Origin of the sequence: Bernardetia aquimarina (genome assembly GCF_042180575.1) — a bacterium.
In the GTDB taxonomy this organism is placed as follows: Bacteria; Bacteroidota; Bacteroidia; order Cytophagales; family Bernardetiaceae; genus Bernardetia.
Genome location: NZ_CP170094.1, coordinates 115343 through 173013, shown reverse-complemented (window position 1 = coordinate 173013; position 57671 = coordinate 115343). Strand labels below are relative to the sequence as shown.

The window sequence follows — 57671 nt, the reverse complement described above, 5'->3', positions numbered from 1 at the left end:
TACTAATTGTATTTCTTTTTTTGCTTCTTCTATTGTACAATCGCCACAGTCATGTGAAGGTGCAGAAGAAATTGTTTCATAATATAACTTTTTATCAATTAGATAAAACAGAATATCAAAAGTATAACGACTACCTTTTTTATCTTCTACATATACATTATACATATTCCCTATATCTTGTTCAAGACGATAAAATAGCTTTTTTTCTGTAAGACTATCTGGCAAACCTAACAAATTGATATCTTGAAATAATAAACTTTTTTCATTTCTAAATACTTTCGGATTATTTTTTAATAGAGTATTCAAATCTAAGTTTATACTAGGATTTATTTTTTTATATTGAAAAACACGATCTACATAGGTGTAATGTAAACCTGTTATTTGTCTTGTATAAAATTCTAGAATACTATCTCCTACGAATTTGTAGTCGTAAATTTTTAGTAAATATTCAGAAGAATGTAACTTGCAATCTATACAATATGTAAGTTGAAAAGTAGAATCTTCCATTATTATAAAATCTAATGGATAAGTTATTTCTACTTCAACATCATCAGAACCCTCATCTCCACTTCCTCCCCAACTTCCATCATTAGGTGGCCAAGTATAGCACAATACAGATTCATAATAAACCCAGTAAGATGTGTCAGCAAAGCTAAAGTGAGTAACTAAAAATAGTAGCAATGTGAAAAATATTTTTTTCATTATTTATTTAGTGTAAAGTACCAAGTGAAAATTTTCCTTTTTTGAGCATTCAGAAAAAGACCTATATTTTCTTTTGTTTGTATATATCTAACTTCTGGTTCAACAAAAATGATATAGTCTTCAAATTCTAAGAGCCAATTTATTGCTAAATAGCCACTTTTTTCATTTTTGTCTTCTAAATATAAGACAGTCAGAATCTCATCTTTAATAGAAAAAAGTGTAAAGTACTCTTTTGATTCTCCATATTGCTCAAATTTAACAGTATAAATATTTCCAAAATAATGCTTAACATTAAAATAAGTTTCTTTGCCTTTGAGAAATAGAATCAAACTATCTTTATGATTTAGATAAGCATATGTGAATTTTAATATCTCTTCTTTAGGAATTTCTTTTTCTACCTTCCTATAAATCAAAAAGAAATCTTCTTTCTTTTTCCTAGAAACACGAATCTTGATATAAAGTAACGAATCGCCTATTATTTCCGTTTTACGATAATATCGTGGTAGTTTGGTTTGAGAACAATCTTTATTTTCTTCATTTATACAATCTGACCAATAGATTTTTTTGTCTTTCTTTTGAATTATAAATGGTTTTATTTTTTGTCTAACTTTTTCTAAAACCTTTCTATAATCAGCATCTATAATTGTCGTATCATTTCTTACAGGAAAAGCCTCTGTAATTGCCCAATACGTTTCATTTTGCGCCAAAATAAAGCTACTATTTAAGAAAAATAAAGCTAGTAAAAGACTTTTAAAAGCTCGTTTTTGAATCATAATGAAATTCATTTATTTAAAGAATACCCCCCTTCCTCTATCATTTTTAAATGAGTGAACAATATGTATTCAACTTCCAACTGTGCAGTTATATTCTACAAAAATACATAAATAACCATATACATCAAATCTACTAAATTTATTGCAAATAATCTTTTGAAAAATTTGTTAGACTAATCTAACTTTGTATATTTGCATTATCAAATATTTGCAGCCAGTCTAATAAAACTATTTTGTATGGGCTAGGTAATCTGTGTTACAATAAATCCGACTTTTATGAATTCAAAAACTTTAATTTGCAGCTTTTTCTTATTTTTTTGTAGCTTTTCTACCTTACTTTTTGCTCAAAAAGATTCTCCAATTACTTCTATAAAAGGAAAAATAACCTTGGAAGGTTCAATTATTGGTTTTGCAACCATTCAGATAAAAGAAAAAATAAATGATAAAATAGTCGGAACAACAACCGATAAAAATGGAAACTATGAATTAAAATCTATTCCTTTTGGAAATTATACATTACTAGCTTCTTATTTAGGATTTGAAACACAAAGTAAAATAATTGTTTTGAATGAAGAAAGTCCAGTTTTGGAAGTTAATTTTGATTTGAAAGAATCTGTTTCAGAACTAAATCAGATTGTAGTTACGGCAACACGAACAGAGAAAAAACAAACAGATGCTGCCGTTATGGTCGACATTATCGACAGCAAAACTTTGATAAATACGCAATCTTGTAATTTGTCGGAAGGTCTGAAATTTCAAGCAGGTTTGAGAGTAGAAACAGATTGTCAAACGTGTAATTATACACAGCTTCGAATGAACGGACTTGCTGGTGGCTATTCACAGATTTTGATAAATGGTCGCCCTATTTTTAGTCCGTTGATGGGATTGTATGGAATGGAACAACTGCCAGTAAATATGATTGAGCGCATCGAAATTGTGCGTGGTGGTGGTTCGGTTTTGTATGGCTCTAGTGCGATTGGTGGCGTTGTGAATGTTATTACAAAGATTCCGAAAGAAAATAATTACAATTTAGCTTATACTTTTCAATCTATAAATGGACAAAGTAATGATAATATAATTACAGGAAATGCAACTGTTCTGACAGAGAAAAAAAATGCAGGAGTTTCTTTTTTTATCAATAATAGAAAACGAGATTTTTACGATCACAATGGAGATAATTTTTCAGAATTGCCAAAACTAGAAAATAATTCTTTTGGTGCAAATCTGTTTTTTCGTCCTACTGATAATCAAAAATTAGAAGTCAGTTTTAGTAGTATCAATGAATATCGTTTTGGAGGAGAAATGACAGACAAAGCAGCACATCAAGCCTTACAAGCAGAAGAACGAACGCATAATGTTTTGGTAGGAAATATTGATTATCAAATCAATTTTAATGGTGGAAATTCTTCTTTTATTGCTTATTTGGCTACTCAAAATACAGATAGAAAACATTATACAGGTATTTTTCCAGATGCAGAAGAAACAGAAGCCTATCAAAATCATTTAGAAAATCCACCTTATGGAACATCAAAAAACACGACGTATCAAGCAGGTTTTCAGTTCAATCATAGTCTTTCAAGTTTTTTAGGAGGAAGTAATATTTTGACTTTTGGTTCTGAATATGTAACTGATGATGTTTTGGATGTAATTGATTCTTATAATTATAAAATTGACCAAACTACACAGAATCTAGGCACTTTTCTTCAAAGTGATTGGCAGATTACCAACAAATTAAATTTACTTTCAGGAATCAGAATGGACAAACATAATTTTTTAGAGAATCCTATTTTTAGTCCTCGTTTGTCTTTTTTGTATAAAATAAAATCTCAAATGCAGCTTCGTGCTACTTGGAGTACAGGTTTTCGTGCGCCACAGGCATTTGATGCTGATATGCACATTGCTTTTGCAGGAGGTGGAATTTCAAGAATTAGTCTAGCTGATAATCTAAAACAAGAGCGTTCGAATAGTTTTAGCACGTCGATAAATTATGATAAATCAACTGAAAATTTCATTGCAGGTTTTACGGTAGAAGGTTTTTATACAAAACTTGATAATGCCTTTTATTTGTCGCCAAATGGAGAAGATAATTTTGGACAAAAATTTGAAAAACGAAATGGAGATGGCGCAACTGTTCAAGGAATTACGCTAGAAACACGAGCCAATTATAATAAAAAAGCACAGTTAGAAGTCGGTTTTACACTTCAAAAAAGTCTTTTTGATGAGCCGGTAGAGAATATTGAAGGCTTAGAACTCAAAAGAGAGTTTTTAAGAACGCCAAATGATTACGGTTTTGCAACATTTTCATTTACACCAAACAAACGTTTTTCTCTGAATATGAATATAGTTTATACAGGAAAAATGCAGCTTATTCATTTTGCAGGCGCACCCGAACAAACCATTGATGAATATAAAACTTCTGATACATTTACCGAATTTAGCTTCAGAACGAGTTATGACTTTGATTTGAAGAAAACACAATCAAAATTACAGCTTTTTGGAGGAATAAAAAATCTATTCAATGCCTATCAAAATGATTTTGATAGTGGAAAAAATAGAGATAGTAATTATGTTTATGGAAGTGCTGCACCTCGTACTTTTTTTGTGGGGGTTAGGGTTGGGAATTAGTATGTTTTTACCAAAGAAAAACGTTTTTTTATATTATTCTGTTTCTGTATCTAAATTATCATTTTTAGTCTCTGTTTTTGGTTTGGGGAGTTTTATTTTGATTACCTTTTTAATTTCTTGTTTTTCAATTTTTTGAGCAGGTTTGTTTTCAGTTGATTCTGTCTTTGAAGAGGGCAGTTTTATCTTAATAGGTTTTAACTTGGGTTTAATTACTGTTTTTTTCTCCTCTTTTGATTCTTCTGTTATTTTTTCTGTCTTTACTTGTGGAACAATTTTTTTGATTTTGATAGTAGGTTTTTTGATTGTTTTCTTCTCTTCTGATTGTGTTGTTTCGGTTTTCTTTATTTTAGGAAGTGGCTTAGAAATAGTTTTCTGAATAGTTTTTTTAGCTGCTTTTTCACTTTCTTTTTGAGCTTGAAAATCATCCCATTCTTTTTGTTTTTGAGTAGCTTCTTCTTTGCTAAGGTTTCCAAACTCATAATTCATTTTGGAAATATCGGTTTCACTAAAATCAAATTCTTTTGTCATTGTTAGGCATTCAGTTGGACAAACTACTGTACACAAACCACAAAAACAACATTTTGCCATATCAATATCAAATTTGGCAGCATAAAAACGAATCGGCGAACCATCAGAAGCTCTTCCCACCTGTTCTGTTCCACGAATTGCATCAATTTCTATACAATTTACTGGACAAACCTCAACACATTTATTACAAACAATACAATCCTCAATTTCATTATGCAATTTGTAACGTCCATTGTCAGGAATAGGCATCATCTCGTGTGGATAACGATTTGTAACTACTCCTAAATTAGAAATATTATTTTTATCAAAAGATTGATTTTGAGCAGCAGAAGCACTTCCACTATTATTTTTTTCTGTTTTGGCTAGACTTTGTATAGATTTTTGAAAATGTTCCCACGTCAAACCCATTCCCTTTGCTGTGGTTTGGGTAGCTTCTTTTAGGTCTTTCCAATAGGTATTTTTATCTTTTTCTTTACTCATTTTTTATTTTTCAAAATTATCTTATTATTTGTTCTGATACAACTGTTTGTTGCTTTTCGATGTTTCGGCTTTTGAAGAATTTGTATAATTGCCAAATAAGAGGTGCAAGCCAAACAACCAAAATTGTTATAACAAATATAAGAGAGTTTTCTGAATCAACTGAAGGAACAACTACAAAAATAAGTAATAGTATTGTCCACCAAAAAAAGAAATTAGTAATTAGATTTAATTTGTCTTTTTGCTTAAATGCAACAAAAATAGTAAAAATATATAAAATAAATATATAAATTGCTAATAAAAAGCCTGAAATAATAAGTAAATCATTTGAGCCTCCTCCAGTACCTCCATTGAGTTCTATAATTGCACCCATACTAAAAGGTATTGCTATAATAATGGCTGGTATATACATTCTCAAAATAGCCAAACTATATTTAGCTTTTTGGTAGGTGTAGAGTACATATTGATGAATAAATGTTCTTAAAAGATAGATAAATGGGAACACCAATAAAATAAAATAAAACGATAAACCACTATTGAAGGACAACTTTGTAATTGCAGAAACAATAAAAAATGATAGTGTAGAAACTAAAATACCTATCCAATCGGCAAAGTAATTGAAATTGCGCTGGGAAAATTCTTTAGCTGCTTTTTCAGAAGCAAACCATGTAATGCCTACCACTAACCATATAAAAATATTTACTCCTCCAAAAGCATGAGAAAGTGTAGCTGTAAAATCTGTAGCACGATAGGTATAATGGAACAATGATAATGAAGATATAGCCAAAACAATAGCTACTATTGTATAGAGTATTCCATTAAAATAAAGTTTTCTTTTTAAATCTTGTAATCCAAAAAACAATCCTGCAATACACAAAGAAATCCCAGAAGAAAATGCCACAGGAATAACATAACTATCATCCATAATTAAAATAAACCACCCTACTCCAATAAAAAAACCAACAAACAGATATATGATAATTTTGAAGTATTTTTGTGCTAAAAAGAGCATATTCAGATAATTTAATACCAAAATGCTTAACAAAAAGACAGTCAGAAATAGAATTCCTTTAGCTATCATATCAGCTACCTCTGCTGGTACTTTTCTGTAATCATCTAATTTGGCTACTTGATATTTTATTTTTTCTTCAGCAGAAAGAGGAGCAATTTTGTCAAGAATAGATTTTATTTTTGCTGGAAAAGTAATAATGTAAGATGTGTTGTTTTTGTAAACAACAAAATTATTAGTGTCAAGAAGGGAGAAATTCGCAGTTATAGGAAAATCGTAATTTGCAATTACAGAATCTTTTTTTGTCTTCTTTACTAGCTTCCATTCGTCTTTATCAGTATCATTTATCAGAAAATATTCTCCTAAATTAACCTCAATATTTTTTTTGAAGGGAGTAGTCATTGTAGCTATATAGGTTTGATTAGTATTCCATAGCTCTACTAATTCTTTATTCAAGTCTTTTTCTACGCTCCAATCCAAATTTTCCTCAGTACGTAGTATGTTTCCTAAAGTATCGAAAAGCGTAAATCTTTTAGGAGTAGTGTGTATATCATAATCATTTTCAAATAAAACGATAAGCAGACTATCTCGTGTTTCCAAAAAACCTATCTTACTATACCCTATTTCTTCTGTTGTAGTAATTTTTCTAAGCCTGTTTCCTTCTTCATCAAATAGAATTAGTTCTCCATTGTCGGAGTGGGCAATTATATTTTTACCGTCTTTTGATATAGCTAGAAAATTAGGCTCTTTAATTGTTCTTTGAGTATATCCTTCTGATATATACTGTTCTTGAGCATTATCCAAATAAGTAGCTTGAATTCTATTTTTATAGGAATTAGGTTTGTCTTTTTCAAGATTTTTAATCATACCTGCATATTGGTCAAAAAGAGCAATATTATTTCTATCAACAGTAAGAGAGCGATATTTATTCTTTGAAGTAATAGAATAGAAAGCCGAATCATCAGCTTTAAGGTCTATAAAAATAGGAGTAGAAACCAAATTAGCATCTTCTATAATGTAATATAGATTCATTATAGCTAATGAAGATGTCTTTTTATCAGAATTATAAGCCTCGTAAGCTAGTTGCAAGGCTTTGTCAGGGTAGGTTTCTTGAATGTCTTTTGACTCAAAAATCAGATTTTTGATAGCTAATTCTTGTTGATGTTTGTAAGATTTATACCATTGAGAACCTGCAAGCATTGCCACAGCCAATATAATTGCTACTGCTGCAATGGCAATTTGTTTGTTTCTTTCAATAGACCGTTTTACTTTTCCTTCTTCATTTAGACTTTCTTTTATGAATTCTTCTTGCAAGTCTGTAACTAAAGGAACTTTTTGATTTTGTTTTGCTTCGTCTATCCATTCTTTTGCTAACAACACTTCATTTCCACGCAGCAAAAAGTCATTATTTTTATCAAAATCTACCCACTCCATGGCTTCATTTTGCCACTTTGTATGTGCTTGTACGTGTTCTCTGTCTGTATCAAGGGTACGCAAAACTTCGGCAAACTGATTATCAAATTTCGTAGTATTCGTTCTAAAATCTATCCATTGAACAGCCGAAAGTGCGCCATGTAATTCCTCTGTATTTATTTCTCTATACAAAAGTGTAATAAAACGTTTTCCTAATTTCTGAGCATATTCTACCTCATCGGCACAATAAGGCGATAAAATAGATTCAGGCGAAAGAATAAAGACTATATTATCAGCATTCTGAATTCCTTCATAAATTTCTGTTTGAAAATCTGCTCCTGATGCAATACTTTCTTGGTCAAACCATGTGGTTTTTCCTGCAATTTGTAAACTCTCATTTAGCTTTCTGGCAATATCTCCGTCTGTTCTGGAATAAGAAACAAAAACATCTGTTCGTTCAGAACTGCTTTTGGCTTGACTTTCTTTTATAAAATTTTCGTGAATAGATAAAGGTAATTGTGTTTCTCTTTTTTGACCGATTTTGAGCCATATTTTAGCTTGTTCAAGATTATGTCCACGCAAAAGCATAGAAGAATTTTTATCTTGACGCTCCCATTTTAAAGCCTGTGTAAGTAAGATTTTATGACGCTCTATATATTCTTTATCGTTATCAAGGATTGCTAAAAGCTCATCAATATCTTTTTCAAAATCTGTTTTTTCGTTTTTAGAAAGTGTTATGCCTTCTCTGTTGTCTGTTAAATCTATGTATTGAATATCTTTTAAGATTACAGGAAATTCGCTTTCATTTATTTTTTCTAAGCGCAGAGGAATAATTTTTTTATTCAAAGAAATGGCATATTCCAATTCTTCCATACAATACTCTGACTGTAAAGATTCTTTTGTAATCAGAAAAATCAGATTATCAGCTCCTTCTACTCCTTTTTTGATGGCTTTATGAAAATCTACACCCGAGTTTAGGTCGTTTACGTGTGTCCAAGAGGTATATCCATACAAAGCAAGCATATAAATAACTTGTTCTCTTGTCATGCTGTTGCTTTCTTTTTCTTTTTCAGCAGAAGCAATAAAAACATCTGTTTGAAGATTATTTGCATTCTTTTTTGCTTCAGAAATAAAACGAACATGTAAGTCAGAAGGCAAGCAAGGAGGTTGGCTACTATCAAAACGATTAAATAACCATTCTTCTGCTTGTTTTCTTTCATTAGCTACCAACAAGTGCATCGAATTATGATGATTTTTTTCCCATTCGATAGCTTTTAGAAGTATTGCTGTATGTTTTTTTATGTATTCTTTTTCTTGCTCTAATAAAGAGAGAACTCCCTTAAAACCTATATCAAAATCATCAATCGTTTCATAATCATTTTGGTCTTTATCTTCCTCCCATTTCTGCCTCATGTACACCCAGTTTATTTTTCCGATAGTGGGGTGCATTCTATCCCAAACTTCCTTTGTTGTGGGTTCTATATGAAGAATGGGAATAATTCTTTTTCCTCTTTTTATGGCTAACTCAATTTCTTTTCGGCAATAAGGTGATTTTACAGCGTGAGGAGCAATCACAAAAATAAAATTATGTGCCGTTTCAATTCCTTCATCAATCTGATGTTGAAAATCGACACCTAAAGGAATATCATTTTGGTCAAACCAAACTCTATAGCCTTTTTCAGTAAGTTGATGACATAATTTAGTAGCAAAAGCCTTTGATTCGGCTCTTCCATAAGAAATAAAAACATCTCTAACACGAGTGTCTAAATTATCTTCTAATTTGTATAATATATTTGGTGGAGTAATATCGCTCATAAGTAAGGGTTATTTTTTTTCAAAATACTTACTTTTGAGGAATGAAACAAGAAAAATAAGGTGGGTTTGTCGAAAAAACTTTAATCAGTCATTTTCTGAATAACCAAACTTCTATGAATATCCTTTACTTGTCCTTCTTCACAATAAAAAACTCGTGCAGGGTGTTTTTTTAAAAAATTATGGTGATGTGTTGCCATCAAAACGGCTGTTCCTGTTTTGTTTATTTCTACAAAAACATTCAAAATATCATTGGCAATAGTTGGGTCAAGATTTCCTGTGGGTTCGTCTGCCAAAACAATCAAAGGGTCATTTAATAAGGCTCTAGCAATGGCAACACGCTGCTGCTCTCCACCAGAAAGTTGATGAGGCATTTTGTACATAAGTTCGTCGATGCCTACTTGTTTCAAAATTTGATTTATTCGGTGCTGAATAGCTACTTTGTCTGTCCAACCTGTTGCCTGCATTACAAAAGAGAGATTTTCAAAAACACTACGGTCTGTAAATAATTGAAAATCTTGAAAGACAATTCCTATTTTACGTCTAAGAAACGGAATTTCGGAAGGTTTTAAATGATTGACACGATAACCAGCCACTACAATTTCACCTTTTTCGACGGGCAAATCAGCATACAAAGCTTTTAAGATAGTAGATTTTCCACTTCCTGTTTTTCCAATAAGATATACAAATTCGCCACTAGCTACTTCTAAGTTTACATGTTCGAAAATAGTTCGGTTTTCTTGTGCCAAAAGAACATCCTGCATACTGGCTACTGAAAAAGGTTTTGTCATTTTTTTTTGAATCTTGTATCTCCCACGATTAAAATTGTGGGTTTTATTTATTTCTGCAATTTTCCCATAACTAAAGTTATGGGTTTACCTTAAATCTTCACAGAAGTTATCATTTTGGTAGCATGTTCTTGCCAATAGGTATAATCTGTTCCAGTAACACTAAAATTGACAATCAAAACTTTTCCATTATAGACACTATATAAAACTTGATGATAGCGAGACTTGCCACCTTGATTAATAATTGCATTTGGATCTTCTGGAATTGCTCCAATAAACTCAAAAATAACGCCTTCTCTGTCTCCAATACTTACAATTTCGCCATCATTTAAGAATTTTATTTTTTCATAAAACGAATTTGCAATCGCTCCTTTATAAAATCCTTTCAAAAGCTCCATATTCATTTCACTTTCTAAGCCTACTTCTCCCCATTCGAAGATACTTGAATTGACACCAATTTCGGCTTTTCGATCTGGGCTTCTAAAGATAGCTAAAGGACGTTTTGGAGTAAAATATTTTGTAGCAATTTCTTCATCAGACATTTCTACAAAATTATCAGGAATCAGAAGTGTTACTCCTTCACCAATACGTTTTCTTTTGTATTTATCAGGCATCTGACCTGCAAAATTGAAGGCTGAAAATATGAAAAGTAATAAAAAAATAAATGAAGTTATTTTAAATATATTCTTTGTGCTTGTCTTAATTTTTATAGTTTCTTTAGTTTTCATAGTTGATTGAAATGATGATTTGATAGGAAATAATTTATATTCTTTAATCAAATTATTGTGCCAAAACATTCTCATTAATTAATTTTACGTTTTATAACTGATTTTTCCCAAAAATAAGGCATCAACATTTCCCACGCCTTTTCTCCTTCTAAATAAGCTATATTAGGAGTATTAGTAACTTTCAAAACCTGTTTTTTGACATCTGTTTGATTAATTAAATCTGAATTTTGAAAGGCTGTTGATTCCAAATTATCTAAAATAAATTCCTTCCAATCTCCTTGCAACCATTGTACGATTGGGGTATTAAATCCTGTTTTGGGTTTTCTCCAAACGACATTTTGAGGCATATTATCCTTCATAGCATCTCTCAAAATAGATTTTGTATAGCCATTTTTGATTTTGGACTCTGCTGGTAGAGAAAAACAATAAGAAGCTAAACGATAATCCATAAACGGCATTCTGACTTCTACACTTGCAGCCATAGAATAACGGTCGTAGTTTCTCAGTAAAGTAGGTAAAATTGTTTGATGAAAATCTTCGTAAAGTTGAGCTGTAAAAAAACCAAGTTGCTTTTGTAACTCTGGATTTGTTGAAGCAAGTCCATTTCCTAAATTATCATCAAAGCTACTACCTGTAAGAGAATTTATGTAATGCAAAATCATTGGCTTTCTTCCACCATACGTATCAATAAGAGTACTTAATCGTTTTTTGAAAGAAGTATTTTTTTGCTCACTTAATCCTTCATAGAGCTTCAAAACGTGTTTTATCTTTGAGACAGAAAAAGGAGTATCTTTTGCGTTGAGTAAAATTCGGTTGCCATAACTAGAAAGTAATTCATCTGCTCCGTGTCCATCTATGCTTACTGTAACACCATTTTTTTTGATAGTTTTATAAATTTCTACCATCGGAATAGGACTTGTAAGATAAATATCTTCAAAAAGCCATAAGTAGTCTTCCAGATTATCAATTCCGTTTGTTGGACTTATCTCTTCAAAAACACCATTTATACCCAAATAATCTGTAACTTCTTTGGCGTAAACTGATTCATCAAAGGGAGTATCTTTAAAACAAGCTACAAAGGCATTTTGCCAGTCATTGGCTACTCTTGCATCTTTTTCTTGTTTTTGAATAGCAGCCATTCCACAGATAACAGCACTAGAATCCATTCCTCCACTAAGTGCAGTTCCGATACGTACATCCGAACGCATACGTAATTTGCAAGCATCTAAAAAAAGCTCTCTAAATTTTTCTACTTGTTCTTGATATGTTTTGGGAACTTCAACTAAGTTATCTAATGTTTCCCAAAAACGTATAGGTTTTAGTTCTTTTTTTTCTGTGTTTTCCTTCTTGAAAAAAGCATAGTGTCCTGCTGGAAATCTTTTTATTCCCTCAATAAGAGTTTTATCAGTAGCTTCATATTTAAAAATATTTTTCTGACACCATTCAAAATCTGATGAAGGTTTTACCTCTTTTAAAAATGGAAAAATGGCTTTCATTTCAGAAGCAAAGACAAATCCTTTTTCATTGAAAGAATAATAAAGAGGTTTGATTCCAAATCTATCTCTCGCCAAAAAAAGTGTTTGTTCATTTTTATCCCAAATCGCAAATGCCCACATTCCATTAAATTTGTCTAGGCATTTTTCTTTCCATTCATTGAAAGCTGCCAAAATCACTTCGGTATCACTCTCTGAGACAAACGAATATCCTTTTTGGAGCAATTCTTTTTTAATTTCTAAGAAATTAAAAATTTCACCATTAAATGTAATAGTGTAGCGTTCCAGAAAAGTCATGGGCTGTTTGCCAGCTTCTGATAAATCCAAAATAGAAAGACGACGATGTCCTAATGAAATTTTCTCATCTTCATTCCATATTCCAAAACCGTCAGGACCCCGATGAGCAATTAGAGAAAGAGCTTTTTCGAATAAAATAGGGTTTTGTTTAGGCATTGCACCCAAAATTCCACACATAGAAATAGATTTTATTTTTGAGGTTTTAATTTTGAGGTTCTACTCGCATTTTTTCAACAGCTGTAGCATTCATTCCAAACCAAGCAAAAAACAAGAACAACCAGCCTACCAACAGAGTCAAAACAATAGTTGATAAAATAGAAGGATTAAAAGGAAATTGGGGAGTAGCTCCATTTTCAATCTGAATAGAAACTAGATATATCATTATGAAAAGATTGATAAAAATTCCTATTCCTTTTGTCCAAAGTTTGAAGTTTTTTAATAACATACGACGTGTAGTCTGATTTTTTGACCAAAAATTACGCTTTGGGATGGGCAAAAACTTTTTTGGTAATGTAGGAATAACTGTTCCCAAAATCAAAAGAATTCCATTAAATACAACAATGGCAGCTAAAAAAAGATAGAAAAAACCATTTTTGCTAAGATTAAAAACGCCTCCTGCATCATCAATTTTGATACTAACAGGAGGTTGAAGAATTACATTTTCATATAAAAGAACACCCATCACAGCAAGCATGGAAAGCATCCAAATGAATTTTATAAACTTTATCATATAGCTAAAGCAATTACGAATTAAAAATTACGAATTAAAAGTTAGTAGAACCAACATAATTAATTTGTAATAAAAGTATTTATTGTACTAAAAATCTATTTCATTAAATGAGAAAAAGTAGAGATTGACTATTTTTTCTAATCATAAAGCAAAACAAATTAGTAAATTGAACGACAAAGGTACTAAGAAAGAATAATACTTATTGCCATCAACTACAAAATTACTTAATTTTAAATTTATGCAAAAAGGGTGTATCTCAAAATATCGTTTTAACGAAATGATGTTGTTGATGTCGCTACGCAAAAACACCAAAAAAGAACTGATTTTTCATCAAAAGACAATTATTTTGTATCTTATGTATTCGTAAAATGAAAAATCACCAAATATAAATTTATAGAATGAATAATCAAGAGCAACGCCAAAAAGAATTTGTATCCAAACTGTTAGCTGTTCAACAAAAAAGACAAAACAAACCTCTTTCAAAAGAAGAACAACAAGAAATTGCTGCTCAAATCGGTCTTTCAGATGCAGATTGGCAAGCTGTGCAAGAAACTTATAAAGCACATTTGTTGCGTGGACATGGTTTTTTATCACATCAAAATTATGATGATGCTATTACAGAGCTTGAACAAGCAAATGTTTTGGATTATAATTCTATTGAAACAACAGCTACTTTGGCACAAGCACATTTTGAGCGTTTTAGAGAATATTCTGATGAAAAAGACAAACAAGCAGCTATTTCATATAGCAAAATTTGTTTGAATCAAAACCCTAGTCATAATCAGTCGCTCAAAATTATTTCAGATTTGAAACGGAAAGAAAAAAAACAAGGTGTGAAAATTCGTCAAAATAAAAAAGCTAATAAATGGGTTTATGTAGGTATTCCTGTTTTTATTTTTTTTATAGGTGTGGCTTTTTATTTTTTTTATCCAAGCTCTTCTGCCGATATGGAGCAAACAATGAAGCAACAAATAACTCTTTCTGAAGAAATAAGTGAAACAACAAGTTCAAGCAGCGAAAATGAACAAAAAAATGATATAGATTTTAATGCAGATGAATATGAAATTCCTGTCGAAATTACAGATTCAAAGTTAAAAAACTTGGAATGGCAAACCGAAAGCGCACTCGTTACAAAATATAATGACAGTTATAAAGTAGAATTAATAGGAGATTTTTTGGTGAAAAATGCTGAAATAAATCAATTAAAAATAAAATTAGAAATCTTTGATGATAAAGGAGAATTGGTTAGAACAGATTACAAAGAAGTCGTAGCAGAATCGGACTTGACATTACGAAAAAATGATTTGATTCCCTTTCAGATTATGAAATATGAAGAAACAAAAGCTCCCAAAATTGCAAAAATAGTATTATCTACTTCTGTAATTGTACAAGAAGAGTTTAGCACACCTTTAGAATATGAACCTTCACCCAAAATACCTGTAACATGGGCGCAAAAACGACCTCAAAATACTGATATTCAGCTTAGAGAAAGGCAAAGTAGCTTTTCAGATGGCATACTTGGAGATGGATTTCATCGTGTTACTTTAGAAATAGAAAATACAGGAAATACATCTATTTCTCTTCTCAAATTTCAATTTAGTTGGTTTGATTCTTCCAAAAAAATACTAGGAACAGAAGTTAGGTATGGCGTTTCGGGTTCTACTTCGAAGCTCAAACGCAATCAAATACGTATTTTGAGTACAACTATGGCAGTTCCAAAAGTTAAAGAAGAAGAGTTGTCAAAACTGACTTATAAAGTGGAAGTTGTAGAAGTGAAATAATATTTATTCCATGTAGCTTACTCTTTACGAAATACTGTTAAGCTAAGAATTTGTGATTTTTATTTACTTCGTAGGAGTTTCATATTGGTAGATATTTTATGATGCACAAACAAAATATTACCAATATGTAGTTCCTAACGGAACAGAATTTCTTAGCTTTATAACATTGTACTTTAGTGTAAGAGTTGTTTTGAGTTAATATAAATCCAATCTCATTCTAATGAGCAACAGGAATACAATCAAAACAGTGAAAACTTAGATTCTTCTCCGTCTTTGTAGCGTTTTCGTTCTTTTATTTTTCCATCTTTATCATAAAAACGCCATTTTCCATCTCGTCTGTCATTTTTATAATAGCCTTCAATAATAAGTTTTCCAGCCTTAAATTCACGATAAACACCATCTTTTATAGTTCCTTTTACTTCATATTCGTAACGAGTATCTTCTTGATTTCGGACAATCAAACGGCGTTCTGTATTATTTTCATCCAACTCAATTAATTCAGATTCTGGAATGGTTTGAAGTTGTTCGAAAAGGTCTATTTTTTCTTCTGTTCCGAATACTTTCTCCAGAATATTTTTACTATTGAGTTGTTCTAAGAGTTTTTTACGATTTTCTTGGGCTAGTTTATAATCTTCTCTTACTTTTTGAGGGTTTTCATAAACGGTAACCAAACGAGTATCATAAAAATTGGTTTCATCTCTACGCAACTGAAAACCCCAATGAGGTTGAGAAATTACATAGTTTTCATTTTGTTGTATTGTTTTCCAAGTTTCTGGACTCAATGAACGTTTTAAGGCTTGACGAGCAACAGGCATATTTACGTAAGCAAAAAAGTTTGAATTATCAGCTTCAAATTCTTTAAAGAATTTTTGAAAAGAAGGAGATTTTGCCAAAGTCAGTCCCATTTCATAATCATCAATGAGATTTTTGAGTGTTTTTGGGCTGTTACTAAAAATGACATAATCTTCAATAAACGTAAAATAAGGTTTATCAATTTTATCAAAATACTTTCCCATTACGAGTTTGAAAAAACCTTTTACAGCAAGCATACTAATTTTGTGTCCTTTATGCTCCGAAACTACCACTTTTACAGGTGTTCTTTTTCGGATTTTTTCTCCAATAAATTCTAATTGAGCCGTTGCTTCTGAAATTGATGTGGTCTTCAAAACAAGTGCATATTCATCATTTTTATCGACTGCTGCCGTTGTTTCAGTCTGAATAATTGCCATTTCTGAACCAATCCAAGAGAAAAAATTATCACGAACATTAATATCTAAAATTCTTTCGACAGTTCGAATTTGATTTTGATATTCTTGATAGGCTTCTTCATCTCGCTGCAAAACTTCCGTAAATTTGTCGTAATACGTTAAAAAGTCATCAAAATTAACACTAAAATAAAATGCCGAACGCTGAGGAACAATTCGTGCAGCCGTAATATCACTACTTCCCGAAAGCAAAAGTGCACGTACATGAGAAGGAATCGAATCATTAATAACTGTTGTACCGACCATTCTAATAATATTTGATGCATTTTCATCGTCGTCATCGCCTATTTGTTCCAAATCTAAATTTAATCCAGAAAAAAACAGAGCTTCCGAAATATCATTTAGATATTCATTTGATTCGTCCATGTAAAGACCAAAAAACTCATCTGCCAATTCATAATTGATAAACAAACGACCTAAATTTCGGGTAGAAGTTTTGGAAACTACTTTTGTAAAACGACGATTATTTTCAAAATTATCTGGGTTATCTTGTTCATCTAAAGCAGCCTCAACTAAGGCAGGAGTTTGAGAACATAACAGCAAGTGCTTGCGAATAGAAATTGCCCATTGAGAATTATCAGTAGTGTTTTTGATTAAATAAATACGATTCTTTTTATATTCATAATTAGAAGAATCTTCTACACTGCTCATAAATTTGCCAATATGATTTTCCAAAAATGAAGGAACTTCTCGCTTCAAATCTACAATAAAAAGAAAATCATAATCGCCTTGTTTGTGGATATGAGAAGAAACTAGCACTTGTCTTTTTCCAAAAAAATCAAAAATACCTTGATTTTGATGAATAATGGTATCTAATGAAATGGCATCTTTTGTAAGTTCTCCAAAGTAAGGCTGTGTTTGTAAGTGTTTCCAAAACTTTGAACTGCTAATTTCCTCCCAACTATCAATAGGTTCATCAGTTTCCAAAATATACATGGCACTAGATGGAACATAACTAAAAGGGTCAAGGGGGACAATAGGAATGCCTTTATACATCCAAAAACCTAAAAAGCCTACTCCAATAATAGCGAAAAAGGCAAGTACATACAAAAGTCTGCGAAAAAATACTTTTAAAGCGTTCATAGTTTGTGAAAGGTAGCGATTGATTGATAATTTCTAGTTGTATAAAAATACGAAAATCAAATTTGTTTTGCAGATTTTTATGAAATAAAGGTTTTTTTGCTTCTAATTTTTTATCAAATAAAAAATAAACTACGATTAGGGATTGATTTTGATTAAATTCGTGTTTATTAGTTTGAATCTGATTTTTGAACAGATGAAGAAGTCTGTTATAGATAAATCAGAATTCAATTTATTTTTTAATTTACTCACAAAAAACAGTCAAAATGACGCTTAAAGAAAAAGTAGAAACTGAAATGAAAGCTGCTATGCGTGCCAAAGAAACAACACGTTTGACAGCTCTTCGTGCTATAAAATCAGCTATTTTATTAGCTCAAACTGAAAAAGGAGGTACTTCAGAAGCTCTTTCAGAACAACAAGAATTAGATATTTTATTAAAACAAGCCAAACAAAGACGTGAATCTTTGGCTCTTTATGAGCAAGAAGGAAGAACAGAACTTGCTGAAACCGAAAAAGCCGAATTAGAAGTCATCGAAAAATTCTTACCTCAAATGCTTTCAGAAGCTGAAGTAAAAGTAAGAGTAGAAAAAATATTGGCTGGTATGGGCGAAGTTACTCCTCAACAAATGGGAAAAGTAATGGGTGCAGCCATCAAAGAATTAGGTACAGAAGCCGAAAAACAAACGATTGCTAAAGTAGTCAAAGAATTGATAAATAAATAAGTCAATTACGGATTACAGATTACGGAATGAATACAATTCAGGACAATTTTACAAACGTAATTTATTTAGTATAATTATTTAACCCACAAGCTTACTTGTGGGTTTTATTTTTTGATTATGATAAAAATACTCTTCAAAACCAAGCTAATTGCCTGTAAAAATAAAAGACCAAAGCCAATAACAATAAAACTCTTTACAATAAAACGAGCAGGTAATCCCCCTGGGTCTGGCGAACCTTCCGAAAGTCTGAAAGCAAATTCTGTATAAGGAATTCCACCTTTTACGACGACAATACAAAAAGGAATCAAGAAAAAAAGTGTTCCTAAAAGATTGACTAAAGCTTTATTTTTCTCTGAAAAATGAGCATAAAAAACATCTACACGAACATGTTTATCATCTTTTAGAGTATAAGCTGCGCCAACAAGGAAAAAAAAGGAAAAAATATGCCATTCCAACTCTGATAAAAAAGCACTACTAAAACCAATGGTGTAACGCAAAATTACATCTACACAGACCAAAAGCACCAAAATAGAGGCAAACCATTGAGTAAGCTGTCCTATTTTATCGATAAGAGTGTCTATTGCTTTTACTAATATCATGTTTATTCAATAATTTTTTGGTTATGGCTATTGACAAATAAAATATCTGAAATATCATCATATCCTCTAAAAATAGCTTCTCCTTCTTCTTTGACTTGTTTGTCATTGAGTCCAATCATTGTAAGGTCAGCCGATTTTGATTTTTCATTGATGATTTGTTTCATGCTTTTTCCTCGTTGTGCAATCAGTTCTACATTGGTAGCAGAAATAGGCAAACGACCCGATTTGATGAGTTCTATAAGTCTATCTCTTTCTATTTCAATATCTGCATCTGGATAAACAGCCATCAATTTTATGTCAGCATCTTTCCAATCTCTATGTCCGACAATTACATACGCCAAAAGAATCATTAAGTTTGCATTTTGAAAACTATGACGAGTAATCCAAATATTTATACTTTTTTTAAATCCAAAATTTCGTTCGGAAGTAGCCAACACACAGACATCAAAAGAAGTTGCTTTTATAAGTGGATAATTATCAATGATTCCTTTGAGATTCTCTTCATTGTTTTTACTAAATTCTAATAAAAACATATTATTTTCTAGTCCAGAAACCCCTGGAAGTTGTAAAACTTGGGCAATCGAAGAAGTAAGTGACGGACTTACAAGCGTATCTATATAGACATTACTTTTTGTTTTGGAAGCCATCTGAATAATTTCTTTTTTTGTTTCTTTAGCTATAACATTTGTATCCTTTGATAAAAATCCTTGAATATAATGAATATACGTTCCGAATCCATAACGATGCGAAAGCCAACGAAGCATATTAAAAGCACTCTGACGACGGAAAAAATCTTGTGAAAGACAAACAATAGCAGGATTCCATTGTGTTGTTTTTTCATCTTCTCTTTTTTGTAAAAATACTCGTAGTTCTCTATTAATTTGAAAAATTGCTCCTTGAAATAAATAAACGATACCTGTACTTTTTTTACGATAATAACTCATAACTAAGTGTAATACCACCATAGAAATAAGAGAAATCATAGCTATTAGTGCATTCATACTGAACATCATAAAAATACATGCCAACGCACCTAATAATGAAATATACCATTTTGAACGAAACGTAGGACGATAAGAAGTATCTCCAGAAAGATGTTCTAAAAATGAAATTGAGCAAATCGTTCCGTACGTTACCATAAAAAACATAGAGATAATTTCAGCAACTGCATTGACATCACCAGCGACCACAAAAATAAGTGCAATAATAGAAGTTACTAAGGTAGCATTGAATGGTTCTGCTTTTTTTCCTTTTCCCTTTGCAAGCCAATTATTCATTTTTTGAGAAGGGAAGGCATCGTCATTAGCTAAGGCTTGAAGTGTTCTAGGAGCAACTAAAATAGAACCCAAAGCAGAAGAAGCAGTCGCAGCAGCTAAACCTACCAAAATTATAGGTCCCCAAAGAGCAATTTGTTGCATGATAAGCTGATCATTATTCAAATCTTGTGGAGATGCAGAGACGTATAACTTATAAACAATAAAAAAATAAACTATCATTCCTGCAAAAGTAGCCGAAAGAGTTCCGAGTGGAATTGATTTACGTGGACTTTTCAAATCGCCTGAAAGACCAACACCTGCTGTCATTCCTGTAAATGCTGGAAAACAAATAGCAAAAACTTTAAAAAATGAATCTCCATCGCTTAGTGAATGACTCCAGCCTACTAAATCAGAATCAAAATCGTATGGAGTTTTCCCAGCAAAAAACACAATCAGAGAAATAAAAAGTAGTGCTACTACAAAATAAAGTGCTTTTACACCCAAATCAGCTCCTTTTGTAGAAACCATCAAAATAAGAAGTAAAAGAGCAGGAATACTAACCAAACGGTCTTGTACAAAAAACAAAAGTCCATTATCAATAATATAAGGAAGTGTTCTGAGGTATTCCAAGACAGGCTGAAAGGCTTGAGCAAAAGCAATAATATAAAAAGCAACGCTAATGGCTTGCGATAAATAAAGTGCAATTCCGATAGTTGCACCGATATTCAGACCAAAAGAACGAGATACAATATAATATTCTCCTCCTCCTTCTACTTTTTGATTGGTAGCAATTTCGGCAATCGCCATGGCTGTTGGAATGGTTACTATATGCCCTAAAATAATAATTCCGATAGAACCCAAAAGTCCGACATTACCTACGGCATAACCAAAACGTAAAAACATAACTGCTCCCAAAATAGTAGAAATAGCAGTAAAAAATACAGGAGCAGTTCCGAATCCTTGTCCTTTTACGAGTTGTTGGGAGTCTTGTCCAGAAGAGGGAAGAGAAAGAGGGTTTTTCTTAGACATTTAATTAATGGATTATTGAGCAGTTGGTTTGGTAGGATAATAAGGTATTATATAAAAATATACTTCAAATATACTTGTCTTATTTGGAAAGTAGCGAATTAAACTATTTTTTTCCTTCCTTTTCTAGCATCTGTAATAGTTTTTTGATTCGTTTGTGTAAAAATTTTGAATCAATATGTTCTTTAGCCACACAAATAAAAGCAAATGTATCAATATGTGATAAATCAAATTCAGATTTTTGCAGACGATAACCTTCTCTAATCTGTCTTTTGATACGGTTTCTATCGACAGCTTTTTTGAAGTTTCGTTTTGATACTGAAATCAATAAACGAGGAGGAGAGATAATCCTTTGTTCGTTTTTGTCTGTTATGTCTTCTGTTTTATTGGGAATAAAAACGACTTTTAAAGGAAATACAAACAACGATTTACCTTTTTTAAAAAGTATTTCGATGTCTTTGACAGAAGAAAGTCTTTCTTTTTTTGAGAATGTTTGCAATACAGGAAATGGAAATTAGGAAATGAAAATAAATTTAGAAGTAAATGAAAATTAGGTGAAATAATCAAAACAATTAAATTAAAAAGTATTTTTTTAACTGATAACTGATAACTGATAACTGATTATTCTTCTTCATCTTCTTTTTTGTCTACTTCAGCAGCCGAAAATGGATAACGTAAACGAGTAAAATAAAATACTTTTCTGCGAGCAGGTTGATAAAGGTCATTTCGTACTATTTGATAACCCGAAACTAAATAATTATCATCGTACCAGTGCATCAAAATTTCATCCGAACGATTGACGATATTATCCAAACTATCTCTTCTTGGGACTTTATATTCAGAAATTAAACTTTGTTCTTTGCTTTTTACGGTTTGTTTGTAAAATAACTCTTCTTCATCTAATCTAAAAAGTGCTAATGTGTCATTTTGTACACTGTAAGAGAAAAAAGGAAATATTTTTTGTGATTCGAATTCATCAAAATCAAATTGATTATCCCAAAGAAGCTTTCCTTCTTTATCAAAACTACAAACCATTCCTTGTTCATATTTGTAAGTTACTGTTACGCCTGAATTCCCTCCACTTTGCCACATACCTCTATTTCCTCCTATATTACTATAAACACGAGAGTTGTTACCAGAACCAAAATAAGGATTTCCTACCATATTATTAGTCGTAGTATTTCCATTTTGATAAATAGGATTATATCCTTCTAAAGATAAATAAATTCGGTTTTCTTCCACTCGTAGTGGGCTTATAAAATAATCATTGGAATAACGTACAGGTGAATCTTTTTTTCTGCCTCGTTTTACTTTAGCAAGCATTTTTTCACGCTTCTTTTCTTTTAGATTATTGAAGAAGTTATTCAGATAAGAAAAATCATAAAACCTAAATCCACTTTCCTTTTTATCTTTTATTTTTAAGCTATAAATTCCTTGTGAGCGTTTCCATTTGGGAGTAGAATATGTTCCAAAAACTAATACTTCATCTCTTCCTGTAATTAAAGGACGAAAAGTTTGTAAGCCATAATCTTTGTTGTCTGGGATTGTTACATTATAGCGAAGTTTGGCATCAAGTCCATAAAAATAAAAGAATGAATATTTGTATGAATTGTACTTTCCTGCTACGATTGCTAAAATCACATCATTTTTAGTGTCAATACTTAGATTAGCTAAATAGGTGCTTTTCTGTACTAATGAAGGTAAAATTTGCTGTCTGCCCGTTTCGATATTCAAATGCAAAACAACAGGATTATTTTCTGCTTCTCCTCCCAATAAAATTATATTTCCAGAAGCACAAATTTCTGTATAAGTTGCTTTTAGCATTTTTTCATAAGTAACAACTCTCATTGTTCCATTATTCAAATTTATCTTTAGTATTTCATATTCATAACGCTGTTTGTCCACCAAATAATAAATAAAACTATCTGCAATAACATAATGAACAATTTTATCCTCTCCTTTTATGATATGTTTTTGTTCCCAAACATTCTGAAAAGTAGTGTCGTATTTAGCAATCAGAATCTCTTTTTTGCCTTTTACATAATGTGTCAAAGAAACTAATAAACCATCTTCTGCCAAAGGAACGGCTGTATAATCCGAAAAGTCAGAACCTGATTCTGACTTGGTTGTAATTTCTGTATGGTCAATGACTTGTATTTGTGCTGATGTAGAAAAACACATTCCTATAAATAAAAATAGAAAAAATAGAAGAGAGTTTTTTTTAATAAAATCTGTAATATTTCTAATCATTATTTTTTTTGTTTTATTATTTATCATATTTAATATTTTTGTTGTTTTGAATAATGTAAAGTGGTTTTACATAAAGTGGCTGATTTTATTTCATTATTTAGATTAGGAATTGAAGTTATAACAAGTTTCTGATATTCAGTGTGTTATATTCGTAATTAGCTTCGCTGAATATTCATTTCGTAATTGTTCCTTAGCTCAATAGGCATTACTAAGAAATAAAATAAAATTTGGTAAGGCTTTTGTAAAAACTGAATTAAAAGGTATAAAATAAATACCATTTATAAAACCTATTCACTAACAAAAATCGTCTTATTTTATGAATTTAAAAACAAATTCTTCAAGTTCTTTAAAAATCAAAGTAAATACTCTGTTATTTTCTTTATTTTTAATTTTTTCTCTTTCATCTTGTGATGACTTATTTGCACCAGAAGATGACTCAAGTGCAGGAGCATATACAGAAGAAGGAATTGCCTCTTATTATGCTGATAAATATGAAGGAAGACCAACAGCAAGTGGCGAAACATTTAGGCAAGATTTATTGACAGCAGCTCACAAAACATTGCCTTTTGGTACAATGGTAACAATAACAAACCTCAAAAATGGAAAAAAAATAAGAGTAAAAATAAATGATAGAGGACCTTTCGTTGCTGGTAGAATCATTGATGTAACAAGTAGAGGTGCAAGAGAATTGGATTTTATTCGTGATGGAATTGTAAATGTGAAGATAGAATATGATTTGTAGGAATCATAAAACGAGATTTTTAAAAGTTAAAAAAGCTCAAATTATTCTTAAAATAATTTGAGCTTTTTTGTGTATAATTTTTTAGTTGAATTTTTATTGGATATAAAATTCTTTAGCTTTAATGACCATAAAAAGACCATACAAAGCCAAACCGAGAGCTACTAAGCCAACAAGCCAAGCACTAGCTGAAGAAAACATAAATTCGAATGCTCCTTCTGTTCCTCCTGCTTTACTAGCATTAGATTCAATAGCTGCACGCCCTGTGATATAACCAGCAATCAAAAGAACAATTCCTCTTGAAACATAACCTAATTGACCTGCTTTTCTGACAACTTCTTTTGTCTTAAATCCTAAATCACTTACTTTTTTCATGTGTTTGTTAGAAATTCCTTTCCAAATATCATAAATTCCTTTTCCAAGAATAAAAAGAGCTAATAAACCAATAAAAACTTCTCCAGCAGGAATTTCAAGGATTTTGGCAATAACAGTAGTACGTCCTCCACTTGACGAAGAACCCCCTCCTTGAATTGCCATTTTAGCTGCAAAACTAGCAAAAGTACCATAAGAAAGACCACTAATAAAAAATCCTACACGTTGGAATTTATTTTTTGTATCGTTTTCATCGTCTTCAGGATTAATAAATGCCTGTGTCCATCGCCAAGCCGTATAACCAAAAAGACCAAAAGCAACAATTCCTAATAAAATGCGTCCAAATGGTTGTTCTAAAATAAACTGAAAAATACCTGTTTTGCCACTTATTTCTCCTCCCAGTCCAAAAGCAGTCATGGTAGCAAGAATACCAATAAGAAGATAGACAATACCTTTCATAAAGTAGCCTGATTTGGCAAATTTTTCTAGGGAGTTTTTTTTGTCTGTGGGTAACGAACTAATTGAAATCATAAAATAAGAGTTTAAAAAATGTAATTGTATATGAAGTTTAAAAAATAGTATTAGATATAATTATCCTTAAATACTATAAATATAACTTATATTTAACTATTTTGTTTTATAAAAAAATAAAAATTAAACACTCAGTAATTTTCCTAAGGCATTTTGAATGCTATCTTTTTTCCAAACAAATACAATTTTTCTTCTAAAATTTCCATCACTAATTGGAATAAATTTTATTCCTTCAATTTCTTGTTTGGGGTTGGGAAATAATGAAACTCCCAATCCAGAAGCTACCAACGACCTAGCTACATCATCACCATTCGCACTAAAAACAATCGTAGGTTCTATATTTTTTGCTGTAAAAGCCTCTTGAATATCATCATAAAGATTGCAATTTGAACGCTTTATAAAAGGAAGTTGATGCAAAGAAGATAATTCAAGTTTATTTTTTTGAGCTAAAATATGATTTTGAGGAACACCAAAAACTAATTTATCTTCTGTAATGATTCTATAATCAAGATTTTTTTGTGAGGGAATTGATTTAATAAAAATAGCATCAACTTCTTGTTTTTGTAATTTTTTGTACAATATTTCTGTATTTCCTTCTATTAAGTTGACTTGATAACTGCTATATAATTCATTAAAACTTTTCATCATTGGTACAATCTCATCAAAATCCAAAACATCAAGAACACCTAAGTTTAAGATTTTCGCTTTTTCCTCTACAAATTCGGTTTCCATTGCATTCCACATACTCAATATAGATTTTGCTTTTGGTAAAAGTGCTTTACCTTCTTTTGTTAAATGAACATTTCTTTTATCTCTAAAAAAAAGTGTACAGTTTAGATTTTCCTCTAGTTTTTTGATTCCAGAAGAAAAAGCCGATTGTACGACATGATTTTTTTCGGCAGCCTGTGTAAAATTACTTGTTTCGGCTAGAGTGATGAAGTATTTGAGAAATTGGATATTCATAAAATTGAAATGCTAAAAATCTGTTTGAAATCTATAATCTAAAAAATAGATAAGTTTAATCTAAAAAAACTGTTTTGCAAATATAATTAATTTGCCATACTTTGTAACATCAAAAAGAAATTAACCAGAAAAAATAATCTCAACCAGCTAGTTTCAAACCATTTATTTACAATGACCTTTCAAGATTATATGATGACTTTTCAAGAAAAATTGATTCAACTCAAACAAAATATAGAAGGAAAAATGCCTTCTGAATATATACAAACAATGCACAAGGCAACAGCAGATTTGAAAGCCTCTAACATTGAAGAAAAAGTAATCAAAGTAGGAGATACTATCCCAAACTTTGATCTACCCAACCAAAATAAAGAGCTAATTTCAGTTCAAGATTTATATAAAAATGAATTTTTAGTAATTACATTTTATCGTGGTGTTTGGTGTCCGTATTGTAATGCTGATTTGGCAAACCTCAATAAATATCTTCCTCAAATAGAAGAGTTGGGAGGGAAAATGATAGCTATTTCTCCTGAAAAGCCTGAATATTTACAGAAAATTATCAAAACTCAAAACCTCAATTTTGATATTCTTCACGACCAAAGCAACCAATTTGCCAATAAATTAGGACTTCGTTTCAATATGCCAGATTCTCTCATAGAATTGTACCGAGATAAATTCAAAATTAATTTGGAAGAGCATCACGGAGATACAGACTGGACTTTGCCTATGCCAGCTCGTTTTTTGATAGATAAAAATGGAGTTGTTCGTTATGCAGAAAGTAATCCAGATTACACAAAACGCCCTAATCCAGATGAATTATTAGATGTTTTGAAAACAGTCTAATTTTTATAAAAAGTACAAAAAACTTAAATCTCAACCTCAAATTTAATTCAAAAAATGAAAAATATATTTATCATCAATGCACACGAGTATTATCCTTTTGCAGAAGGAAAACTCAATAATTCTTTTACTAAAAAAGCAAAAAACTATTTTGAAGAAAAAAGATATAATGTCAGAGTTACGACAATGAAAGACGATTATGATGTCGAACAAGAAATTGAAAATCATCTTTGGGCTGATGTTGTTTTCTTGCAAAGTCCTGTAAATTGGATGGGACACCCTTGGAGTTTCAAAAAATATGCTGATATGGTTTACACAACAGGAATGATGGGTAAGTTATGTAATAATGATGGCAGAAGTTCTGAAGAACCAAAGAAAAATTATGGAACAGGTGGAATGTTAGGAAATAAAAAATACATGATTTCGCTTACTTTCAATGCTCCAAAAGAGTCTTTTAATGACCAAAATGAATATCTTTTTGGTGGAAAAAGCGTAGATGATTTGTTTTTTCCAACACACATGAATTTTAGATTTTTTGGAATGACTGGAATGGAAACATTCGCTAGTTATGATGTGATGAAAAATCCTGAAATTGAAAATGACTTTGTTCGTTTTGAACAGCATTTAGAAAAACATTTCCCTGTTTTAGTAATGGAAACGAAGTAATTTGATTTTTTCTACTTCTGAAATTATAAAAATACTTGGTTAGGTTTGAATCTAGTCAAGTAAGTAACTGGGCAAAATTATTTATAGGTTAATGAAATCTGTCTGACACCTCAAAGGTGTCTTGACAGTTTAAATTTCCATTTTCTAATTCTTTTTTAGATATGTTTTATTTTGCTCAGTTACGTATTTTTTTATTAAATCCATTTAATTTATCAATATCTAATAAAATGAGTAAAAAATAACTACCAAAAACCTAAATTTCTTCGTAACTTCGTCGAATGGAAAATTATGTAGTTTCGGCACGTAAGTATCGCCCAGATACTTTTGATGCTGTCGTCGGACAATCTCACATTACAGATACTCTCAAAAATGCAATTCGCTCAAGCCAACTTGCACAGGCTTTTTTGTTTTGTGGTCCTAGAGGAGTAGGCAAAACAACTTGTTCTCGTATTTTGGCAAAGACAATCAACTGTCTGAATATCACACCAGAAACAGAACCTTGTGATGAGTGTACTTCTTGTAAATCTTTTAATAGTGGTAACTCGCTTAACATTAGTGAGTTAGATGCAGCTTCGAATAATTCTGTTGAAGATATTCGTAATTTGATTGAACAGGTTCGTTATCCTCCTCAAGCTGGAAAAAAGAAAGTTTATATTATTGATGAGGTTCACATGCTTTCCAATCAAGCCTTTAATGCTTTTTTGAAGACGTTGGAAGAACCACCTTCGTATGCCATTTTTATTCTAGCAACAACAGAAAAACACAAAATTATTCCTACGATTCTTTCTCGTTGTCAGATTTTTGATTTTAATAGAATCCAACCCAACGATGTAGCTCGTCATTTAGAAAAAATTGCTACAAAAGAAAATGTAGAAGCAGAAGAGGAAGCTCTGCAACTTATCGGAAGAAAAGCTGATGGTGCGTTGCGTGATGCGCTTTCAATTTTTGATATGTTGGTTACGTTTTCACCTGACCGAAAACTGACTTATACTCGTGCTATCGACAATTTGCACGTCTTGGATTATGATTATTACTTCAAACTCACAGATGCGTTTTTGAGTAGAAATCATACAGAAGCATTACTGATTTTTGATGAAATATTAAAGAAAGGCTTTGATGGACATAACTTTGTCGTTGGTCTTTGTGAACATTTACGTGATTTGTTAGTGGCTAAAGATGCTGCAACAGTCAGTTTATTGGAGCTTTCAGAATCGATAAAAGAAAAGTACAAATCACAGGCTGCACAATCTTCTTTTTCGTTCTTGATGTCAGCTCTTAATTTGGCTTCTGCGTGTGATTTGGGATATAAAAACAGTAAAAATCAACGTCTTCATGTAGAAATGACACTTTTGAAACTTTCTCATGTGATGGCTGCTCTTTCTATTCCTCAACTGGTCGAAGATTTAAAAAAAAAAGACTAGCTAAATCGCAAAATCCAACAGAGAAAGAAAAATCTGTATCATCAAAAGCTAATTATACAAATCCAGCTTTAGCAAAAAATACAGATGATACACCTTGGAAAAAAACGCCAAAAGTTACTACAAATGTAAAGCCGAAGAGGAATATAGAAGTGGCTAAACAAGAAGAGACTAAAGAAGTTGAAAAAGTAGTCAATTCTCAAGCCGATCGAAATTCTACTTTTGATACAGCAAAGGCTCAAAAAGTTTGGAAAGAATTCTTTAAAACAAGTCCTTCTAGTTTTGCAGGAACTTTGATTAATGCAAAAATAGTAGTAGAAAAATCGCCAATTATTAAAGTAGAATTATTAAATAATATTGCGCTTCGTTCAGAGTTTTCTACTATCAGAATTGCTCTAAATCCCTATTTAGCTAATAATTTAGATAATGATTTTGTTCAAATAGAAATTATAGACCAAAAACTAGAAAAGAAAATAGCTGTAAAATCTTTATCCGAACAGGAAAAGTTAGATGTTTTGGTTAAAGAATTTCCTTTGATAAATGAAGCCATGAGACGATTTGGTTTAAAACTAGAAAATTAATACAGGTTATTTTTTAATGTGAGAGAAAATGTAATTATTGCTTATGAAGACTATGATTTTAAAGTTTTTTTTCTTATTTAAAATTACTTTGTTTTTTACTCTAAGTTATTCTAATTTTATATTTGCTCAATATAATCAAGGTGGTTTTATTGTACCAAATGATTCTATAAAAAAAGACTATCCTTATGAAAATTCAATTTTTCTACCAAAAGAAGGTATTACCTATTATGATGCTCCAAATGGAAGTTTTTTAGGGAAAATTAGAATGGGAAAACCTCTTTTGAGTCAGCATGAAAATAAAACAGATTCCCTTTTGTCTTCAACTATTTCAGGAACAGTTTTACGTCCAACTTTGCTTGATTTTGAAAATTATTTTGAAACCTTTGATGATTGTTTTTATTTAAAGTTTAGCGAACAGAAGGAAGGTTTTATCAAAATAGTAAATGGAAATTATGGCAAAACCCCAAAAAGTGCTGCATGGGTTTCTGTTGATTCATTAGAAAAACACAATTTCAAATTAAATTATTGGTTAGATTTTTATGGAAGTGAAGGGATGATTATTCATCCAAAAGAAAAAACACATGTAATTCACGAAAATCCATATTTAGATGCTCCAATCATAGAAACAATTAATGAAGATGAGTATGTTGTACAAATAATTTCTTTTGATGAAGGAACTACTACAGAAGGTCTTTTTGCAAAAGTAAAGGTAATAAAATACAAAATACATCCTTGTTATGGTGGAGATACGAGTAAAAAAAATATCATTAAAGAATTCGAAGGCTGGATTCAGATTATTGACCAAAAAGGAAAATCATTAGTAGCTCATAATTCGGGAGGATGTTAGATAAAAAAAACAATGAATTATTTTCATACAAACCTAAAAATTCAAATCAAAAAATTTGGCAAGTTTATCCTGACCCCAAAAGTCAATTTATAGTGTTAGAAATTAGACAAGAGAAAAAATCTGAATTAGTAATTTTAGACACTCAAAAAAAAGAAGTTTTAGCACTAGCAGAAATGGAAGCTACCCAAACAGTAGTTAATTTTTTTGATAAAACAATTTTACTTTCAGAAATTGATTTTCAAAATGAAATGCCTCTTGCTAAAGGTTTACAGGCATTAAATATAGATTTCGAAACGATTTGGCAACTTGAAGAAGTAAATTATTACGGAATCACAGAAGAAGAAAGTGAAACTCAAAGTGATGTAAAGGTTATTTTTTCATTACAATCAAATTATTATTCTGTTCCTTTAAGACCAAAGACAGAACCTAATAATGAAGAAATAGAAGCTAAAGAAGAGAATTATAGCAATCTGAAATTCAAAGTAAATCAATATATTTATTCCACTCAAGAGTATTTAACAAGTCACATAAATTATAATGATATTTCAAAATTTATTTTCAATAAGATAAATCATAACGCAAAAGAATCTATTTTTTATACAGAAAATGATGATTATTTGATTTGTAGTTATTTAATTGAAAATGAAAAACAACAAAATGAAAATTATTTGTTTTGTACAGATAAAAAAGGAAATCTAAAAAGTCATTTTTTGATAAAAATTTTAAAACAAGAAAATACAAAAAATCCACAAGAATTGATTTTGATAGAAAATAAAATCTTGTGGGTAGATGAAAAGGAATTTCATTTTTTAGTTATTTGAAATAGTCTTCAAATTTCTATTTTACTTCTAACTTCTACAATCTAATTTAGCTTTGCTGCTTTGGCAGGTCTGACTTATTCTGTATCAGTTGTTCTAATGTTTTTATCATATAATAACGTCTTTCAGACGATAAATGACTACCAAATTTAATCTGTTTTTGTCCTTCTAAAACAATAGAATGTGTAGTGGTACTTCCTCCTTTTCTAGAATGTGAAACACTTGTTTTTTCGCTCACACTATTTATTTCAGACCATAAAAAACGCTTGTATTGTCCTATCTTTCCAACTCCTGTAAAAATATGTCCTCCTTTACTGTCTAAAGTAACTTCTATTTTTCCCATAACAGTCATAATAGCAATACCCCAAAAAAGGAGAGAGCCTAAAACGAAAGGAATGCCAAACAAAGACATGAAAGGATCAAATTCTCCAGATATAATTTGTGAGCCATAAATGCCACCCAAAGAACCCCCTGACCACACTATCATAAAAGGAACAATAAAGAATGCAAACCAAGAGCGTGTAGAAGCACCAATTTGAACGCCATTAGGCAGATGATTAATATAAGCTCCTTTTGGTGGATTATTTATATCAAAATCAAAACTATTTGTATTTTTTCCATCAAAAGTTTTTTGAATAGATTGATTATGTAAGTCAGCTTCTTTGTACATTGACTGACGAGCTATATCATAATCATAATTCTTTGAGCTAGACTTTGAAGAAGAGAGGTCATTTTTTTGAGGACTTACATGAGCTGAAATACTAAAAATATTACCACAATTTTGACATTGTGCAATATCTTTTTGAATATTTATGGCATCTCTAGGTACTTTTATTTGACAGCTTGGACAGTTCATAAGGTAAATTTATAAGGTTGAGTTTGAATTAACATCTGTTATAATTTACGTAAAAAACATAAAAGTAGTTTTGGTTATATTACTTTTTTTGTATTAAAAAAAATGATTGCCGTATAATGTTGAAAATCAATATTATACGGCAATAAGCTATAATAAATTGTAGAATATGTTGTTGTATCGTTAAAATACCAACAGGATAATTTATTCCATTTTACTCAATTTCAGAACATTAGTACGCTGTTTTTCATCAATCGGCATACTGGCAGTATTGACAAACAAATCTCCTTTTTGAATATGTCCTTTTTCGAATAAAATTTCTTGAGTGTCTTTGAACGTTTGGTCTGTTGAAACAAATTTATCGTAATAGTATCCACGAACTCCCCAAACTAAATTGAGTGTAGTGAGCAAATTATGATTCGATGTAAAAATAAAAATACCTGCTTTTGGACGATGACTAGCCAACTGAAAAGCTGTATAGCCCGATTGTGTCATCGAAATAAGAGCTTTTGCATGAACATTTTGAGCCAACCTACACGCTGTTGTAATAACACTTTTGCTTGTATAATCTACCATTGAAGTAGGAATTGGATAGTATTGATGATAAACAGAATCTACATTTACTTCAATAGAACTAATCGTCTTGACCATACTTTTGATTACCTCAACTGGATATTTTCCTACTGCCGTCTCTCCACTTAGCATAAGCGCATCTGCTCCATCCATTACTGCATTGGCTACATCATTTGTTTCTGCACGAGTAGGGCGAGGATTTTCTATCATTGATTCCATCATCTGAGTAGCAATAATAACTGGTCTTGCAGCTTCATTACATTTTTTGACAATTCGCTTCTGTACTACTGGCACTTCTTCAGCATTTATTTCTACCCCTAAATCCCCACGAGCAACCATAAGTGCATCAGCTTCTTCGATAATACTATCAATGTTTGTAACAGCTTCTGGGCGTTCTATTTTAGCAATGGTTCTCATTTTACTATCGTGCTTAGTAATGATTTCTTTCAAGCGAATCATATCACTAGCATTACGTACAAAAGAAAGAGCTACCCACTCTACTTCATTTTCAATTCCAAACATGACATCTTTCAAGTCTTTTTCTGTCATGGAAGGAGCTGAAACTTGTGTGTTTGGAAGATTGATACCTTTTCTTGGTTTCAAAATGCCTCCTACAATTACTTTTGCAATGACATCATTTTGGTCTTTATCTGAAACGACAAGTTCTAGTTTTCCGTCATCCATCAAAATAGGTTCTCCAACCTTTACATCTCTAACAAAATCTTCATACGCACAACTAATTCGTTCTTTTGTTCCCATTACTCCTTCGTCGGTCGTAATTCTAATTTTCTCTCCTTTTACAAGCTCTAATTGTCCTCCTTCAATATCTCCAACACGAATTTTGGGTCCTTGTAAATCTTGAAGAATACAAACATTAAACTCAAATTTGTGATTGAGTTCTCTAATTATATCTAATACTTTTTTGTGGTCTTCGTAAGAACCGTGCGAAAAATTGAGGCGAAAAACGTCTACACCTGCTACCATAAGCTCTAAAAGCTGTTCACGAGTAGAAGAGGCTGGGCCCACAGTTGCAATTACTTTTGTTTTATTGAAGCTAAATTTCATATTTATTGTGAAGTCGGTTATGAATATGTATTTTTGTATAAACTTACAACATTCACTATTCAATTACGAATTACAAATTAAAAATTACGATATTTAATTGCAATTTAATTTGAAATCCATTTTTTGAGTGAATGATTTTTTAAAAAATAAAGAAATTAACTAAATATTAGTTATTCAGTCTTAAATAAGTATAATTAACTGATGACTGGTAACCGATAACTGATAACTGAATGAACGTATATCCTCAAATTTTAGAAGCTGCTCTCAAAGGTCAAAAAATGTTGGCTGTTTTGATAGATCCTGACCGTATAGACCCTAAAAAAACAGCTCTTTTGGCTGCTCAAGCTGCTCATTACGGAATTTCTTTTTTTATGGTTGGAGGAAGTCTTCTGACAGAAGGGGAAGTTTCTCAAACTGTAAAGCTCATAAAGTCTCATGCAAAACTTCCTGTGGTTTTGTTTCCAGGACATTATTTTCATTTAGCTCCTGAGGCTGATAGTTTATTTTTGCTTTCTCTTATCTCAGGAAGAAATCCAGAATATTTGATTGGACAACATGTAGCAGCAGCTCCACGTCTTCGTAGAATGGATTTGGAAGTTATTCCTACTGGTTATATGCTTGTTTTGTGTGATAACCTAACGACTGTTTCTTATGTCAGTCAGACCTTACCTATTCCTTATGAAAAAGCAGAAGTAGCAGCAAATACAGCATTGGCAGGTGAATATTTGGGAATGCGCTTGGCATATTTGGATGGTGGAAGTGGTGCAGCAAAACCAATTTCTCCAAGAATGATTCGAACTGTAAAACAAAGTATAAACATTCCTCTAATTATTGGTGGAGGTATCAGAACGCCTGAAGCATTACACATGGCTTTTGCTGCTGGTGCTGATGTGGTTGTGGTCGGAACACGCCTAGAAGAAGAACCAGCTTTAATTGCTGATTTTGCAGCCGTTTTACATCAATTTAATAAAAAAAAGCCCTAAGCTAATTTGAGTTTAAATAGTATTTTATGGACAATATTCTCATTACGGGTGCAACAGGAAATATAGGAACAGAGATTTTTAATTTTTTTGTTCCTAATAATCAAAACCAAAAACTTTTTATTGCCACACGTCAAAACGATTCTACAAAAGAAAGTGAAATTTTCTTTGATTTTGAAAATATTGATAAAACGATTCAATCTATAAAAGAAGCTCAAATAAATATTCTTTTTTTACTTCGCCCTCCTCAAATAGCTGATACAGACAACTATTTTAAGCCATTAATTCAAAAATTAGAAGACACAAGTGTCAGACATATTGTTTTTTTGTCAGTACAAGGAGCAGAAGATATTTCTTTCATTCCTCACGCTAAAATAGAAAAGTTACTAAAAAGTAGTTCTGCAAAAGGGAGACTTAATTATACTTTTATTCGTCCGAGTTATTTTATGCAAAATCTAACTACGACTTTAAATAAAGATTTACAAGAAAAAAAAGAAATTTATTTACCTGCTGGAAAAGCAAAATTTTTGTGGATAGATGCTCAAGATATTGGAAAAGCCATAGCAGTAGTTCTTTCGAATACAGAAAATCATAAAAATAAAGCCTATACAATTACTGGAACTAAAAAGGAACTATTGAATTTTGAAGAAGTAACAACCATTCTGAAAGAAGAACTACATGAAAAGTTTGTCTATAAAAGTCCTAATTTAATTTCATTTTTTATAAAAAAGAAAAAAGAAGGATATGATGCAGCTTTTATTTTTGTTTTGATTATGCTTCATTTTGCACCCCGTTTTCAAAAACCACCAAAAGTAACAACTGATTTTGAAATTTTGACAGGAGAAAAACCCAATAGTTTGAGAGAATTTGTAAATAGAGAAATGAGGAAATAAAGTAATGTATGAAGTTAGAAGTAGAATTATTGTATCTACATAAAATAGTGTCTTATAGATATTTTTTTAATAATTCTATAATTTCTTTTCGTTTGTATTCTTTAGCTACACTCAAGGCTGTATCATTACTAAAGCCTGCTTTCAAACTAGGGTCTGCATTATTTTCTAATAAAAATGCAGCAATTTCTGTATGTCCAAACTGTACACTTTCAATTAAAGGAGTTGTCAAAAACTCTGGGTGTTGATAATTTGGATTTACACCTGCTTTAATATGATATTTTACAAGTTCTAAATCTCCTTCTTGTGAAGCAATCAACATTTCTTTCCAATCTCCTGCTGCCATAATTGTATTTTTTTTAATTGTTATTGATTTTATATCATTTACTACAAACTGGTAATTGTATTACTTCTTACTTCTAAACTCAGACTTCTAACTTTATTTCATATCCAACCTTTTTTCTTAAACCAAAAATAAATACCAATTACCATAGAAATCATTACTGCCCAAACGATAGCATATCCATTTTCCACTTCAAGTTCTGGAATATCTTTAAAATTCATTCCATAAACACCCACAATAAAAGTAAGGGGTAAGAAAAACACTGAGAAAATCGTCAAAATTCCCATAATTTCATTAGTACGATGAGAAGCTAATGATAGACGAAGATTGATTAAGTTATTTGCATTTTCATGTAATTCATCTACTCTATAATAAAGAGAATCTGAAAATTCAATATTATGATGTGCTAATGGGTAATCTTTTGAAGACCTCATGTAGTTCTGAATGAGTTCTTTAGTAAGATAAAGCATTCTTTTGAAAACAGAGCCACGTCTTTTGAGTTGATACAACCTTTCGAAGATAGAACCATCTTTCATTTCTCTAAAAACCTCTTTTTCATACGCATCTAAACGTTCACTGGCTTGATTCATTCCCAAATCATACGTTTTTAAGAGCATATCTAAAAGTTTGTAGGCAAAGTGTTCTGTATTTTCATAACGTGTATGTGAGCCATTACGCCATTCGTTGGCAAGTTGAGCAAGTGTAGGCTGTCCTGTTCTGTGAATAGTAAGAATATAATCTTCACTTACAAAAATGGCTACTTTATTTGTAATTTCTTGAATAGTATCTGCATCGTCTTCACAATAAAGGTCGTAATATCTTACAATAAAATACGTCCAGTCGCCTATTGGCTCTACTTTTGGCATGTGAAATGAAGCCATGCAATCTTTTACAGCAGAAGCAGGCATTTTATACTGACGAATAAGTTCTCTTAAATCTTTATCACTCGGACTGATTACGTCTATCCATTGATAACCTGATTCGGCTTCCAGAATAGTTTTTATCATAAGTAGCTTGTTTTTGAAGGACAGAAAGGAAAATAAATCCTACAAATTTAACAAAATATGTTTAGTTATTTACGAATTAAAAAACTAACTTTTAATACTTTATAGCCAAAATAAAGTAAAATGGAATGATATATATAAAATATTCCATTGAATGACAACAGTATTAAGATGTCATTACTCATGTTTATCCTTTTTATAGTTAATTGATAAATTATATAAGAAAACTGACTAAAACTAAAATTAAGTAAATACATTAAATCTCCCCCTTCTAGTGAGTTTGGTAACATAACTTTAAGACTAAAAAGTAAATAGAATATGGGAAAACAGAACCATATTTTATCTATCTTAAATAGTATAGAAAAAATAAAAACAAATGGAATGTAAAAAAATAGAGTAAATAATTGAGAATCAAAAAACTCCCCATTAACACCTAAGCTAGGGTATAATTCAATAATTACCCAAGATATTGTATTTATAATAAAGTTTGTAAAATAAACTATAAGGCAAAATAAGATGTTTTTTTTCATTTTTGAATGTTCAGCTTTACCAATCCCCATTTTCATTATCCTTAATTTCTTCTTCTACATTTTCTAATCTTTCTTGTTCTAATTCCTCTTCAGTTTTCTCATTTTCTTTATTCGGATTCGCCAGCATCATATCTTTTTTGAATAATCTAAATTCTACTCTACGATTTACACGCTTGTCTTCTTCTGTAATTTCTGGAAAAACTAATGGTTTCTCAGAACCTAGTCCAAAGGGTTTTATTCTATCAGATTCCAAACGTCCATAGGATAAAATGTAATTTCGGATAGACTCAGCTCTTTTGAAAGATAATTCTTTGTTAGCTTCCTTGTTTCCATCACTATCAGTATGACCAAAGATTTCTAAATTAAAGTCTGGATGTTCTACCAAAAAATCTATAATTAGATGTAAATCATTTTCCATTTTTGGTAAAATTCCTGTACTATTTGGTGCAAATTCAATAGACTTAAACTGTATTGTTTCTATCTGTGAAGCTGGAGAGGTGGCTACTTTTTGTCTTACTCCTTGTACTTCTACCTCTCTATATGTATCTCCATCTACTTCAAAAAGCTCTTCCAAACGAAAGAAATTTTCACCACTAACAATCAATAAATATTTCTTTTTATCTATTAATTCAAATTCAAAATTCCCTTCTTCATCAATATATTTTGGAGCAATCGGAATTTTATCAGCCACATCATAAACTACCACAACACCACCAAAAATTTCTCCTGTCTGACTTTCTTTTACTTTTCCTGAAAAACGAACAATGGCTTTGGGCTGTGCTTCCATCGGAAGAGGAAAAGAATACAAATCTGAATTCGTATAAGGGTCTTGAACTACGGGTTCATTTCGCATCAAACGAACCTCTTTTTCGGCTCGTGCATAATACAAAAGACGTGCAGCAGCATCAATGGTAAAATAATATTCACTGCTTTTTGTATTGACAAAAGGTCCTAAGTTTTTTGGCTCACACCACGTATCACGACTTGTCTTATACGATTTGAAAATATCATAGCTTCCAAAAGAAAATAAATGTCCGTTCGAACTAAAATACAAAATATTATCGCTAGGATGTAAAAATGGACTTAGTTCATTGGCTTGTGTATTGATAATAGGTCCTATATTTTGAGCGACCGACCAACGTTTTCTTCCTTGACGAACCGTAAAATAAATATCTGTTCCTCCAAAACCTGTTTTTCTATCTGAAGCAAAGAAAAGTGTATCACCTGTAACTGAAAAACTAGGATGAGAATCCCACGTAGTCGAATTTACAGATACTCCAAAATTTTGAACCTCATCCCAAATATTATCATCTTCATTCCACTTAGCAAGATACAAATCACAATCTCCAAAACCATCGGGGGCATCACAACGAGAAAAAGCCATATATCTTCCATCTCTACTAATACAAGGCGAACCTTCATTATAACGAGTATTCAATCCCTTCAATGGCAATGGATAATCCCAACCAAACTCTCCCAAACGAACGGATTTATAAATATTCTCATCAAACTTATCAGCAGGTAAATATTTACGAACAGGGTCATTTACAGTATCCATCAAAAGTCTTTTTGAAGTAAAATAAATGATAGAATCTGTCTGACCAATCGCTAAACCATATTCTTCATACGGCGAATTTATTTCCTCTCCCATACTTGTTCCCATTTGGTCAGGAGGACGAAGCGTATCGACAAGCTGCCATTTATCAATAAGCTCATAATAATATTTTAGAGGAACATATTTTGGTTTTTCAGAGGGAGAAGCCAAAGAATCAAAAGCTAATTGACTTTTTACAGACGAACCTCTATGATGTTTTAATAACAAACGATAAAGCTCCAAAGCCAAAGGTTGGTTTCCTGTTTTTTCGGCTGCTTGTGCATACGCCCAAATCAAATCCAAATCCTTTTTGAAATTCTCTATTCCAAAATAACGAATATAGGTATCTAATGCTTTTTTGAGTTCTGGAAGATTGTTTTCTTGTTGTAATCGCTTTATTTCTTTGAGCTGGCGAGGGTCGTAATAATATCTATAACTTTCAATATTCAGAAATGTAATTTGTGGGCAATATACTGCTCCTGATTTATTTATAGGACGAAATTCTTCTAGTGCTATTTTGTTTTTATTTCGCTGTCCATAAGAAGGATTTAAGAAACAAGTACATAGAAAAAAAAGACAACCAATTTGATAAATCAAACGGCTATTTTTATTATTATTCAATATTAAATTTTTAGTATATTTATTAATTTTATTTATTAATTCTTTTATCGTATTTATCATTTTTTATAGTGAAATTTAAAAAATACCTACGTCTTTTTTATACAAATTAGCCAAAAAGTATGCAACTTATATAAATCAAGTGTTTGATTTTAGATTTATTCTACAAAATTTAACTTTTTGACTGTCAATTACTATTCTGAAAAGACAAATTTTGTATAAATTTATAGTTCAGCATATTTCTTTAAAATATGTTTTCTATTACAACGCTAAAAACGTTCAAATCCTATTCAATCTCATAATTAAGTCAGAATTAAAAACTACATAGAAACTATGAATGAGCAATTTTTACATTATATATGGAAATTTCAATATTTTGACAAGACTAATTTATTGACAGAAGAAGGAAAAGAACTCAAAATCATTTCGGTAGGAATACACAACCACGATGCAGGAGCAGATTTTGAAGATGCTGTTTTGAAAATTATCGATACAGAAAAAAATAGTATAAGAAATAATACGGAATGGCAGGGAACAATAGAAATTGATACGTATGGTTTCAACTGGGAAAGTCATCATCATGCTACCAATGAAGCTTATGAAAATGTAATTTTGCATGTAGTTTGGAAAAACCCAAAGGAAGTTTACAGAAAAAATGGTTCGAAAGTGCCTGTTTTGGTCTTAGAAAATAGAATTGATGAGCGTTTGTGGTTACGTTATCAAGAGTTTTTGAGAAATGAAAACAAAATTCCTTGTAAAGGATATTGGAATGAAAATAAGGAAAGCATAAACTTAATTCCTTCTTTTGAAAAAATGATGAGCCGAACACTTGATGAAAGACTAATTCGTAAATCTCAACATGTTCTTTCTCTTTTAGAACGAAATAGTTTTGACTGGGAAGAAACCAGTTATCAAATTTTGTTAGAACATTTTGGATTCAAAAAAAATAATGCACCTTTTCTACAACTTGCCAAAGAATTACCTTTCAAAATCATAAAAAAACATTCAAATCAAATTCATCAAATAGAAGCTCTTTTTTATGGAATGGCAGGATTTCTTATGAAGGAAAATAGAGATTTGGAGTTAGGTATTAGGAATAACTATGAAAAGCAAAGTGGGGGTTTAGAAAAAGACGAAGAAAATGAAAAGCTAGAACAGGAATTAATAAAGGAAAAGCAATATTTTGAGAGTTTGCAAAAAGAATTTCGTTTTTTATCGCACAAATATTCTCTACAAGGAAAAGAAGTAAATCTAGCACAATGGAAATTTTTGAGATTACGACCTTCTAATTTTCCGACAGTACGAATAGCGCAAGTAATCGGACTTGTAGCGCAGCAAAATCATTTGTTTTCTGTCATTCTGAATGCGAAAGATTTGAAAGAATTTTATCAGTTTTTTAAAACAGAACTACCGATTTATTGGAAAACGCATTATAACTTCGGAAAGCTAAACACAAAAGATAAAGAAGGAAATATAAAACAAAATTCTACATTGGGAAAAGATGCACAGCAAAATTTAATTATTAATGTTGTCATTCCGATTCGTATAGCGCATAGTTTGTACAGACAAAAAGAAGATAATTTTCCTAAAAAGTGGCTAGAAGAATTAAAGGCAGAAAAAAATAGCGTTATAAATCTTTACAAACCATTAGAAAAGTTAGAAAGTGAAAACAATCAGAGTACGACTTTTAAAATAAAAACGGCTGCACAATCACAGTCGTTGTTAGAATTATACAGCCAGTATTGTAATCTCAAAAAGTGTCTTTCTTGTGAACTGGGAAAGGAGATTTTGAAAAGGGAAGATTAAAATTCAAAATAAATTCAGAATTGAGTTGTTTCTTTGTGGCTATGAAAATCTTAATTATAGAAGACGAAACACAGCTTGCCCAAGACATTGCAAATTATCTTTCAGAAGAGAGTTATTTGTGTGAGTTTGCGACTACTTTTGGACAAGCCATTACCAAAATAGAATCGTATCATTATGATTGTATTTTATTGGATATTATGCTTCCTGATGGAAATGGAATGAAAATTTTGGAAGAACTAAAAAGGCAAAACAAACAAGAAGGCGTAATTATTATTTCTGCTAAAAATGCCTTAGATGATAAAATAGAAGGCTTGAAACTTGGTGCAGACGATTATTTGACAAAACCTTTTCATTTTTCCGAACTGGCAGCTCGTATTTATTCCATTATTCGTAGAAAACAGTTTACCAATTCGAATATCATTCAGCAAAACGAATTAGAAATTGATTTGCTCTCAAAAACGGTTTTAGTAAAAGACAAACAAGTCATTCTTACCAAAAAAGAATTTGATTTACTTCTTTATTTTATCGGAAATAAAAATAGAGTTATTTCTAAAAGTATTTTAGCCGAACATTTGTCTGGTGATTTTGCTGATATGCTTGATAACCACGATTTTGTTTATGCACATATCAAAAATCTAAAAAAGAAACTAACTGATGCAGGTTGTGAACCGTATCTAAAAACAGTTTATGGAACTGGATATAAATGGGAGATATAAGAGCAAACAGGGTTAAAACCCTGTTCAATTGATTAGAATATACTTTTATGAAAAAACTATTAAACAAAACGCTTACTTCTTTTACCATTTATTCGCTGCTTGTTCTTTTGATGAGTATTCCGACCTATTATTATTTTATTGATTCAATTTGGATAAGTGAATTAGATGAAAATAATGAATTGATAGCTGAGAAAATAGAGAAAGAATTAATAAAATTACAGCTTTCAGAAACTGAATTAGAGCAAAGTATCCTTCTTTGGAATAAAATTCAGCCTAATACAAATCTGGTAGAAACTACTTCTGATAAAATAATTATTGATAGCACTTACACTATTTTTAGGAAAAATATTTATAAGGATTATGAAGAAATAAATCGTTTTAGAGGATTATCAAAGACAATTCAAATTAATCAAAAAAAATATACCTTAACAGTAGAATCAAATTTAGAAGAAAGCTCTGAAACAGTTGTGGCGATTGCTCAAATTACATTTGTGTTTTTTGTGGTTTTATTAGTTGGTTTTTTGATTTTGAATAGAACTTTATCATTCCGATTATGGAAGCCTTTTCATTCTACGCTAGAAAAACTAAAAACATTCAACCTTAATAATCAGTCTAAAATTGAGTTTGAAAAGTCGACTACGTTTGAGTTTGAAGAATTAAATACGGCTTTGAGCAAACTTATCGAACAAAATATTCAAGTCTATAAAACACAAAAAGAATTTACTGAAAATGCTTCTCACGAGCTTCAAACGCCTTTAGCAATCATAAAAGGAAAGTTAGATTTGCTTTTACAGGAAAAAGAACTTACTACAAATCAATATCAAATTATTGAAGAAATAAATAAAGCTCTCACACGTATTTCACGCATCAATAAAAATTTACTTCTTCTTGCCAAAATAGAAAACAATCAATTTCAAGAAACGACAACGATTGAAATTAGTAAATTAGTAAACCATTCTTTAGAAGTTTTGGAAGAACATTTTCAGCATAAAAATCTGTCTATTCAAACTCGAATAGAACCTGATTTAATCAAAAATGGAAATTCTACTTTGATAGAAATTCTTATCAATAATCTCCTTTTAAATGCCATTCGCCACAGCAATCAAAACGAAAAAGTGAAAATTAGTCTTACTAAAAATGAATTAAAAGTTTCTAATTTTGGAAATGTTGCTTTAGATGAAAAAGATTTATTCAATCGTTTTGTAAAGGTTTCGAATAGTTCTTTGGGAAGTGGTTTGGGTTTGAATATTATAAAACAGATTTGTGTTTCGCATCAATGGAAAGTTTCGTATCAATTTGAGAATAATTTTCATGTTTTTTTGATAAAGTTCTGATAGGATTTTTGATAAAAGGGTGAAAATTCAAATTTTCTTCAAAATTGGTTACGAGTTTTGTAGCATATCATTTATAAAACCAAAACAAAGAACCAAAAATGAAACAAGTAATATTATTCTTAGTCGTTTTATTTTCCAGTTTGTTTTTTCAAAATTCACTAGAAGCACAAACTCAAAACAATACAGATGAAATAGACAGCCTTTCTTTCATCAAATCAAGAAAAATATCTGATGAAGATTTAGCTCAAAAGAAAGAGGGAACTTTTATAACAGGTTTACCAGATGTTTCTTCTGACCCAGTTACAGGTTTTGGTTTTGGATTAGAAGCAAATATTTATTGGAATGGAAAACGAGAAAACCCACTTTTTCCCTATACACCTTATCTTGCCAAATTAGCGATAAATGCAGCTTATTTTACTTCCAATGCTAGAGAATTATCTGTTTCCTATGATGTTCCTTATTACAAAGGTTCACGTTGGAGATTTAAAGTTGATGTAAAGGCACAACAAAATCCTACTATGTTGTATTTTGGTTTAACTGAAAAAACATTAGGAAAATTAAGTCTTCCATCAAACTCAACTGCAACTTTTGATACCTATAAAGAATTTGATGAAGCAAGACAAACAATTCGTTTATCTGACGAAACAGAAATAAAAAATAACGAAATAATTTTTGTAACTGATGCTCTTTCCAACAGATTTAAAGAAACTGAATATATGCTTAATTTGAAAGCAGATTATGTTATTGGAAACGGAAAATGGAGAGCAATGGGAGGTTATGAAATTCAGCATTTGAGTTATGCAACTTTTGAAGGATTAGAAACAGAAGGAAAAGTGCCTGTAACAGGAGATATTTTAGTAGTTCCAAATGGCTCATCACTTTTGCGAAGAGATTTTAACGAAAATAAAATTTCTGGTATAAAAGGAGGTTGGGTTTCTATCATTCAAACAGCACTTATTTATGACACACGAGATTTTGAACCTGACCCAACAAAAGGGTTTTATTTTGAAATCGCTAACGAATATTCAAGTAAATTAATCGGTTCACAGTTTGATTTTGATAAATTTTTCATTCAAGGACGAGTATTTCAAAAATTACCTATCGGAAAAAGAACTGTTTTGGCAGGACGAGTAGGAATAGGAAATATTTTCGGAAATAATGCGCCCTTTTTCGAATACCAAGACCAATGGAGTCCAGATGGTAGCATCAATGCTTTAGGTGGTGGAAGTTCTTTGAGAGGATATAGACAAAACCGTTTTTTAGCTAGGTCAATGTGGTTTACAAATGTAGAATTAAGAGTTCGTTTGCTTGAAACAAAGATAGCCAAGCAACTTTTTGGATTTTCTTTAGCTCCTTTTGTAGATGCAGGAACTGTAAGAGATAAATGGCAAGATTTGAATTTTAAGAATGTCAAAACTTCGTATGGTGCAGGTCTGAGAATTGCTTGGAATCAATCTACAATTCTCTCACTTGATTATGGACGTTCAAAAGAAGATGCCTTGCTTTATTTTGGAATTGGACAGATTTTTTAATCTTTATTTAAAAATACTTTGAAATTAAAAGTAAAGTAATAATATACCACACAGTTTTCCCTCTTTTTTTCTTAAATCAAACAGCTAGAAATTTTACCAAATAAAAGTCTTTTAGAATTGCCGAGTTAATTCTGACTGTAAAATATAAACTTAAACTATTAAATCCAATAATATTTGATAAGCAAAGTTAAAACAATAAAAATAAAATCATTTCCTTTATAGAAGACTCAGAAAAGATAGAAAACAAAAAATTCAAAAATTATAACTTCCTGCAAATTATTATTTACGTGATTTGTTATAAGTGCATTTTCTGTTTTACTCTTTAATATGAATAGGTTTTGGAATAGTTTTAGAATAGAATTTTGTAGATTTATAACTGAATAATGCTCAAAGAAACCTACTAAAAATTTATCCTATGAAAATCCTTAATTTTACGCTTTTACTTATTAGCTCTGTATTTTTCCTCTCTAGTTGTGGTAACTTCAAACTTGTTACTATCAATGATATGAATAAAAATGAAAGTAATGAAAACAATGCTTTGAAAAACAAAGTAGAGGTTTCAAACGAAAATTCTGAATCTACTTCAAAAATAGAAAAATACAAAGAATCACAAGTAAAAGCAGAAAAAGTAGTTGATGCAGCTCGTCAGCAACTTGGAACACCACATATTCTCAAAAACCCTAGAAAAAAAACAGCTACCGATTGTTCTGGTATGACATGTAAGTCTTATTCTACTGTTGGGATTAATTTACCTCGTACCACTACTGGTCAAGCAGAAATGGGAAAATTTGTTCCTAAAAATGACCTTCAAAAAGGGGATTTGGTGTTTTTTACCTCTAAAAAGAACAATAGAAGAATTTCTCACGTAGGACTTGTCAGTCGTGTAGAAGAAGATGGACGTATTTATTTTATACATACATCCACCTCAAGAGGGGTAGTGGAAGATGATTTTTATATGCAGCACTGGCAAGATAATTTTGTTACAGCTCGTAGGATTTTATAATTTTAATGATATTTAAAAAAAAAAAACAAAAAGTATTATTAGAATTAATTAATAATACTTTTTGTATATATGATTAAAAATCTATTTTTTTTAAAGGAATTGATTTTTCAAATAAATCTTCAATTACATGTTGCAATGAGTCTGGTGTTTGTTCTCTAAAATACTTGAGTAAATCTTTGGTTGTCGCATAACGATTGGGTTTACTTTGATTTTCAAATGTATGCCAATCATTTAAGAAATTTTGTAATGCAAGATTTACTTTTTCTTCACCAATTAAATTTTCTAAAGCATACATATTTATTGCTCCTTTTGCATAATAAATATGCTTTTCGTTTTCTACCAATGCTAAGGAAACTTCTTCTTGTTTTATCCTTCGTTTTCCTTTCAAATAATCATCGAATTCTATTTCTAAGAATTTTTTAACAGACTCTTCTCCATACGTTTGCTTTAAAACCATCAACGCAGAATATTGAGATAAGGTTTCTAGAATCATGTTTCTTCCTTTCACATTTGCAGCTTCTAGTTGTAATCCCCACCATTGATGTGCAACTTCGTGAGCTGTGATATAAAATGCCATATCTACATCCTTCTTTTTAATATCTAAAATAAAACCAAGTCCTTCCGAAAATGGTATTGTGCTTGGGAATGACTGTGCAAATTCTCTATATCGTGGAAATTCTACAATACGTAATTGATTATATTGATATGGACTAAAATGAGTGCCATAATAATCTAGCGAAGCCTTCATTCCTTTCATCATGCTACTTAGATTATATTCGTGTCCTTTATGATAATAAATTTCTAAATCGATTATTTTGTCAGAATTATTCCAAGCAGGTACATACTTCTCTTTGTATATTTGATAATTTGCAGATATAATAGGGTAAAAATTGATGATAGGTTGATTGGTTTTATAATGAAAGTAATTACGATTATTTTCTGTCCATTTTGCAATTAAATCTCCAGAAGTGATAGCTGTTTGCTTTAGTTCTGTACCAATAGTCATATCTAAGAAAAGTCCATCCGAATCACTTCCTGTTCTTGCGTTTATAAGTTCTTTAGAATTAGTACGGTCAGCCTTATTTATTCTTTTGGATAATTGATATTCTTCTCTTGTAGTAGCATCATCAATTTCATAATCTTGATTATAACCCAATGTAGGAAGCATAGAATTTTCAAAGAATGTACCGTTATAAACTACTTTAAAATCTGAATCATTTATTTCAAACCCAGTAGGTTTTAATATCTGTTTAAAACTCATTTTTATGGAATCTCCCTTATGTAAAGGCTTTTCCAAATGAAAAACTGAATAACCAAACTCTATAAACTCATTATTTAGACTTGTTTTACTATCAAAACTGATAGATGATAATTTTAACTTGTCATCAGGATGATTTTGAATGTGGATTTCTTGAATAGGAGCTTCAGTTTGATTTTTTAAAATGAAATACCCCTCTGCCTCATAAGACCTTTCAGATGGATACAACTCAATATTTAACTTCACATCTGTAATTTTAGGTTGAGGTAAATATTCAAACTTTTTCAATTTTCTTTCATAAGAAACTCTAAATACTTGTTTTTCATTTCTAGTGAAAAACTGATTTAAAACATTGGTATTATAAAAAATATAGCTACCAATAAGGATAAAAAATAGCGTTGAAACACCTCCAAAAACTGCAATAGAAGGTGCTATTTTTTTTAAGTGAAATAGTTTTAACCTTTTAGTCAAACTGATTTCTGTACCTCTTGGAATAAGAATAATGGCAATCAGAAATAATAAAATAGAAAAGAAAAGCCAATATGTTTTAACTAAAATAAATGGTAACATAAAATGTCCATACTCATTCATATCTGAATATTTAGCTAAAGCATTACCTCCGAAATTTAAAAGTACATGTTCTGCTCCAAAAATCCCTATTGCAATATTTATAATAAAGAAAACTAAGGTCATCAAAATACCTAAAAATTTCTTTCCTGTAATAATATGGAAGAAAAATGATGCTAGAGTATAGAGCAGTAAAAAAGGAAGTGTTTCCACAAAAAAACCATTGAAATATACATCTAATTCATAATGATAATAACCACTGAGTGTCTGAAAAACTATTCCTCCTATGATTAATGCGACTATTAAAACGCTATAAATTAGTAACATGCTAAAAAACTTGCTAGTTAAAATCACTATGTTATTAACTGGTGTAGCATCATAAATTAAATCTACTTTCACTTCTTTTTCTTTCCAAATTATCTCTCCAGAATAGAACAAAAGAATAATAGCAAAAAAATACACTGACATTTCTTGTAATTCTTCAATAATAAGATAAGTCGTTGGATAGCTATCTACTCCATAAACAGTTCCCAGACTTACTGAATTGATGAGAATAATAATAAAACTACAAAAAACGATTGCCCAAAATGATATTTCTTTGAAAATGAATTTTGCATGAAACCATGTACTAAAGACTAACTGAATTAATTGAGTTTTTACTCCATAAGAGGGATAAACCGTAGCAGTTTTTTTTGTGTAATCTTTAGATAAAATATTAGTGTTCTTTAGTGTAGTTGTATTATGTTTGTTTTTTGGCTTTTTCATTGATACTACCAACTGAAATTTGATATAGCCAAACCAAAGAGTAACTATTCCTAATAAACTCCAAAATAGTTTGTTGTAAAGCATTGTACCTGTAAAAGGTATAAACCTTGAATTCATTTCTGTTATAGTCCATTCCTTTGTACTCAAAGTGAGTGTTGTTAAAGAAAAAGGGTCAATCAGTGCTTGTGATTGGTCATTTGTAATAGATTTTGTCAGAAGAAAGACTACAAATATAAAAACTCCTTGTGTATAGACTACCATTAGTTTTTTTGTCAATGCACCTGTTACAAAAAACAAAGATGCTCCAAAGAAAACAATAGGAAAAGCTACCCAAATAAAGGGTTGTAAATAGTTAGTAAATTGAAAGGGTAGATATTCATTTGCGTTGCTCCAAGGCATAAATTCACTCAAAATCATACCCCATAATACTGCGCTAAATATAAAAATTAGAACAGCCATTGACCCTAAATATCGCCCTAGTAGATAATCTTTTTTTGAAATAGGGTTTATATAAATAAGAGGAGTAATATTGTATTGAAAATCACGCAAAACAGGCACTCCCATAATCATCGAAACGAATAACATAGATAGTCCTGTTATAGCTCCCATAGATTTTGCGATTATAATAGGTGCATTTTTTTTTACTAGACCTAAATCAATTCCTTCAAAAACGAATTCGACTCCAAAAAGGGAAAAGAGAAAGAGAAACACAAAGAATAAATAAGTATCCCAGCGATTTAAGCGATAATTTATTTCAAATTTAAAAATTTCGTACCACATAGATTTAATGTTTTTTATTAAAAAATGAAAAGTAAATAGCAAGCAGAATTTGTATTTCTAGTTTCCAAAAATTTGTGAGAAGTACACATCTTCTAAATCTGCTTCAACAGTTTGAAAATTATTACTTGGGTTGGTTTCACTAAATATGTGTAGGATAGGCTTTCCTGCAATCAGCTTTTTAGATATGACAGTGTAGTTAGCTTCGTATTCTTCCAATTCTGATTTATCAATTATCTTTTTCCACACTTTGCCTTTAATTGATTCTATGGCTTCTACTGGGCTTCCTTTTAATACTACTTTTCCCTTGTTTATAATTGCCATATTTGTACATAGATTTTTTACATCTTCCACAATATGTGTTGATAAAATCACAATCGTATCCTCTGCAATTTCACTCAATAAATTGTAAAAACGATTGCGTTCTACAGGGTCTAATCCAGCAGTAGGTTCATCTACAATTAATAGCTTTGGGTTATTTAATAATGCTTGTGCAATGCCAAATCGTTGTTTCATTCCCCCTGAAAAACTACCTAATTTTTGTTTCTTTACATGATATAAGTTTACTTTATGAAGTAGCTCTTCTACTTTATTTTTACGTTCTATAGGATTAATGATACCCTTTAGTATGGCAAGGTGATTTAGTAACACTCCTGCCGATAAACGAGGATATAAGCCAAACTCTTGAGGTAAATAACCCACGATTTTTCGTAATTCATTTTTATCCTGTAAAATATCTATTTCTCCAAATTGAATACTTCCTTCATCTGCTTCTTGTAGTGTTGCTATTGTTCGCATTAAAGTCGATTTTCCAGCTCCATTAGGTCCTAATAAACCAAACATTCCATTAGAAATTTGTAGTGAGATATTTTGAAGAGCTTTCACTCCATTGTTGTATGTTTTTGAGAGGTCAGAAATAATTAATTGTACCATAATTTTTTTAGTGATTATTTAGTTTTTTCTCAAATCTATGGAGGTACTATGCGTAAATCAATAAACTGGTACAAACACACGTATTGACATGATAGACAAGTTCAATGGGTAGAATAAATGAACTCGTAACGACATTTTGATAGTCTGTCATATAGAACTAGGTTTTTGTCCCTAAAAATATGTAGGGTTTGACATTTTATGTACTTTTGAAGATGAAACTAATTCGAAAACTACTCAAAATACAAATTGCTGGTTGGGCAAAAATCACATTTTTCATTGTTACTACTATTTTCATAATGATCTTTAATGATCTATTTGGAGAAGAAGAGGCTTTTGGTATTTTTAGTCTGGTATTTTTTTTAGTGATGATTATTGAAATTACTCGCTGGATATTTTCTCAGATAAAATCAATTTTTATTCTTAAAAAAGAGAAAAAACAAGTCGAACTTCTGCATCTAAAAAGTCAAGTAAATCCACACTTTTTTTTCAATACATTAAATAATTTATACGGTTTGGTGGCACAGGATACCGATAAAGCACAAGCATTAATTTTAAAACTTTCCGAGATGATGCGTTATAGTATTTATGAAGGGGAAAATGACTGGGTGTCATTAGATGAGGAAGTAATCTATCTTAAAAACTATATTGAATTACATAAAATGAGATACCATAAAACTATTGATGTGCATTTTGATATTGATATAGTTGATGGAAATGAAAAAGTAATGCCTTTGTTATTTATTATTTTATTGGAAAATGCCTTTAAACATGGCGTGGAAAATTTGAGAAAGGATGCTTTTGTTTCTATTAAATTAGAAGCTACTCAATCAGAAATTAATTTTGAAGTAGAAAATAATTTTGATGAAGAAGAAATATCAGAAAATTCTGGAATAGGACTAAAAAACTTAAAAAGACGCTTAGAATTAGTTTATCCAAAGAAGCATCAATTAGAAACATCAGTTAAAGACACTATTTACAAAGCCCAACTAAATTTGAAAATATGACTATCAACTATATAATTATTGATGATGAGTATATTGCACATGATATTATAAAGAAATATTGTGATATGCTTCCGAACATGAATCTATTAAAAAACTGTTATGATGCGATTGAAGCACTAGAATTTTTGAACACTTCAGCAACTGTAGATTTGATTTTTTTAGATTTAAACATGCCCAAACTTAAAGGCTTTCAATTTTTAAGAACACTCCAAAAGTCACCCAAAGTTATTGTAACTACAGCTTATAAAGAACATGCCTTAGAAGGATATGAGCTAGATATAGTTGATTATTTATTAAAACCGTTTTCATTTGAAAGGCTCTTGAAAGCAGTTAATAAAGCATTCTATCAAGAAACAAAAACTATATCCTCCAATCAATCTGAAGACGAAATACAACGTATATTTATACGTTCGAATAAAAAACATATTCAAGTAGTATTGGATGATATTTTATATTTTGAATCTTCAAAGAATTATATCAAAGTAGTCTTAAAACATGAAACAATTACGATTAGAGAAAAAATTACTAGTTTGGCTCAAGTTTTACCACAAAATAGTTTTTTACAAGTTCATCGTTCTTTTATAGTTGCAGTAAAACATATAAAGAGCATTGAAGGAAATCAAATATTTATTTCAGATAATTCTATTCCAATTGGAAAGTTATATAGAGAAAAAATAGTAGATTTATTAAATAACTAGATGAATATTTTTAGACTTTACTTACCAAAATGATAATTTACAACAAAATTGTAATTTGTAAGATTGTTTTTACTAAAAACAGAATTTCTAATTCTTCAAAATAATCTTCAAGTTTAAAGAAAATCAAAATTCATTTTTTCAGCATAAATATAAATATCATCAGATTCCAGTTCTAATTCAGAGTTAGATGCTCTTATTTTATATTTTCCATTAAATCGTTTATCAGAAGATTTATATATAGCTAGAGTACTGTCATTTTTATAATCAAGTTTTGCAATTACTACATTATCATAACCTAAATCAATAAATATATTATTTTTAGAATTATCTATTTGTATTTGTTTAGCAAATGCAATTTTACTATTACTTTGTATTAAATTTACTCCTTTATAACTAACATCAAACGTATTATAAGTACCACTTATATCTAGAAGTTTATTTTTATTATCACAAGATGTGATTAGCAAAAATATTGTAAACAGTAAAGGAACAATCTTTTTTAAATTTCTCATTTTTAAAATATTTGGTTAAGCCAACTTCTTAATCATTTCCTTAAACAAAAAAGCCATCTTTGGTTCTGCAACAGCAGCAGCAGCTAATACTTCCTCTAGCGTAATTGGTTTTACATTTTCGGGCTGACACAAATCAGTCAAAACAGAGACAGCAAAAACAGGTAAATTCATGTGTACGGCTGCAATCACTTCTGGAACAGTCGACATTCCGACAGCATCTGCTCCTATCGTTCTCAGATAACGATATTCTGCTCTCGTTTCAAGATTAGGTCCCGAAACGCTGACATAAACGCCTTTGTGGAACTCTATATTATGATTTTGTTGTATAATTTCGTTTGCTAATTGAATGAGTTTACTGCAATACGGCTCAAACATATCTGGAAAACGAATCCCCAAAGCAGGAATATTTTTTCCCGTCAATGGATTTGAAGGCAAAAGATTGATATGGTCTTCCAAAACCATCAGTTCGCTCAATTTATAGTTAGGATTCAAAGCACCAGAAGCATTCGAAACAAATAAATAATCAATTCCTAGCATTTTCATCACACGAACAGGAAATACAATTTGTTTCATTGAATAACCTTCGTAATAATGAAAACGCCCTTGCATAACGATTACATTCTGACCAGAAAGTTTTCCAAAAATAAGTTTTCCTGCGTGGCTCTCTACCGTTGAGAGTGAAAAATGTGGAATGTCTCGGTATGAAATAGTCAGTTCTGTTTCTACCTCATCTACCAAAGCTCCCAAACCAGTTCCTAAAATAATTCCTACTTTTGGTTTGTCTTTATAAAAAGAACGAATAAAAGTAAGTGCTTCATTGAGTTTTTCAAATTCCTTTTCCATTTCCAGTTGTTATTTTTTAATTGAAAACAAAACTAATGAATTTTACTTTGCTTTTCAAATTTTAATTCTGTTTATAGACTTACTTTATTTTAAAGCATTAATCCATTTTTTTTCTAAAAAACTATCTTCTATTTCACTCAAATCAAAATTTGGGTCAAAGAATAATTGACTTCTACGCCCATTCAAAGTAACATAAACTTCTGCTCTAATTATCGGATTTGGATTTTCTTTTGTTTTATATTTCTCTTCCAAAAAATGAGCATATTGTAAAATCATATCGGGTTGAAAAGCCATTTGTTTTTCTTGATGTCTATTCAAAAATTCAGCATTATCGACTACACCTTCCTTTCCTGTTTTTGGATTTTTGACATAAAATGTAGCACTTCCAAATTTTTCCATAAGCATTACTCGCCACGAAAAACGATAGCCTTCTTCTTTCCAAAAAAGCGTTTCATTATACGGCTGACTTGCATAAAGCATAAAACGAAATGGAAATAAAACTTGAAAAATGAAATAAATACCTAAGATATAAAGCCACTTTTGAGAAATGAATTTGAAGTTTTTTAATGGACTTAGAAGTAAATGAGAAGACTGTTTTTTATTAAAAGAATGAAAAGTGAAATATTTGATTGACTTTGACTTTTGAAGTATTCTTTTTAGAAATGACTTAGTAAATAATGAACTAACAAAATTCAATACTGCTTCGTGATATTTTGCTTCGAAAAAAATCAAAGTCAATGCAATCATAACCACAGGAAAAACGCCAATTTGAAATAAATATCCTGTCATTGCGTGAAAACCCACAACTGCAACATAAGCAAACCAACGAGTTTTTTTATAGAATAAAGCAAAAGGAATCAACAAATCATAAAACATTCCTGTCCAAGAAAAAATATAAGCTGTGAGTTCATATTTCATCAAAAAGCCAAAAATCGGCATATCATAATGAGGAGGAAGCCAAATTTTGAGAGGCATTGCATCAAAAAGCCATTCCGAATTGAGTTTTGCTAATCCTGCATAAAAATAAGTAATGGAAAGTTGGAGTTGAAAAATCAGAACCCAAGTACGAGAAATAGATAGGGAGGGAGAAACTAAAAAAATTTTTTTTTTAATAGACGAGAAAAAACCAAGATTCGATTTTATAATCTTCTTTCTATGGCTTTTACTTTGCTTATCAAAATTATTTTTAAATAAAATAAAATCAAGTGAATAAAAACGATGAGCAGGAGTAAAAATGAGCAAAAACGCCATCAAACTCACAAAATAATAATGATTGAGATAATACGTAATATCAATGAGTTGGCAATACGTAAAAGTTAGAAATAACAAAACTGCTGAAAGACGATACAAAAAACCAAACATAACACCCAAACTAGCCAAAAGCAAAACGACATGAACAGCATACATTCCATAAGCAGGAAGTGGCTCAACCCACTCAAAAGCAAAATACTTGAAATGAAAAACAGGCTTGATATAATGCTTTTCTATCCAACCCATATACCAAAAACGAAGAGTACTAAAAAAGGTAAGCAAACCAAATAAAATTCGGAAACTTACTAAGGGAGCTATTGAAATGGGTTCTTTGAGAAAATTTTTCATTTTTATATTGCTTTTTTAGCAATCTAACACAGTAGCGAAGGCATTTCACTCCCAACGTTCTGTGTATGGACAGTAGGGCAAATTAGAAGCACTTCACTTTCGGTTTACCACTAAGCCAAACGTTTTTACTTTTAAGCTTCTTTTTGTTAAACGTCAAAACTTTGTTTTGGCGTTTAACAAAAAGAACAGGACTTTCAATTTATCTCTACTTGCCTATTAGCTATACACTTTGTTATGGGCTTTTTTTATTTTTTCTATCAGTTTTTCAATTACTGGTTTGTATTCTTTTCTCGCCCCTTTAATGTTTTCTAGCATCTTGTTTTCCAATTCATTAACTGCTTTTCCCTCTTCATTCTCTCTTGAAATTTGTATTTCGCCATAGATATAATCTGCCCAATTATCCTTATCAGTCAGTTTAGGAGTGATATTGAAGTAGTCAACAAACCATTCAGTCTTTTTAGTAATGAAGTTAAATGCAGATAGACCAAGTGCCTCTGAATAAAAACCGTCAGAACCATTCATTGATTTTGTAAATACAATGAAATAGAATAAATCCGTCTCTGTGTTATTAGTAAAAAGACTGTCAGTAATGAATAACATTTTATTGTCATCAGCTGAAATCAATTTTTCTGTTTGATAGACTTCTTTATAATAGTTATCAATTGATTCATTCTTTAAAGCATTATCTAACTCAACCTGCATTGGCGATTTATTTTTAGTAGAATCCCTTTTATATTCCTTATAGAAACTGTCAACAGAGACAGTCTCAACCGTACCTGAAGAATTTAATTCAGTCTTAGGATTTTCCGTTTGCTGATTTCCACAAGAAAACAATACTAACCCTAAAAGGAGAATTGATATGTTTATGTTTTTGATAATCTTCATTTTTAATTGCCCATAACGGTTAAGAAAGCACAAAGTTTGATACGAGCGTAAACCATTCATTTTAATACTATTTCGCCTATTTTTTATATATATTGTTACCTGCTGGCTTTATTTTTTTCAGCTCATAAATTACGCAAGATATTCCGTCAAACTTTCTTTCCTCAATAAATTCAAATCCAAGTCTTTCGTAAAATCGTTGAGCTTTGATATTCGATTTGAGAGGGTCAATCAAAATTCCATCCACCAATTCATTTTCAAAACACCTTTGAATAGCAAGTTCCATCATCTTAGTTCCGTATCCATTATTCAGGTTTCGCTCTTCTCCAATCCAAATATCTATAGCTCTTTTGTTTGGTTCAACTTTTCCCCAATACTGAGTTTCTTCCAATAAAGGGTCGATTATTTGTATAAATCCAATTGGCTCTCCATTCAGTTCAGCTATCAATTGTTCCCTCCATTCAGGATTGCGACTAAGCTCTCTTTCCCAATCCCAATCCTCATTAGGGTCACAGTCAATAACGTGCTGTTTAGTGTCCCAATATTGGACTAAATTAAGGTCTCGAATTGTTGCTATTCTTAATTTCAATTTTCAGTTTCTTTTGTTTGCAGGTAACGGTATGGCTTGGCGAATATGGGAGTTCTTAGCTCGTCCCTCGCTAAACCTTCAAAAGTTTATTTTATGTTCATAAGTCTGTGTCAAAACGTTAAGCCCATTTTCGCTAAGCCAATGTTACCAGCTTTAATTTTTTAGTTATAACGCTACGTTTGTCTGCAAAAGTAAGTTTTTTACGTGTAAATCTACAAAGTTATAGTAAAAAAACAGTTCTTAAAAAGTGCCTGTTGCAACGAATTATTTTTACTCTTTTTTCCTGTAACTGCCTATAAAGTTTCAGCTAAAAAACATTGTCATTTCATAGGCTATGATTTTTTAACCATCGTTACCAGCTTTATTTATTTCTTTATAAAATAAAGTATTTTTCAAATGCTTTTTTGTGAGTTTTTCATTAAAGTAGGGATAGACCTTTACATCAATGCCATAGAAATTTAAACGAATTCCTTTATCTATGATTTCCAAATTGTTAATTGATTTATCTAACTCTTTAAAAAAAGAATTTTCCCGTTCATATTTCTTTACTAGGCTTATTATTTTCTGACTTGCATAATTACTTGCTTTTGGTGATTCAGTTAATGCGTGAGGAAGTAGTACAACAATCGCACTATCTGTTTGGTTCAATTTGTCGTAGCAATCAGAAATATTAGAGGCTAACTTGATTTTATTCAACTTCAAGTCAGTTCCTGATGTGTTGTAGTATGGATATTTTATGTCAGCTAGTTTATAAAAATTCAATGCATCAGAATAATTGTTGTTGTTGTAATGAATCACACCAATATTCATAGCTGCGTAATGTTTAAAATTGGTATTAGTTTCAAAAATTCCACGAGAATGGTCTTTTTCTGAATCATCAAGGTTTTTATCATTAAGAACTTTCATAAACCATTCTATAGCCATTTTTGTAGAGTCTATCTCTTGATAAATGGTAGGTATATTATAAAGATTTCGTCCATATTGTTCAGATTTTGGATAATCCTTCACTAATTCTTTGAAAATTAAAAGAGCTTCATATTTTTCTCCTTTCTCATAGTGGGCAAAAGCCAATTCAGCTTTTTTCATCATCTTCTTTTGTCCGAAAACTGAAAATGAAATTAGTATAAGTAATATGGTTAGTAAATTTTTCATCTTATTTTGCAGGTAACGGTATGGCTTGGCGAAAGTGGGAGTTCTAAGCTCGTTCCCTCGCTAAACCTTCAAAAGTTTATTTTATGTTCAAATGTCTGTGTCAAAACGTCAAGCCCATTTTCGCT

48 protein-coding genes (1 of these 48 cut by a window edge) are annotated in these 57671 nt (G+C 30.7%); 20 read left to right on the top strand and 28 right to left on the bottom strand.

Features of this window, described 5'->3' with window-relative positions; all coding sequences use genetic code 11:
- Both ACE193_RS00725 and ACE193_RS00720 read right to left on the bottom strand, forming a co-directional pair.
- Positions 1–702: the 5' portion of a hypothetical protein gene (locus tag ACE193_RS00725; protein ID WP_375561110.1), read on the bottom strand. The gene continues 30 nt to the left of window position 1, outside the view; only the first 702 of its 732 coding nucleotides appear in the window; the start codon lies at positions 700–702; the stop codon falls past the left edge of the window.
- A complete protein-coding gene (locus tag ACE193_RS00720) occupies positions 702–1475 on the bottom strand; it encodes a hypothetical protein (RefSeq protein WP_375561109.1) in 774 nt (257 codons plus the stop codon). Before ACE193_RS00720 ends, ACE193_RS00725 begins: the two co-directional genes overlap by 1 nt.
- A 276-nt stretch (positions 1476–1751) precedes the next feature.
- Between ACE193_RS00720 and ACE193_RS00715 the strand changes: the two genes are divergently transcribed.
- The gene (locus ACE193_RS00715) at positions 1752–4100 is read left to right on the top strand and encodes a TonB-dependent receptor domain-containing protein (RefSeq protein ID WP_375561108.1); all 2349 of its coding nucleotides are present in this window, start codon (positions 1752–1754) and stop codon (positions 4098–4100) included.
- A gap of 33 nt (positions 4101–4133) precedes the next feature.
- Here ACE193_RS00715 and ACE193_RS00710 read toward each other — a convergent pair whose 3' ends face one another.
- The 6 genes from ACE193_RS00710 to ACE193_RS00685 form a co-directional block, all read right to left on the bottom strand.
- Positions 4134–5108 (bottom strand): 4Fe-4S dicluster domain-containing protein, encoded by a 975-nt coding sequence (locus tag ACE193_RS00710; RefSeq protein WP_375561107.1) that lies wholly within the window; start codon positions 5106–5108, stop codon positions 4134–4136.
- A 16-nt stretch (positions 5109–5124) separates the two neighbouring features.
- The gene (locus ACE193_RS00705; protein ID WP_375561106.1) at positions 5125–9342 is read right to left on the bottom strand and encodes a TIR domain-containing protein; all 4218 of its coding nucleotides are present in this window, start codon (positions 9340–9342) and stop codon (positions 5125–5127) included.
- An 80-nt stretch (positions 9343–9422) separates the two neighbouring features.
- Entirely contained in the window at positions 9423–10130 is a 708-nt protein-coding gene (locus ACE193_RS00700) for a cell division ATP-binding protein FtsE (RefSeq protein WP_375561105.1), read from the bottom strand.
- Between the two features lie 89 nt (positions 10131–10219).
- The gene (locus tag ACE193_RS00695; RefSeq protein ID WP_375561104.1) at positions 10220–10855 is read right to left on the bottom strand and encodes a hypothetical protein; all 636 of its coding nucleotides are present in this window, start codon (positions 10853–10855) and stop codon (positions 10220–10222) included.
- Between the two features lie 74 nt (positions 10856–10929).
- Positions 10930–12822, bottom strand: a complete 1893-nt coding sequence (gene asnB, locus ACE193_RS00690; protein ID WP_375561103.1) for an asparagine synthase (glutamine-hydrolyzing) — start codon at positions 12820–12822, stop codon at positions 10930–10932.
- Positions 12823–12847: 25 nt separating this feature from the next.
- A complete protein-coding gene (locus ACE193_RS00685; protein WP_375561102.1) occupies positions 12848–13375 on the bottom strand; it encodes a hypothetical protein in 528 nt (175 codons plus the stop codon).
- Between the two features lie 238 nt (positions 13376–13613).
- On the opposite strand from ACE193_RS00685, the gene ACE193_RS00680 reads away from it, so the two are divergent.
- Both ACE193_RS00680 and ACE193_RS00675 read left to right on the top strand, forming a co-directional pair.
- Positions 13614–13742 carry a hypothetical protein gene (locus ACE193_RS00680; protein WP_375561101.1) on the top strand — a complete coding sequence of 43 codons (129 nt, stop codon included), beginning with the start codon at positions 13614–13616 and terminating at the stop codon, positions 13740–13742.
- A gap of 31 nt (positions 13743–13773) precedes the next feature.
- Entirely contained in the window at positions 13774–15156 is a 1383-nt protein-coding gene (locus tag ACE193_RS00675) for a hypothetical protein (RefSeq protein ID WP_375561100.1), read from the top strand.
- 239 nt (positions 15157–15395) lie between these two features.
- On the opposite strand, the gene ACE193_RS00670 is transcribed toward ACE193_RS00675, so the two are convergent.
- Positions 15396–17504: a DUF3352 domain-containing protein gene (locus tag ACE193_RS00670; protein ID WP_375561099.1), complete on the bottom strand. Its 2109-nt coding sequence runs from the start codon at positions 17502–17504 to the stop codon at positions 15396–15398.
- A 263-nt stretch (positions 17505–17767) separates the two neighbouring features.
- On the opposite strand from ACE193_RS00670, the gene ACE193_RS00665 reads away from it, so the two are divergent.
- Positions 17768–18223: a GatB/YqeY domain-containing protein gene (locus ACE193_RS00665; protein ID WP_375561098.1), complete on the top strand. Its 456-nt coding sequence runs from the start codon at positions 17768–17770 to the stop codon at positions 18221–18223.
- A gap of 104 nt (positions 18224–18327) precedes the next feature.
- Here the strand turns inward: ACE193_RS00665 and ACE193_RS00660 are convergent, their stop codons facing one another.
- The 4 genes from ACE193_RS00660 to ACE193_RS00645 form a co-directional block, all read right to left on the bottom strand.
- Positions 18328–18822 (bottom strand): TRAP transporter small permease subunit, encoded by a 495-nt coding sequence (locus ACE193_RS00660; protein WP_375561097.1) that lies wholly within the window; start codon positions 18820–18822, stop codon positions 18328–18330.
- Positions 18823–18824: 2 nt separating this feature from the next.
- The gene (locus ACE193_RS00655; RefSeq protein WP_375561096.1) at positions 18825–21107 is read right to left on the bottom strand and encodes an amino acid permease; all 2283 of its coding nucleotides are present in this window, start codon (positions 21105–21107) and stop codon (positions 18825–18827) included.
- 103 nt (positions 21108–21210) lie between these two features.
- Positions 21211–21603, bottom strand: a complete 393-nt coding sequence (gene rnpA, locus ACE193_RS00650; protein WP_375561095.1) for a ribonuclease P protein component — start codon at positions 21601–21603, stop codon at positions 21211–21213.
- A 122-nt stretch (positions 21604–21725) separates the two neighbouring features.
- The gene (locus ACE193_RS00645) at positions 21726–23381 is read right to left on the bottom strand and encodes a hypothetical protein (protein ID WP_375561094.1); all 1656 of its coding nucleotides are present in this window, start codon (positions 23379–23381) and stop codon (positions 21726–21728) included.
- A 289-nt stretch (positions 23382–23670) separates the two neighbouring features.
- Here ACE193_RS00645 and ACE193_RS00640 point away from each other — a divergent pair, with 289 nt between their 5' ends.
- Positions 23671–24096 (top strand): septal ring lytic transglycosylase RlpA family protein, encoded by a 426-nt coding sequence (locus ACE193_RS00640; protein WP_375561093.1) that lies wholly within the window; start codon positions 23671–23673, stop codon positions 24094–24096.
- Between the two features lie 93 nt (positions 24097–24189).
- Here ACE193_RS00640 and ACE193_RS00635 read toward each other — a convergent pair whose 3' ends face one another.
- Together ACE193_RS00635 and ACE193_RS00630 are read right to left on the bottom strand one after the other, a co-directional pair.
- Positions 24190–24996 (bottom strand): DUF1206 domain-containing protein, encoded by an 807-nt coding sequence (locus ACE193_RS00635; protein WP_375561092.1) that lies wholly within the window; start codon positions 24994–24996, stop codon positions 24190–24192.
- Positions 24997–25119: 123 nt separating this feature from the next.
- Complete coding sequence (locus ACE193_RS00630; RefSeq protein ID WP_375561091.1) at positions 25120–25959, bottom strand: LysR family transcriptional regulator; 840 nt, start codon at positions 25957–25959, stop codon at positions 25120–25122.
- A 171-nt stretch (positions 25960–26130) separates the two neighbouring features.
- On the opposite strand from ACE193_RS00630, the gene ACE193_RS00625 reads away from it, so the two are divergent.
- From ACE193_RS00625 to ACE193_RS00600, 6 genes are all read left to right on the top strand, one after another.
- Positions 26131–26799 (top strand): peroxiredoxin-like family protein, encoded by a 669-nt coding sequence (locus tag ACE193_RS00625; protein ID WP_375561090.1) that lies wholly within the window; start codon positions 26131–26133, stop codon positions 26797–26799.
- Between the two features lie 54 nt (positions 26800–26853).
- Complete coding sequence (locus ACE193_RS00620; RefSeq protein ID WP_375561089.1) at positions 26854–27462, top strand: NAD(P)H-dependent oxidoreductase; 609 nt, start codon at positions 26854–26856, stop codon at positions 27460–27462.
- Between the two features lie 278 nt (positions 27463–27740).
- The gene (locus ACE193_RS00615) at positions 27741–28883 is read left to right on the top strand and encodes a DNA polymerase III subunit gamma/tau (RefSeq protein ID WP_375561088.1); all 1143 of its coding nucleotides are present in this window, start codon (positions 27741–27743) and stop codon (positions 28881–28883) included.
- 149 nt (positions 28884–29032) lie between these two features.
- Entirely contained in the window at positions 29033–29461 is a 429-nt protein-coding gene (locus ACE193_RS00610; protein WP_375561087.1) for a hypothetical protein, read from the top strand.
- Positions 29462–29549: 88 nt separating this feature from the next.
- Entirely contained in the window at positions 29550–30308 is a 759-nt protein-coding gene (locus tag ACE193_RS00605) for a hypothetical protein (RefSeq protein ID WP_375561086.1), read from the top strand.
- Positions 30302–31129 carry a hypothetical protein gene (locus ACE193_RS00600; protein WP_375561085.1) on the top strand — a complete coding sequence of 276 codons (828 nt, stop codon included), beginning with the start codon at positions 30302–30304 and terminating at the stop codon, positions 31127–31129. The genes ACE193_RS00605 and ACE193_RS00600 overlap by 7 nt, the downstream gene beginning before the upstream one ends.
- 46 nt (positions 31130–31175) lie before the next feature.
- On the opposite strand, the gene ACE193_RS00595 is transcribed toward ACE193_RS00600, so the two are convergent.
- Positions 31176–31982, bottom strand: coding sequence for a hypothetical protein (locus ACE193_RS00595; protein WP_375561084.1), 807 nt, complete (start codon positions 31980–31982; stop codon positions 31176–31178).
- 201 nt (positions 31983–32183) lie between these two features.
- Positions 32184–33617, bottom strand: coding sequence for a pyruvate kinase (gene pyk, locus ACE193_RS00590; protein WP_375561083.1), 1434 nt, complete (start codon positions 33615–33617; stop codon positions 32184–32186).
- Between the two features lie 230 nt (positions 33618–33847).
- On the opposite strand from pyk, the gene ACE193_RS00585 reads away from it, so the two are divergent.
- Positions 33848–34600 carry a geranylgeranylglyceryl/heptaprenylglyceryl phosphate synthase gene (locus ACE193_RS00585; RefSeq protein WP_375561082.1) on the top strand — a complete coding sequence of 251 codons (753 nt, stop codon included), beginning with the start codon at positions 33848–33850 and terminating at the stop codon, positions 34598–34600.
- Between the two features lie 26 nt (positions 34601–34626).
- Positions 34627–35490, top strand: coding sequence for an NmrA family NAD(P)-binding protein (locus ACE193_RS00580; protein ID WP_375561081.1), 864 nt, complete (start codon positions 34627–34629; stop codon positions 35488–35490).
- Between the two features lie 52 nt (positions 35491–35542).
- Here the strand turns inward: ACE193_RS00580 and ACE193_RS00575 are convergent, their stop codons facing one another.
- From ACE193_RS00575 to ACE193_RS00565, 3 genes are all read right to left on the bottom strand, one after another.
- Complete coding sequence (locus ACE193_RS00575; protein ID WP_375561080.1) at positions 35543–35833, bottom strand: ankyrin repeat domain-containing protein; 291 nt, start codon at positions 35831–35833, stop codon at positions 35543–35545.
- A 98-nt stretch (positions 35834–35931) separates the two neighbouring features.
- The gene (locus tag ACE193_RS00570; RefSeq protein ID WP_375561079.1) at positions 35932–36837 is read right to left on the bottom strand and encodes a CorA family divalent cation transporter; all 906 of its coding nucleotides are present in this window, start codon (positions 36835–36837) and stop codon (positions 35932–35934) included.
- Positions 36838–37380: 543 nt separating this feature from the next.
- On the bottom strand, positions 37381–39639 hold the full coding sequence (locus ACE193_RS00565) for an OmpA family protein (RefSeq protein WP_375561078.1): 2259 nt from the start codon (positions 39637–39639) through the stop codon (positions 37381–37383).
- A 270-nt stretch (positions 39640–39909) separates the two neighbouring features.
- On the opposite strand from ACE193_RS00565, the gene ACE193_RS00560 reads away from it, so the two are divergent.
- The 5 genes from ACE193_RS00560 (at position 39910) to ACE193_RS00540 (ending at position 45967) form a co-directional block, all read left to right on the top strand.
- A complete protein-coding gene (locus tag ACE193_RS00560) occupies positions 39910–41382 on the top strand; it encodes a DUF2851 family protein (RefSeq protein WP_375561077.1) in 1473 nt (490 codons plus the stop codon).
- 41 nt (positions 41383–41423) lie between these two features.
- Positions 41424–42098 (top strand): response regulator transcription factor, encoded by a 675-nt coding sequence (locus tag ACE193_RS00555; protein WP_375561076.1) that lies wholly within the window; start codon positions 41424–41426, stop codon positions 42096–42098.
- A 47-nt stretch (positions 42099–42145) separates the two neighbouring features.
- Positions 42146–43432, top strand: coding sequence for a sensor histidine kinase (locus ACE193_RS00550; protein WP_375561075.1), 1287 nt, complete (start codon positions 42146–42148; stop codon positions 43430–43432).
- A 98-nt stretch (positions 43433–43530) separates the two neighbouring features.
- Positions 43531–44964 carry a BamA/TamA family outer membrane protein gene (locus ACE193_RS00545; protein WP_375561074.1) on the top strand — a complete coding sequence of 478 codons (1434 nt, stop codon included), beginning with the start codon at positions 43531–43533 and terminating at the stop codon, positions 44962–44964.
- A gap of 415 nt (positions 44965–45379) precedes the next feature.
- Positions 45380–45967: a C40 family peptidase gene (locus ACE193_RS00540; RefSeq protein WP_375561073.1), complete on the top strand. Its 588-nt coding sequence runs from the start codon at positions 45380–45382 to the stop codon at positions 45965–45967.
- A 73-nt stretch (positions 45968–46040) separates the two neighbouring features.
- On the opposite strand, the gene ACE193_RS00535 is transcribed toward ACE193_RS00540, so the two are convergent.
- Together ACE193_RS00535 and ACE193_RS00530 are read right to left on the bottom strand one after the other, a co-directional pair.
- Positions 46041–49337, bottom strand: a complete 3297-nt coding sequence (locus tag ACE193_RS00535) for a M1 family aminopeptidase (RefSeq protein ID WP_375561072.1) — start codon at positions 49335–49337, stop codon at positions 46041–46043.
- A 57-nt stretch (positions 49338–49394) separates the two neighbouring features.
- A complete protein-coding gene (locus ACE193_RS00530) occupies positions 49395–50267 on the bottom strand; it encodes an ABC transporter ATP-binding protein (RefSeq protein WP_375561071.1) in 873 nt (290 codons plus the stop codon).
- Between the two features lie 212 nt (positions 50268–50479).
- Here ACE193_RS00530 and ACE193_RS00525 point away from each other — a divergent pair, with 212 nt between their 5' ends.
- Together ACE193_RS00525 and ACE193_RS00520 are read left to right on the top strand one after the other, a co-directional pair.
- A complete protein-coding gene (locus ACE193_RS00525) occupies positions 50480–51271 on the top strand; it encodes a sensor histidine kinase (protein ID WP_375561070.1) in 792 nt (263 codons plus the stop codon).
- Positions 51268–51969, top strand: a complete 702-nt coding sequence (locus ACE193_RS00520) for a LytR/AlgR family response regulator transcription factor (protein ID WP_375561069.1) — start codon at positions 51268–51270, stop codon at positions 51967–51969. Before ACE193_RS00525 ends, ACE193_RS00520 begins: the two co-directional genes overlap by 4 nt.
- Before the next feature lie 113 nt (positions 51970–52082).
- On the opposite strand, the gene ACE193_RS00515 is transcribed toward ACE193_RS00520, so the two are convergent.
- The 6 genes from ACE193_RS00515 to ACE193_RS00490 all read right to left on the bottom strand — a co-directional run bounded on the left by ACE193_RS00515 (position 52083) and on the right by ACE193_RS00490 (position 57546).
- On the bottom strand, positions 52083–52481 hold the full coding sequence (locus tag ACE193_RS00515) for a hypothetical protein (RefSeq protein ID WP_375561068.1): 399 nt from the start codon (positions 52479–52481) through the stop codon (positions 52083–52085).
- Positions 52482–52496: 15 nt separating this feature from the next.
- Positions 52497–53324 (bottom strand): purine-nucleoside phosphorylase, encoded by an 828-nt coding sequence (locus ACE193_RS00510; RefSeq protein WP_375561067.1) that lies wholly within the window; start codon positions 53322–53324, stop codon positions 52497–52499.
- Between the two features lie 84 nt (positions 53325–53408).
- Entirely contained in the window at positions 53409–54923 is a 1515-nt protein-coding gene (locus tag ACE193_RS00505; protein ID WP_375561066.1) for an HTTM domain-containing protein, read from the bottom strand.
- Positions 54924–55139: 216 nt separating this feature from the next.
- Positions 55140–55808, bottom strand: coding sequence for a hypothetical protein (locus tag ACE193_RS00500; protein ID WP_375561065.1), 669 nt, complete (start codon positions 55806–55808; stop codon positions 55140–55142).
- 76 nt (positions 55809–55884) lie between these two features.
- Positions 55885–56394 (bottom strand): GNAT family N-acetyltransferase, encoded by a 510-nt coding sequence (locus ACE193_RS00495; RefSeq protein ID WP_375561064.1) that lies wholly within the window; start codon positions 56392–56394, stop codon positions 55885–55887.
- Between the two features lie 342 nt (positions 56395–56736).
- On the bottom strand, positions 56737–57546 hold the full coding sequence (locus tag ACE193_RS00490) for a tol-pal system YbgF family protein (RefSeq protein WP_375561063.1): 810 nt from the start codon (positions 57544–57546) through the stop codon (positions 56737–56739).
- Between the last annotated feature and the right edge of the window lie 125 nt (positions 57547–57671).

Bases quoted from the DNA above. Each gene is read 5' to 3' on its own strand.
- ACE193_RS00720 (WP_375561109.1), bottom strand. From the start codon at position 1,475: ATGATTCAAAAACGAGCTTTTAAAAGTCTTTTACTAGCTTTATTTTTC.
- ACE193_RS00715 (WP_375561108.1), top strand. From the start codon at position 1,752: ATGAATTCAAAAACTTTAATTTGCAGCTTTTTCTTATTTTTTTGTAGC.
- ACE193_RS00710 (WP_375561107.1), bottom strand. From the start codon at position 5,108: ATGAGTAAAGAAAAAGATAAAAATACCTATTGGAAAGACCTAAAAGAA.
- ACE193_RS00705 (WP_375561106.1), bottom strand. From the start codon at position 9,342: ATGAGCGATATTACTCCACCAAATATATTATACAAATTAGAAGATAAT.
- ACE193_RS00700 (WP_375561105.1), bottom strand. From the start codon at position 10,130: ATGACAAAACCTTTTTCAGTAGCCAGTATGCAGGATGTTCTTTTGGCA.
- ACE193_RS00695 (WP_375561104.1), bottom strand. From the start codon at position 10,855: ATGAAAACTAAAGAAACTATAAAAATTAAGACAAGCACAAAGAATATA.
- asnB (WP_375561103.1), bottom strand. From the start codon at position 12,822: ATGTGTGGAATTTTGGGTGCAATGCCTAAACAAAACCCTATTTTATTC.
- ACE193_RS00685 (WP_375561102.1), bottom strand. From the start codon at position 13,375: ATGATAAAGTTTATAAAATTCATTTGGATGCTTTCCATGCTTGCTGTG.
- ACE193_RS00680 (WP_375561101.1), top strand. From the start codon at position 13,614: ATGCAAAAAGGGTGTATCTCAAAATATCGTTTTAACGAAATGATGTTG.
- ACE193_RS00675 (WP_375561100.1), top strand. From the start codon at position 13,774: ATGAATAATCAAGAGCAACGCCAAAAAGAATTTGTATCCAAACTGTTA.
- ACE193_RS00670 (WP_375561099.1), bottom strand. From the start codon at position 17,504: ATGAACGCTTTAAAAGTATTTTTTCGCAGACTTTTGTATGTACTTGCC.
- ACE193_RS00665 (WP_375561098.1), top strand. From the start codon at position 17,768: ATGACGCTTAAAGAAAAAGTAGAAACTGAAATGAAAGCTGCTATGCGT.
- ACE193_RS00660 (WP_375561097.1), bottom strand. From the start codon at position 18,822: ATGATATTAGTAAAAGCAATAGACACTCTTATCGATAAAATAGGACAG.
- ACE193_RS00655 (WP_375561096.1), bottom strand. From the start codon at position 21,107: ATGTCTAAGAAAAACCCTCTTTCTCTTCCCTCTTCTGGACAAGACTCC.
- ACE193_RS00645 (WP_375561094.1), bottom strand. From the start codon at position 23,381: ATGATAAATAATAAAACAAAAAAAATAATGATTAGAAATATTACAGAT.
- ACE193_RS00640 (WP_375561093.1), top strand. From the start codon at position 23,671: ATGAATTTAAAAACAAATTCTTCAAGTTCTTTAAAAATCAAAGTAAAT.
- ACE193_RS00635 (WP_375561092.1), bottom strand. From the start codon at position 24,996: ATGATTTCAATTAGTTCGTTACCCACAGACAAAAAAAACTCCCTAGAA.
- ACE193_RS00630 (WP_375561091.1), bottom strand. From the start codon at position 25,959: ATGAATATCCAATTTCTCAAATACTTCATCACTCTAGCCGAAACAAGT.
- ACE193_RS00625 (WP_375561090.1), top strand. From the start codon at position 26,131: ATGACCTTTCAAGATTATATGATGACTTTTCAAGAAAAATTGATTCAA.
- ACE193_RS00620 (WP_375561089.1), top strand. From the start codon at position 26,854: ATGAAAAATATATTTATCATCAATGCACACGAGTATTATCCTTTTGCA.
- ACE193_RS00615 (WP_375561088.1), top strand. From the start codon at position 27,741: ATGGAAAATTATGTAGTTTCGGCACGTAAGTATCGCCCAGATACTTTT.
- ACE193_RS00600 (WP_375561085.1), top strand. From the start codon at position 30,302: ATGTTAGATAAAAAAAACAATGAATTATTTTCATACAAACCTAAAAAT.
- ACE193_RS00595 (WP_375561084.1), bottom strand. From the start codon at position 31,982: ATGAACTGTCCAAGCTGTCAAATAAAAGTACCTAGAGATGCCATAAAT.
- pyk (WP_375561083.1), bottom strand. From the start codon at position 33,617: ATGAAATTTAGCTTCAATAAAACAAAAGTAATTGCAACTGTGGGCCCA.
- ACE193_RS00585 (WP_375561082.1), top strand. From the start codon at position 33,848: ATGAACGTATATCCTCAAATTTTAGAAGCTGCTCTCAAAGGTCAAAAA.
- ACE193_RS00580 (WP_375561081.1), top strand. From the start codon at position 34,627: ATGGACAATATTCTCATTACGGGTGCAACAGGAAATATAGGAACAGAG.
- ACE193_RS00575 (WP_375561080.1), bottom strand. From the start codon at position 35,833: ATGGCAGCAGGAGATTGGAAAGAAATGTTGATTGCTTCACAAGAAGGA.
- ACE193_RS00570 (WP_375561079.1), bottom strand. From the start codon at position 36,837: ATGATAAAAACTATTCTGGAAGCCGAATCAGGTTATCAATGGATAGAC.
- ACE193_RS00565 (WP_375561078.1), bottom strand. From the start codon at position 39,639: ATGATAAATACGATAAAAGAATTAATAAATAAAATTAATAAATATACT.
- ACE193_RS00560 (WP_375561077.1), top strand. From the start codon at position 39,910: ATGAATGAGCAATTTTTACATTATATATGGAAATTTCAATATTTTGAC.
- ACE193_RS00555 (WP_375561076.1), top strand. From the start codon at position 41,424: ATGAAAATCTTAATTATAGAAGACGAAACACAGCTTGCCCAAGACATT.
- ACE193_RS00550 (WP_375561075.1), top strand. From the start codon at position 42,146: ATGAAAAAACTATTAAACAAAACGCTTACTTCTTTTACCATTTATTCG.
- ACE193_RS00545 (WP_375561074.1), top strand. From the start codon at position 43,531: ATGAAACAAGTAATATTATTCTTAGTCGTTTTATTTTCCAGTTTGTTT.
- ACE193_RS00540 (WP_375561073.1), top strand. From the start codon at position 45,380: ATGAAAATCCTTAATTTTACGCTTTTACTTATTAGCTCTGTATTTTTC.
- ACE193_RS00535 (WP_375561072.1), bottom strand. From the start codon at position 49,337: ATGTGGTACGAAATTTTTAAATTTGAAATAAATTATCGCTTAAATCGC.
- ACE193_RS00530 (WP_375561071.1), bottom strand. From the start codon at position 50,267: ATGGTACAATTAATTATTTCTGACCTCTCAAAAACATACAACAATGGA.
- ACE193_RS00525 (WP_375561070.1), top strand. From the start codon at position 50,480: ATGAAACTAATTCGAAAACTACTCAAAATACAAATTGCTGGTTGGGCA.
- ACE193_RS00520 (WP_375561069.1), top strand. From the start codon at position 51,268: ATGACTATCAACTATATAATTATTGATGATGAGTATATTGCACATGAT.
- ACE193_RS00515 (WP_375561068.1), bottom strand. From the start codon at position 52,481: ATGAGAAATTTAAAAAAGATTGTTCCTTTACTGTTTACAATATTTTTG.
- ACE193_RS00510 (WP_375561067.1), bottom strand. From the start codon at position 53,324: ATGGAAAAGGAATTTGAAAAACTCAATGAAGCACTTACTTTTATTCGT.
- ACE193_RS00505 (WP_375561066.1), bottom strand. From the start codon at position 54,923: ATGAAAAATTTTCTCAAAGAACCCATTTCAATAGCTCCCTTAGTAAGT.
- ACE193_RS00500 (WP_375561065.1), bottom strand. From the start codon at position 55,808: ATGAAGATTATCAAAAACATAAACATATCAATTCTCCTTTTAGGGTTA.
- ACE193_RS00490 (WP_375561063.1), bottom strand. From the start codon at position 57,546: ATGAAAAATTTACTAACCATATTACTTATACTAATTTCATTTTCAGTT.